The organism is Geoglobus ahangari, assembly GCF_001006045.1.
GTDB lineage: Archaea > Halobacteriota > Archaeoglobi > Archaeoglobales > Archaeoglobaceae > Geoglobus > Geoglobus ahangari.
This window is the reverse complement of the sequence record NZ_CP011267.1, coordinates 1-53448: the sequence shown is the minus strand read 5'-3', so window position 1 is coordinate 53448 and position 53448 is coordinate 1. Positions and strand designations below refer to the sequence as shown.

General features: G+C 50.8%; 64 protein-coding genes and 3 tRNA genes (1 of these 67 only partly in view). 32 read left to right on the top strand and 35 right to left on the bottom strand.

Going from position 1 to position 53448, the window contains the following annotated elements; all coding sequences use genetic code 11:
• The 5 genes in view from GAH_RS00345 to GAH_RS10840 are tightly spaced (at most 10 nt apart) and all read left to right on the top strand, a layout consistent with a single transcriptional unit that may run on beyond the window.
• Positions 1–49: the 3' portion of a DUF2551 domain-containing protein gene (locus GAH_RS00345; RefSeq protein ID WP_048094167.1), read on the top strand. The gene continues 251 nt to the left of window position 1, outside the view; 49 of the gene's 300 nt are visible here — the last part of the coding sequence; its start codon lies beyond the left edge, outside the window; the stop codon is at positions 47–49.
• Complete coding sequence (gene uppS, locus GAH_RS00340) at positions 39–800, top strand: polyprenyl diphosphate synthase (RefSeq protein WP_048094166.1); 762 nt, start codon at positions 39–41, stop codon at positions 798–800. The genes GAH_RS00345 and uppS overlap by 11 nt, the downstream gene beginning before the upstream one ends.
• A gap of 10 nt (positions 801–810) precedes the next feature.
• Positions 811–2034 carry a peptide chain release factor aRF-1 gene (gene prf1, locus GAH_RS00335; protein ID WP_048094165.1) on the top strand — a complete coding sequence of 408 codons (1224 nt, stop codon included), beginning with the start codon at positions 811–813 and terminating at the stop codon, positions 2032–2034.
• Positions 2035–3684, top strand: coding sequence for an arginine--tRNA ligase (gene argS / locus GAH_RS10845; RefSeq protein ID WP_048094164.1), 1650 nt, complete (start codon positions 2035–2037; stop codon positions 3682–3684).
• The gene (locus GAH_RS10840) at positions 3685–4659 is read left to right on the top strand and encodes a VIT1/CCC1 transporter family protein (RefSeq protein ID WP_048094163.1); all 975 of its coding nucleotides are present in this window, start codon (positions 3685–3687) and stop codon (positions 4657–4659) included.
• On the opposite strand, the gene GAH_RS00320 is transcribed toward GAH_RS10840, so the two are convergent.
• From GAH_RS00320 to GAH_RS00295, 6 genes are all read right to left on the bottom strand, one after another.
• Positions 4653–6755 (bottom strand): minichromosome maintenance protein MCM, encoded by a 2103-nt coding sequence (locus GAH_RS00320; protein ID WP_156967338.1) that lies wholly within the window; start codon positions 6753–6755, stop codon positions 4653–4655. The genes GAH_RS10840 and GAH_RS00320 overlap by 7 nt on opposite strands.
• A 91-nt stretch (positions 6756–6846) precedes the next feature.
• Positions 6847–8508 carry a glutamate--tRNA ligase gene (locus tag GAH_RS00315; RefSeq protein ID WP_048094162.1) on the bottom strand — a complete coding sequence of 554 codons (1662 nt, stop codon included), beginning with the start codon at positions 8506–8508 and terminating at the stop codon, positions 6847–6849.
• Positions 8508–9467 carry a polyprenyl synthetase family protein gene (locus tag GAH_RS00310; protein WP_048094161.1) on the bottom strand — a complete coding sequence of 320 codons (960 nt, stop codon included), beginning with the start codon at positions 9465–9467 and terminating at the stop codon, positions 8508–8510. The genes GAH_RS00315 and GAH_RS00310 overlap by 1 nt, the downstream gene beginning before the upstream one ends.
• Complete coding sequence (fni, locus tag GAH_RS00305; protein ID WP_048094160.1) at positions 9457–10536, bottom strand: type 2 isopentenyl-diphosphate Delta-isomerase; 1080 nt, start codon at positions 10534–10536, stop codon at positions 9457–9459. The genes GAH_RS00310 and fni overlap by 11 nt, the downstream gene beginning before the upstream one ends.
• A 115-nt stretch (positions 10537–10651) precedes the next feature.
• Complete coding sequence (gene upp, locus GAH_RS00300) at positions 10652–11350, bottom strand: uracil phosphoribosyltransferase (RefSeq protein ID WP_048094159.1); 699 nt, start codon at positions 11348–11350, stop codon at positions 10652–10654.
• Positions 11351–11354: 4 nt separating this feature from the next.
• Complete coding sequence (locus tag GAH_RS00295) at positions 11355–12635, bottom strand: uracil-xanthine permease family protein (protein ID WP_048094158.1); 1281 nt, start codon at positions 12633–12635, stop codon at positions 11355–11357.
• A 107-nt stretch (positions 12636–12742) separates the two neighbouring features.
• Here GAH_RS00295 and GAH_RS00290 point away from each other — a divergent pair, with 107 nt between their 5' ends.
• Complete coding sequence (locus tag GAH_RS00290; RefSeq protein ID WP_048096591.1) at positions 12743–12979, top strand: amphi-Trp domain-containing protein; 237 nt, start codon at positions 12743–12745, stop codon at positions 12977–12979.
• Between the two features lie 86 nt (positions 12980–13065).
• Here GAH_RS00290 and GAH_RS00285 read toward each other — a convergent pair.
• Positions 13066–13139: transfer RNA gene (locus GAH_RS00285), tRNA-Gly, on the bottom strand.
• A gap of 86 nt (positions 13140–13225) precedes the next feature.
• On the opposite strand from GAH_RS00285, the gene GAH_RS00280 reads away from it, so the two are divergent.
• On the top strand, positions 13226–14512 hold the full coding sequence (locus GAH_RS00280; protein WP_048094157.1) for a thymidylate synthase: 1287 nt from the start codon (positions 13226–13228) through the stop codon (positions 14510–14512).
• Here GAH_RS00280 and hxlA read toward each other — a convergent pair.
• On the bottom strand, positions 14506–15804 hold the full coding sequence (hxlA, locus tag GAH_RS00275; RefSeq protein WP_048094156.1) for a 3-hexulose-6-phosphate synthase: 1299 nt from the start codon (positions 15802–15804) through the stop codon (positions 14506–14508). The genes GAH_RS00280 and hxlA overlap by 7 nt on opposite strands.
• Before the next feature lie 109 nt (positions 15805–15913).
• Between hxlA and GAH_RS00270 the strand changes: the two genes are divergently transcribed.
• On the top strand, positions 15914–16300 hold the full coding sequence (locus tag GAH_RS00270) for a hypothetical protein (protein ID WP_048094155.1): 387 nt from the start codon (positions 15914–15916) through the stop codon (positions 16298–16300).
• Here GAH_RS00270 and GAH_RS00265 read toward each other — a convergent pair.
• Entirely contained in the window at positions 16294–17472 is a 1179-nt protein-coding gene (locus tag GAH_RS00265) for a tripartite tricarboxylate transporter permease (RefSeq protein WP_084632205.1), read from the bottom strand. The two genes, GAH_RS00270 and GAH_RS00265, sit on opposite strands and share 7 nt — an antisense overlap.
• Positions 17436–18095 (bottom strand): hypothetical protein, encoded by a 660-nt coding sequence (locus GAH_RS00260; RefSeq protein ID WP_048094153.1) that lies wholly within the window; start codon positions 18093–18095, stop codon positions 17436–17438. Before GAH_RS00260 ends, GAH_RS00265 begins: the two co-directional genes overlap by 37 nt.
• Here GAH_RS00260 and GAH_RS00255 point away from each other — a divergent pair.
• Genes GAH_RS00255 through GAH_RS00235 form a run of 5 tightly spaced genes read left to right on the top strand, consistent with a single transcriptional unit; the run spans position 18094 to position 21325 of the window.
• Positions 18094–18405: an NMD3-related protein gene (locus tag GAH_RS00255; RefSeq protein WP_048094152.1), complete on the top strand. Its 312-nt coding sequence runs from the start codon at positions 18094–18096 to the stop codon at positions 18403–18405. The genes GAH_RS00260 and GAH_RS00255 overlap by 2 nt on opposite strands.
• Complete coding sequence (locus tag GAH_RS00250; RefSeq protein WP_048094151.1) at positions 18395–19339, top strand: TPD domain-containing protein; 945 nt, start codon at positions 18395–18397, stop codon at positions 19337–19339. The genes GAH_RS00255 and GAH_RS00250 overlap by 11 nt, the downstream gene beginning before the upstream one ends.
• A 49-nt stretch (positions 19340–19388) precedes the next feature.
• Entirely contained in the window at positions 19389–19934 is a 546-nt protein-coding gene (locus tag GAH_RS00245) for a hypothetical protein (protein WP_048094150.1), read from the top strand.
• Positions 19935–19975: 41 nt separating this feature from the next.
• Positions 19976–20524: a hypothetical protein gene (locus GAH_RS00240; RefSeq protein ID WP_048094149.1), complete on the top strand. Its 549-nt coding sequence runs from the start codon at positions 19976–19978 to the stop codon at positions 20522–20524.
• 39 nt (positions 20525–20563) lie between these two features.
• A complete protein-coding gene (locus GAH_RS00235) occupies positions 20564–21325 on the top strand; it encodes a DUF169 domain-containing protein (protein WP_048094148.1) in 762 nt (253 codons plus the stop codon).
• Here the strand turns inward: GAH_RS00235 and pdxT are convergent.
• Entirely contained in the window at positions 21317–21904 is a 588-nt protein-coding gene (gene pdxT / locus GAH_RS00230; RefSeq protein ID WP_048094147.1) for a pyridoxal 5'-phosphate synthase glutaminase subunit PdxT, read from the bottom strand. The genes GAH_RS00235 and pdxT overlap by 9 nt on opposite strands.
• Positions 21901–22902 carry a pyridoxal 5'-phosphate synthase lyase subunit PdxS gene (pdxS, locus tag GAH_RS00225; RefSeq protein WP_084632203.1) on the bottom strand — a complete coding sequence of 334 codons (1002 nt, stop codon included), beginning with the start codon at positions 22900–22902 and terminating at the stop codon, positions 21901–21903. Before pdxS ends, pdxT begins: the two co-directional genes overlap by 4 nt.
• Before the next feature lie 65 nt (positions 22903–22967).
• Here pdxS and GAH_RS00220 point away from each other — a divergent pair, with 65 nt between their 5' ends.
• Complete coding sequence (locus tag GAH_RS00220) at positions 22968–24050, top strand: LUD domain-containing protein (RefSeq protein ID WP_052747697.1); 1083 nt, start codon at positions 22968–22970, stop codon at positions 24048–24050.
• 42 nt (positions 24051–24092) lie between these two features.
• A complete protein-coding gene (gene mdh / locus GAH_RS00215; protein ID WP_048094144.1) occupies positions 24093–24980 on the top strand; it encodes a malate dehydrogenase in 888 nt (295 codons plus the stop codon).
• Here mdh and GAH_RS00210 read toward each other — a convergent pair.
• From GAH_RS00210 to GAH_RS00195, 4 genes are all read right to left on the bottom strand, one after another.
• Positions 24974–25279: a hypothetical protein gene (locus GAH_RS00210; RefSeq protein WP_048094143.1), complete on the bottom strand. Its 306-nt coding sequence runs from the start codon at positions 25277–25279 to the stop codon at positions 24974–24976. The genes mdh and GAH_RS00210 overlap by 7 nt on opposite strands.
• The gene (gene feoB, locus GAH_RS00205) at positions 25279–26979 is read right to left on the bottom strand and encodes a ferrous iron transport protein B (RefSeq protein WP_048094142.1); all 1701 of its coding nucleotides are present in this window, start codon (positions 26977–26979) and stop codon (positions 25279–25281) included. The genes GAH_RS00210 and feoB overlap by 1 nt, the downstream gene beginning before the upstream one ends.
• Before the next feature lie 65 nt (positions 26980–27044).
• Positions 27045–27548 carry a metal-dependent transcriptional regulator gene (locus GAH_RS00200; RefSeq protein WP_084632201.1) on the bottom strand — a complete coding sequence of 168 codons (504 nt, stop codon included), beginning with the start codon at positions 27546–27548 and terminating at the stop codon, positions 27045–27047.
• Positions 27529–27759, bottom strand: a complete 231-nt coding sequence (locus GAH_RS00195) for a FeoA family protein (protein ID WP_048094141.1) — start codon at positions 27757–27759, stop codon at positions 27529–27531. The genes GAH_RS00200 and GAH_RS00195 overlap by 20 nt, the downstream gene beginning before the upstream one ends.
• Positions 27760–27837: 78 nt before the next feature.
• Between GAH_RS00195 and GAH_RS00190 the strand changes: the two genes are divergently transcribed.
• The 3 genes from GAH_RS00190 (at position 27838) to GAH_RS00180 (ending at position 28998) form a co-directional block, all read left to right on the top strand.
• Complete coding sequence (locus GAH_RS00190; RefSeq protein ID WP_245604028.1) at positions 27838–28092, top strand: hypothetical protein; 255 nt, start codon at positions 27838–27840, stop codon at positions 28090–28092.
• 91 nt (positions 28093–28183) lie between these two features.
• Positions 28184–28266: transfer RNA gene (locus tag GAH_RS00185), tRNA-Ser, on the top strand.
• A 63-nt stretch (positions 28267–28329) separates the two neighbouring features.
• The gene (locus GAH_RS00180; RefSeq protein ID WP_048094140.1) at positions 28330–28998 is read left to right on the top strand and encodes a helix-turn-helix transcriptional regulator; all 669 of its coding nucleotides are present in this window, start codon (positions 28330–28332) and stop codon (positions 28996–28998) included.
• On the opposite strand, the gene GAH_RS00175 is transcribed toward GAH_RS00180, so the two are convergent.
• Complete coding sequence (locus GAH_RS00175) at positions 28988–30100, bottom strand: M20 family metallopeptidase (protein WP_048094139.1); 1113 nt, start codon at positions 30098–30100, stop codon at positions 28988–28990. The two genes, GAH_RS00180 and GAH_RS00175, sit on opposite strands and share 11 nt — an antisense overlap.
• Positions 30087–30404: a NifB/NifX family molybdenum-iron cluster-binding protein gene (locus tag GAH_RS00170; RefSeq protein ID WP_048094138.1), complete on the bottom strand. Its 318-nt coding sequence runs from the start codon at positions 30402–30404 to the stop codon at positions 30087–30089. The genes GAH_RS00175 and GAH_RS00170 overlap by 14 nt, the downstream gene beginning before the upstream one ends.
• 157 nt (positions 30405–30561) lie before the next feature.
• Between GAH_RS00170 and GAH_RS00165 the strand changes: the two genes are divergently transcribed.
• Positions 30562–31392 carry a DMT family transporter gene (locus GAH_RS00165; protein WP_048094137.1) on the top strand — a complete coding sequence of 277 codons (831 nt, stop codon included), beginning with the start codon at positions 30562–30564 and terminating at the stop codon, positions 31390–31392.
• Positions 31393–32269: 877 nt separating this feature from the next.
• A complete protein-coding gene (locus tag GAH_RS10605; protein ID WP_156967337.1) occupies positions 32270–32413 on the top strand; it encodes a hypothetical protein in 144 nt (47 codons plus the stop codon).
• Positions 32414–32901: 488 nt separating this feature from the next.
• Here GAH_RS10605 and GAH_RS10600 read toward each other — a convergent pair whose 3' ends face one another.
• Entirely contained in the window at positions 32902–33039 is a 138-nt protein-coding gene (locus tag GAH_RS10600; RefSeq protein ID WP_156967336.1) for a hypothetical protein, read from the bottom strand.
• Between the two features lie 383 nt (positions 33040–33422).
• Here GAH_RS10600 and GAH_RS00150 point away from each other — a divergent pair, with 383 nt between their 5' ends.
• Complete coding sequence (locus tag GAH_RS00150; protein WP_156967335.1) at positions 33423–33959, top strand: hypothetical protein; 537 nt, start codon at positions 33423–33425, stop codon at positions 33957–33959.
• A 103-nt stretch (positions 33960–34062) separates the two neighbouring features.
• Here GAH_RS00150 and GAH_RS00145 read toward each other — a convergent pair whose 3' ends face one another.
• Entirely contained in the window at positions 34063–34365 is a 303-nt protein-coding gene (locus GAH_RS00145) for a hypothetical protein (protein ID WP_048094132.1), read from the bottom strand.
• 176 nt (positions 34366–34541) lie between these two features.
• Between GAH_RS00145 and GAH_RS00140 the strand changes: the two genes are divergently transcribed.
• From GAH_RS00140 to GAH_RS00130, 3 genes are read left to right on the top strand one after another with little or no spacing between them, the layout of a single operon-like run.
• Positions 34542–35006, top strand: coding sequence for a hypothetical protein (locus tag GAH_RS00140; RefSeq protein ID WP_048094131.1), 465 nt, complete (start codon positions 34542–34544; stop codon positions 35004–35006).
• Positions 35003–35284 carry a hypothetical protein gene (locus tag GAH_RS00135; RefSeq protein WP_048094129.1) on the top strand — a complete coding sequence of 94 codons (282 nt, stop codon included), beginning with the start codon at positions 35003–35005 and terminating at the stop codon, positions 35282–35284. The genes GAH_RS00140 and GAH_RS00135 overlap by 4 nt, the downstream gene beginning before the upstream one ends.
• Positions 35285–35295: 11 nt before the next feature.
• Entirely contained in the window at positions 35296–35910 is a 615-nt protein-coding gene (locus GAH_RS00130) for an AAA family ATPase (protein ID WP_084632198.1), read from the top strand.
• A 200-nt stretch (positions 35911–36110) separates the two neighbouring features.
• Here the strand turns inward: GAH_RS00130 and GAH_RS00120 are convergent, their stop codons facing one another.
• Together GAH_RS00120 and GAH_RS00110 are read right to left on the bottom strand one after the other, a co-directional pair.
• Complete coding sequence (locus tag GAH_RS00120) at positions 36111–36578, bottom strand: integrase (RefSeq protein ID WP_281173946.1); 468 nt, start codon at positions 36576–36578, stop codon at positions 36111–36113.
• A 359-nt stretch (positions 36579–36937) separates the two neighbouring features.
• Positions 36938–37011, bottom strand: a tRNA-Thr gene (locus tag GAH_RS00110).
• A gap of 97 nt (positions 37012–37108) precedes the next feature.
• Between GAH_RS00110 and GAH_RS00105 the strand changes: the two genes are divergently transcribed.
• Both GAH_RS00105 and GAH_RS00100 read left to right on the top strand, forming a co-directional pair.
• Positions 37109–37483, top strand: coding sequence for a carbonic anhydrase (locus GAH_RS00105; RefSeq protein WP_048094119.1), 375 nt, complete (start codon positions 37109–37111; stop codon positions 37481–37483).
• Between the two features lie 61 nt (positions 37484–37544).
• Complete coding sequence (locus GAH_RS00100) at positions 37545–38543, top strand: pyridoxal phosphate-dependent aminotransferase (protein WP_048094115.1); 999 nt, start codon at positions 37545–37547, stop codon at positions 38541–38543.
• On the opposite strand, the gene mtnP is transcribed toward GAH_RS00100, so the two are convergent.
• Together mtnP and GAH_RS00090 are read right to left on the bottom strand one after the other, a co-directional pair.
• A complete protein-coding gene (gene mtnP, locus GAH_RS00095; RefSeq protein WP_048094113.1) occupies positions 38514–39362 on the bottom strand; it encodes an S-methyl-5'-thioadenosine phosphorylase in 849 nt (282 codons plus the stop codon). The genes GAH_RS00100 and mtnP overlap by 30 nt on opposite strands.
• Positions 39359–40063 carry a phosphoribosyltransferase gene (locus GAH_RS00090; RefSeq protein ID WP_048094111.1) on the bottom strand — a complete coding sequence of 235 codons (705 nt, stop codon included), beginning with the start codon at positions 40061–40063 and terminating at the stop codon, positions 39359–39361. Before GAH_RS00090 ends, mtnP begins: the two co-directional genes overlap by 4 nt.
• A gap of 92 nt (positions 40064–40155) precedes the next feature.
• Between GAH_RS00090 and GAH_RS00085 the strand changes: the two genes are divergently transcribed.
• The 5 genes from GAH_RS00085 to GAH_RS00065 are packed head-to-tail and all read left to right on the top strand — an operon-like array spanning position 40156 to position 44083.
• Positions 40156–41739 (top strand): hypothetical protein, encoded by a 1584-nt coding sequence (locus tag GAH_RS00085; protein WP_169745326.1) that lies wholly within the window; start codon positions 40156–40158, stop codon positions 41737–41739.
• Positions 41740–41780: 41 nt separating this feature from the next.
• Positions 41781–42560 carry a CBS domain-containing protein gene (locus GAH_RS00080; protein ID WP_084632196.1) on the top strand — a complete coding sequence of 260 codons (780 nt, stop codon included), beginning with the start codon at positions 41781–41783 and terminating at the stop codon, positions 42558–42560.
• A 5-nt stretch (positions 42561–42565) separates the two neighbouring features.
• The gene (hisE, locus tag GAH_RS00075) at positions 42566–42844 is read left to right on the top strand and encodes a phosphoribosyl-ATP diphosphatase (protein WP_048094107.1); all 279 of its coding nucleotides are present in this window, start codon (positions 42566–42568) and stop codon (positions 42842–42844) included.
• Positions 42819–43109, top strand: a complete 291-nt coding sequence (locus GAH_RS00070) for a signal recognition particle subunit SRP19/SEC65 family protein (RefSeq protein WP_052747696.1) — start codon at positions 42819–42821, stop codon at positions 43107–43109. The genes hisE and GAH_RS00070 overlap by 26 nt, the downstream gene beginning before the upstream one ends.
• The gene (locus GAH_RS00065) at positions 43106–44083 is read left to right on the top strand and encodes a DNA methyltransferase (protein ID WP_052747695.1); all 978 of its coding nucleotides are present in this window, start codon (positions 43106–43108) and stop codon (positions 44081–44083) included. The genes GAH_RS00070 and GAH_RS00065 overlap by 4 nt, the downstream gene beginning before the upstream one ends.
• Positions 44084–44085: 2 nt before the next feature.
• Here the strand turns inward: GAH_RS00065 and GAH_RS10235 are convergent, their stop codons facing one another.
• The 4 genes from GAH_RS10235 to GAH_RS00045 all read right to left on the bottom strand — a co-directional run bounded on the left by GAH_RS10235 (position 44086) and on the right by GAH_RS00045 (position 47664).
• Positions 44086–44943 (bottom strand): hypothetical protein, encoded by an 858-nt coding sequence (locus tag GAH_RS10235; protein ID WP_052747694.1) that lies wholly within the window; start codon positions 44941–44943, stop codon positions 44086–44088.
• A 149-nt stretch (positions 44944–45092) separates the two neighbouring features.
• Entirely contained in the window at positions 45093–46667 is a 1575-nt protein-coding gene (locus GAH_RS00055; RefSeq protein WP_048094104.1) for an AAA family ATPase, read from the bottom strand.
• 17 nt (positions 46668–46684) lie between these two features.
• Positions 46685–46876, bottom strand: a complete 192-nt coding sequence (locus tag GAH_RS00050) for a hypothetical protein (protein ID WP_048094101.1) — start codon at positions 46874–46876, stop codon at positions 46685–46687.
• Between the two features lie 56 nt (positions 46877–46932).
• Complete coding sequence (locus GAH_RS00045) at positions 46933–47664, bottom strand: TatD family hydrolase (protein ID WP_048094099.1); 732 nt, start codon at positions 47662–47664, stop codon at positions 46933–46935.
• Between the two features lie 336 nt (positions 47665–48000).
• On the opposite strand from GAH_RS00045, the gene GAH_RS00040 reads away from it, so the two are divergent.
• On the top strand, positions 48001–48420 hold the full coding sequence (locus tag GAH_RS00040; protein WP_048094097.1) for an HNH endonuclease: 420 nt from the start codon (positions 48001–48003) through the stop codon (positions 48418–48420).
• 64 nt (positions 48421–48484) lie between these two features.
• On the opposite strand, the gene ilvD is transcribed toward GAH_RS00040, so the two are convergent.
• From ilvD to thrC, 7 genes are all read right to left on the bottom strand, one after another.
• Positions 48485–50125 carry a dihydroxy-acid dehydratase gene (gene ilvD, locus GAH_RS00035; RefSeq protein WP_048094095.1) on the bottom strand — a complete coding sequence of 547 codons (1641 nt, stop codon included), beginning with the start codon at positions 50123–50125 and terminating at the stop codon, positions 48485–48487.
• 44 nt (positions 50126–50169) lie between these two features.
• Complete coding sequence (locus GAH_RS00030) at positions 50170–50502, bottom strand: nucleotidyltransferase domain-containing protein (RefSeq protein WP_084632194.1); 333 nt, start codon at positions 50500–50502, stop codon at positions 50170–50172.
• Positions 50490–50633 (bottom strand): hypothetical protein, encoded by a 144-nt coding sequence (locus tag GAH_RS10595; protein ID WP_156967332.1) that lies wholly within the window; start codon positions 50631–50633, stop codon positions 50490–50492. The genes GAH_RS00030 and GAH_RS10595 overlap by 13 nt, the downstream gene beginning before the upstream one ends.
• 257 nt (positions 50634–50890) lie before the next feature.
• A complete protein-coding gene (locus tag GAH_RS00020; RefSeq protein ID WP_048094090.1) occupies positions 50891–51118 on the bottom strand; it encodes a sulfurtransferase TusA family protein in 228 nt (75 codons plus the stop codon).
• Entirely contained in the window at positions 51115–51903 is a 789-nt protein-coding gene (locus GAH_RS00015; protein WP_052747693.1) for a HesA/MoeB/ThiF family protein, read from the bottom strand. Before GAH_RS00015 ends, GAH_RS00020 begins: the two co-directional genes overlap by 4 nt.
• 2 nt (positions 51904–51905) lie before the next feature.
• Positions 51906–52175 (bottom strand): ubiquitin-like small modifier protein 1, encoded by a 270-nt coding sequence (locus tag GAH_RS00010; RefSeq protein WP_048094086.1) that lies wholly within the window; start codon positions 52173–52175, stop codon positions 51906–51908.
• A complete protein-coding gene (gene thrC / locus GAH_RS00005) occupies positions 52172–53389 on the bottom strand; it encodes a threonine synthase (RefSeq protein WP_048094084.1) in 1218 nt (405 codons plus the stop codon). The genes GAH_RS00010 and thrC overlap by 4 nt, the downstream gene beginning before the upstream one ends.
• Positions 53390–53448 lie beyond the last annotated feature (59 nt).

Sequence of the window (53448 nt, the reverse complement as noted above, 5' to 3'; positions counted from 1 at the left end):
GGAGTATGAGGGTCTGGTTAGCTCAATTCTGAGGGAGTATGATAAGTAAGGTTTACGAGCTGCTACTGCTCAGGAGGGTCAGGAGGGGGGAGATACCGAAGCACATAGCCATCATTATGGACGGAAACAGGAGGTACGCGAGGAGGAGGGGGCTTCCGGTCTACATGGGCCACTTCTTCGGCTCGAGAAAGGCCGAGAAGGTTCTGGAGTGGTGCAGGGAGCTTGGTGTGAGGACTGTCACGCTCTACGCGTTCTCGACAGAAAACTTCAGGAGGGACGAGGAGGAGAGGAGGCACATATTCGAGCTGTTCAAGAAGGAGATCAGAAGGCTCCTGAATGATCCGAGAACCCACAGGGACAGGATGAGGGTCAGGGTCGTGGGCAGGAGAGACCTGCTGCCGGATGACGTTCTCGAGGCTATAGAGGAGGTTGAGAGGGAGACCGCCGGCTACGACAGCTACTACCTGAACATAGCATTTGCATACGGGGGCAGGCAGGAGATCGTTGATGCGGTTAGGGCACTGCTCAGGGACGTCAGGGACGGGAAGGTCAGGCCTGACGAGATTGACGAGGCTCTCTTCTCCAGATACCTCTACTCCGATAACGGTTATGAGAGGGTAGACATTCTCATAAGAACTGGCGGGGAGCAGAGGCTCTCCAACTTCCTGCCGTGGCAGAGCGCGGGAAGCTTGACCTATTTTGTGGATGTTTACTGGCCGAGTTTCAGGAAAATAGACCTTTTGAGGGCGATAAGGACGTGGCAGGGTCTGAGGGCGAGGTATTATAAACATCCTGCGTGAGGTGGTGGTCATGGACACAAGGCTGAAGTACGAGTTTAGGAGAAAGCTCGAGGAGCTCGAGAAGTACAAGGGCAGGGGTACCGAGCTGATCACCCTTTACATTCCTCCCGATAAGAATCTGGCTGATGTTGCATCCCAGCTCAGGAACGAGTTAAGTCAGGCTCAGAACATAAAGTCCAAGCAGACGAGGACCCACGTGATGGCGGGGCTTGAGGCGATCCTCCAGAGGCTTAAGTACTTCAGGAAACCTCCGGAGAACGGAATGGTGATAATCAGCGGCGTAATCGACCTTGGAGGGGGAAAGGAGAAGCACATAACCGACATCATCGAGCCACCAGAGCCAGTCCCGCTTTACAAGTACCACTGCGACTCCACCTTCTACCTCGAGCCCCTCAAGGAGATGCTGGTGGAGAAGAAGGTCTACGGGCTCATCGTGCTGGACAGGAGGGAGGCGACCATAGGCATCCTGAGGGGCAAGAGGATTGAGGCTCTTGCTTACGCGACATCAAACGTTCCCGGAAAGCACAGGCAGGGTGGACAGAGCAGCGTGAGGTTTGAGAGGCTGAGGGAGATAGCCATCCACGAGTTTTACAAGAGGGTGGGCGAGAAGGCGAGCGAGGCGCTGCTGCAGTACAAGGATGATCTTATGGGCGTGCTGATAGGCGGGCCATCCCCAACAAAGGAGGAGTTCTACGAGGGCAACTACCTGCACCACGAGATCCAGAAGAAGGTCATAGGGCTGTTCGACGTGAGCTACACGGACGAGAGCGGGCTTTACGAGCTGGTTGAGAAGGCGAGCGACGCTCTGCAGGAGCTCGACATAATGAGGGAGAAGAAGATTATGAACCGCTTCTTGAAGGAGGTCGTCAAGGATGGCGCTGCAGCCTACGGAGAGGACGAGGTGAGGAAGTACCTCAGCATGGGGGCTGTGGACACGCTGCTGATCTCCGAGGATCTGAGGTACGAGAGGGTCAAGTACCGCTGTCCTGTGTGTGGGGAGGAGAAGGAGGTGACGATAAAGGAGAACACGAGCAGGGACATGGTCTGCGAGAAGGACAACGTCAAGATGGAGGAGGTGGAGAGGAGGGACGTCATCCTCGAGCTTGCAGAGCTTGCCGAGGCAGGTGGGGCGAAGGTGGAGTTCATCTCCTCGGATTCAGAGGAGGGAGCGATGCTCAAGAACGCGTTTGGTGGTATAGCTGCGATACTCAGGTTCAAGCCAGAGGGATGGTAGATGTTCAGGGTCTTTTACCGCGAGGTTAAGAAGGCGACGGGGATCGAGGACAGGTTTCTGAGGGAGAGTGAGCACGCAGATCTCGCCTCGACCATCGCCTTCAAGCTCGCGAAGGAGAGGAGGAAGAAGCCCCAGGAGGTTGCTGAGGAGCTCATCGAGGAGTTTGAGATCTATGGGGACTACATCGGGAAGATCGAGGTTGTTAACGGGTACATCAACTTCTTCGCAAGCCCCGAGTTTTTTGAGGACACGATCAACGCGATTCTGGATGAGGACTACAGGTACGGGGCGCTCAGGCTGGGTGGAGAGGTTCTCATAGAGCACACCTCCGCAAACCCGGACGGGCCTTTGCATGTGGGCCACATAAGGAACTCCATAATTGGAGATACGCTGGCCAGAATTCTCAGGAAGGCTGGCGTCAAGGTCGAGACCCAGTACTACGTGAATGACATGGGCAGGCAATCAGCAATGGCCGTTCTCGGGGTGAGGAGGTATGGCATCGGAGAGGGCAAGCCCGACCACGAGGTCGCAAAGGCCTACGTGAGGATAAACGCCGATGCTGAGAGGGATGATGAGATTGACAGGCAGGTAGAGGAGCTGATGGTCGCCTACGAAAGAGGGGACGAGGAGGTGGTCAGGGAGTTCAGGAGCGTCATTGAGAAGGCTCTCGAGGGGATAAGGGAGACGCTCGGGAACCTGAACGTGGAGCACGACAGCTACGTGTGGGAGTCCGAGTTTGTGAGGAACGGCTACGTGGACAGGATATTCGAGATGCTCGAGGAGAGGGGGCTCCTCATCAAAGATGACGTTTACAGGATCGACATGAGCAGGTTTGGCTATGAGAAGGATCTCATACTGAAGAGGGAGAACGGAACAACCCTTTACGTGACGAGAGACCTCGCCTACCACCTCTGGAAGAACGAGAACTACGAGAGGTTCATGAATGTTCTCGGAGCAGATCACAAGCTCATAGCCAGCCAGCTCTCAGACGTTTTGAAGGCCCTCGGCCTTAAAGCGCCTGAGATCGTGTTCTTCGAGTTCGTCTCTCTTCCGGAGGGATCAATGAGCACGAGGAAGGGCAAGTTCGTTTCTGCAGACGAGCTCATAGAGAAGACGGTGGAGGAGGCGAGGAGGATTCTCGCCGACAGAGACTTCAGCGAGGAGGAGAAGGAGCACGTCGCAAAGGCTGTTGCCGTCGGAGCGTTGAGGTACGACTTCGTCAGGGTGTCGCCGGAGAAGCCAATGACGTTCGACTGGAGGAAGGCGTTAGACTTCGAAAGGCAAACGGCCAGCTACATCCAGTACACCCACGCGAGGGCGTGCAGCATAATGCGGAAGGCCGTGGAGATGGGCTATGCAGACCTCGACTTCAACTCAGCGATGATGGACGGTGTGGAGAGGGAGCTCATCCTCCTGCTGTCCAAGTTCTCGTTTGTGGTCGAGAAGGTTGTTGAGAGCCTGAAGCCAAACATCTTCGCGGAATACCTGATGGATGTTGCGGAGAAGTTCAGCGACTTCTACCACAGGAACCCCGTGATAACTGACGACAGCGAGCTGAGGATGCACAGGCTCGCCATAGTTGATGCAACGAGGATAGTGCTGAGGAACGGCCTCGAGCTTCTGGGCATCGAGCCGCTGGAGAGGATGTGATTGCAGGTTCAAGAGGCTTCGGAGTTCTACAGGGAGGAGTTCAAGGACTCCCTGCTCTACAGGACTCTGGCAGACGAGGAGAGGGACGAGGACCTGAGAAAGGAGTTTATAAGGATCCACGCAATAGAGGCGAGGCATGCTGACTTCTGGAGGAGGTTTCTGGAGAGGAGAGGTGTCAGGCCGGAGAGGGTCAGGGTCGGCAGGCTGAGTCTCTGGTTCGTGAGACTGCTCAGAAGGATAAGCCCCGCCCTTACATCCTCTCTCCTCGAGTTCAACGAGATGAGCGCGATAATCAGGTACTACGACTTCTACAGGGCCTACGACCTGAGCGAGGAGGAGAGGGAGGAGCTCAGGGAGATCATCGTGGATGAGATCGAGCACGAGAAGTTCTTCTCGGGAAAGAAGAGGCTTTTCGGAGCAGAGAACGTCAGAGATATGGTTCTCGGCATAAACGACGGACTCGTGGAGATTCTTGGTGTTGTTACGGGATTGTCTGCCGTGTACGTCACGAGGCCAGACCTCGTGGGGATGAGCGGGCTTGTTGTTGGGGTTGCCGGAGCACTTTCGATGGCCTCAGGCTCGTTCATCTCCGTTCGATCCCAGAGGCAGGTCAACGAGACGAGGGTGAGGCTGAAGGCGATCCTCAGGGAGCTGAGGGCCGAGAGCATCGAGGTTGAGGAGGTGAAGGAGAGCGAGCTGAAGTCTGCGCTTTACACGGGCATCGCCTACCTCTGCGGGGTTGCGCTGCCTGTGGCTCCGTACTTCCTTGCCGAAACAACCGCCGAGGCCCTTCCAATATCCCTCCTCCTCTCCGCAGCGCTGCTGGTGTTCGTGGGCTCTCTGATATCTCTCCTGTCCGGGATATCTGTCAAGAAGAAGGCACTGGAGATGCTTGTTGCCGGAATGGGGACAGCTTTCCTCAGCTACCTGTTCGGAACCCTGATAGCTTCGCTCTTCCACGTGCCCGTTCAGTAGTTGTGCACGACCCTGTAGTGATCCGGCCTCGGGCAGTACAGCTCTCCCTTCTCCCTCATCTTTATCAGCAGGTCTCTCGTCTTCAGCTTGTCTATTCCCTGCTTCTCGGCCTCCTCGAAGATCACCTCTTCCGGCACGCCCTTCTCGTACTCCTTCTCCAGCTCCTCGACTATCCTCTTGATGGTCATTATCTTGTCCCTCTGGCTCTTTGAGGTGCCCGAGAATGCGTAGTCTATGTCAATCTCCCCCGTCTCCGGATCGAGGGCGATCTGCTCGAGGCTCTTCCTGATTATCCTGATAACCCTCTCAACGTCCTCAAGCTCTATCCTGTCGCTGAGCCTTATTCTCGCTGAAGCTTCAGCAAGCCTGATCAACGCTTCAAGCTGCCTCGCCGTCACGGGGACCGGAGAGTCCTCCTTGGCCTTGCTCCTCATCCCCACGTAGAATTCGATTATTCTCTTCTCCGCTTCGTCGGTCAGCACGGGGAACACGGTTCTCTTGGCGTAGGCAATGTACTTCCTGAGGAGATCCGGGTCGATCACCGGCACGACCTTCTGTATCTCTCCCTCGAGGCTCTGTCTGGTGTACTCACTCGCCACGTTCCTCATCTTCTCCAGCTTCTCTCCCAGCTTGTGGGTCTGGAGTATGTGCTTCGCCAGCTCCGTGTCCCTTGCCGGATCGGGATCGTCGGTGAGGACGAAAATTAGGTCGAATCTCGACATGAGGGTTGGAGAGAGGTTTATCTGCTCAGCAATTGGAGAGTAGCGGTCGAACCTGCCGTATTTCGGGTTGGCAGCTCCGAGCAGCGCGCACCTCGCTTTAAGCACCGCGTTAATTCCGGCCTTGGCGACGCTGATGGTCTGCTGCTCCATCGCCTCGTGCAGGGCAGACCTGTCCTCTGGCCTCATCTTGTCAATCTCGTCAACAAGGGCAATACCCTTGTCCGCAAGGACGAGCGCTCCTGCCTCGAGCGTCCACCTGCCGTCCACCTCATCTCTAACAGCAGTTGCCGTAAGGCCGGCAGTCGTGGTTCCCTTGCCAGTGGTGTAAACGCTCCTCGGGGCTATTCTGTGCACGTATCTGAGAAGCTGGGACTTCGCAACTCCCGGGTCTCCGACGAGCAGGATGTGTATGTCTCCCCTGATCTCCGTGCCGTCGGGCAGCCTTTTGGGCACACCTCCGAAGAGCTGCAGAGCTATCGCGAGCTTTATGTCTTCGTATCCGTAGATGGACGGGGCTATGCTCTTGATTATTTTTTCATAAATCCTCTCGTCCTCGCTCAGCTCGAGTATCCTCTTCTTGTCCTCCTCAGTTATCTCGAACTCCTCGTACTCCTGCTGGAGTATCTCGATGGAGTTGCCCTCGATGTAGAGGTCCATGTGGACGAGCTTCTTCTGCCCCTGCCCCCTTGGGTTGGCCCTCACTATTCCGTTTATCACCACCCTGTCTCCCGGGTTCACTATGCCGGTTATGTCCCCCTCCAGATACACGTCGATGCTCTGGGGCTGCTCTCCACCTTTCAGGTTCTCGGGGTACTCCTGAATCTTAATGCGCTGGCTGTCAACGAGCACGCTCTCCTCAGGCAGAAAAACGAACCTCTTCGACTTGCACGCGGGGCACTCGTAGGGTGTTTTGATCTTGCTCTCCTCTTGGTACACTCTCACCTTCTTCCCGCAGTGGCTGCACACGAACGCAGCCTCGACGATCTTGGGCCTCACCTCGGTTACCTTCCTCACGATGCCTTCAATTGAGATGAACCTCGAGATGTGCTCGGCCCTCAGGTCTCTGATGAGAGTCCTCCTCGAAACCGGAAGGTTCACGAATCTGGGCGTGCAGTTTTCGAGCTTCACGTCGTAGATGTTGTCCGTCAGGGATATGCCGTTCTTTGCATCCTCTATGACCTGATCAGGATAGTTGAACAGCTCTTCTGCTAAAACACCCTCCCTGAAGAGGGCGAGGTGAGAGAGAACATCAACGTATATGCTTTTCTCAGTCCCGTCTCCCGTGGAGATCTTTCCGGCGATCTTGTTGAGCTCTCTCTCATAGTAGTTCTGGAAAAACTCCCTCCAGACGTTGGGACTGCTGAGCATGGTCATTCATGTAGGTTTTGGGTTGGGGAATAATAAGGGTTTTGGGTGGATCGATAGTAAATAAAAACACGGTATGTCTCAAAACCTCGCAATGTGTTTACGGGTGAGTGTATATCGCCCTGACCTCTTCTCCAGCCTCCTCAACCCGGCAGAAGGCGTATCTCTCAAACTGCACAACTCTGTTCACAGCGCTCCTCACATTCTCCTCAACAAGCCCCTCTACCTTCCCCTCCGGAGTGAGAACCTCGCACTTCAGAGCCTGAGACTCAGGAAGCCAGTGGATTATGCTTCTGCCCTTCCTCGCAGTTTCGACCTCATCTCCCGCGTAGCTCGCCTTTCCATCCTCCCCTATCCTGATGTTGCAGAACCCCTTCAACCTGACTTCCTTCCCCTTAAAGTTCTCGAAGTCGTCCCTTGTTATGTAAACAGCTCTCTCTCCTTTCAGCTTTCTCACTCCCGCATCTCTTGACGGGTGCAGTGGGAGTTCAACCTCCGCAAAAGAGTCCAAACCCTCGATTTCAATCCTCACAGGGTTCCAGACGAAAAAGTACCTCTCCGCAATTTCATCGACAATCTTCCTGTTTTCAGCGTAAAGGTTCTTCAGGCTCACGCTGACATCGTTTTCCCCAACTCCGAGCGATAGGAAGAATTTTCTTATTGCTCTGGGCTCAAAACCCCTCCTGCGGAACGCCCTGATGGTCGGAAGTGCCGGATCATCCCAGCCCGAGTAAACGCCCTCCTCTATCTTCTTCCTGATCTCGCTGGTGGAGAGCTTTCCGAACTCGTGGATCTTTATCCTCCCCCAGTGCCTTACCACAGGGTACTCCCAGCCGAAGTATTCGTAAATGTACCTCTGCCTCCTCTCCGAGTCCGCCAGATCCTTGCCCCTGAGGATGTGCGTAACTCCAAGGACGTGGTCCTCAATGGCCGACTCAAAGTCGAGGGTCGGGTAAACCACGTACTTGTCTCCAACAAGGGGGTGATCCGAGAAGATTATTCTGAACGCCACCCAGTCCCTGACAGCCGGATCCTTATGGGCCATGTCGGTCTTTATCCTGAGCACGGCCTCTCCTTCCGCATACTCCCCGTTCAGCATCCTCTCCCAGTCCTCCAGATTCTCCTCCGCACTCCTCTCTCTGTGGGGGCATGCCACTCCAGAGTCCTTGTACTGCTTGAACTCCTCCCTCGAGCACCTGCACACGTAGGCGTGGCCCATTTCTATGAGCCTGACGGCATAATCGTAGTACATGCCGATCCTCTTGGACGCGTAAACCACCTCATCCGGCCTTGCATCAAGCCACTCACAGTCCTCAAGGTACCAGTCGTATGCCTCGAGCAGAGGCCTTTTAGTCCTCGGATCAGTGTCGTCAAATCGGAGGATGAACTTTCCGTCATACATCCTCGCGTACTCGCTGTTCACGATTATGCCTCTCGCAGATCCGAGGGTTGGCGGGCCGTTGGGGTTTGGAGCGAATCTCATCACAACCTTTCCATTCTCCGCGTTGGGCAGGGGGGGAAGCTGGTAGTCCCTCCTGACCTCCTTCTTTTCCTCAGCGTACCTGCTGAACAGCTCCTCCTTCTCTGCATCGCTCAGGCTTTCGAACTCGGCGATAACCTGTCTTATCCTCTCGAGCACCTCCTTGGCGTTTTTTCTGAGCTCTGGGTTCTCTGCCAGAACCTTGCCGATCACCGCCTTCTCGTTCGGCTTTCCGTACTTTTTGGCATTGAGAACCACATGCTTCCAGATCGCCTCATCCATCAGTAATCCCTCTCAATGAGGTAGTCAGCAAGCTCAAGAAGGTGGGACTTTGCCGGAGTGTCATCGAGCACGTCAAGCTGAGACTTAGCGAGCTCTATGTACTCCCTCGCCTTGTTCCTCGCGTAATCAACAGCCCCGCAGTCCACGAGCTTCCTTATGTCCCTTTCGAGCTCCTCCCTGCTCGCCTTCCCCTTTCCGAACGTCTCGAGCTCGACCCCCTGCTCGAACGCCTTGATGACTATCAGCGTCTTCTTCCCCTCAACAATGTCGCTTCCCCAGTCCTTCCCGATCTTGTCCTTTCCGGTTATGTCGAGCAGGTCATCGTGAATCTGAAAGCCTATTCCCGAGTAGATGCCGTAGTTCCACAGGGCCTCTTCCACCTCCCTGCTCTCACCGAAGAGTATTGCCGGAATTGAGGCTGATATGCCTATGAGCACCCCCGTCTTCTTCCTGACCATCTCTATGTACTCGCTCTCGCTCACATCATTTCTCTCCTCAAAGCTCATGTCCATGTACTGCCCCTCGCATATCTCCACGCAAACCCTCGCCAGCTTGCTCACCGCCCTGACGACGTTGCTTGGCTCCGCATCGCTCTTTGCCAGAATCTCAAAGGCCTCTGCATAGAGCGTATCTCCGGCAAGAATTGCCGTTGGAATGCCGTAGAGGGTGTGGACGGTCTTAACTCCCCTCCTCATCTCGTCCTCGTCCATTATGTCGTCGTGTATCAGGGTGAAGTTGTGGATCGTCTCTATTGCGATTCCTGCATGCAGGACTTTCCTGCTGTCCCTTCCGAGCGCCTCTGCGGCTATCAGCGTTATTACAGGCCTGAGCCTCTTCCCTCCTGCCTTCAGGTAGTGCCTCGTGGCCCTGTAAAGACCCTCAGGCTCGTTTACGGTGAGAATCCTCTCAATCTCCCTGTTGACAATTTCAGCCTTCTCCCTTATGACGTCAGAAATCATGGAACCTCCTCCTCACGAACTCAAACAGGTCAAACTCCCTGAACGAGATCCACTCCTTCAGGAGTCCGTGGACGAAAATGTGGGTTTTGTGAAGGTCGTAAACGTGAGAACATCCTGTCAGGAAGAGGGCCTTCCTCATTCCCTCCACGAAGAACTCGATCTTCCTCTCAACCTCCTCGTGCCCCATCATCGCGGGCTTCAGGAATGGAAGCGCGGAGCTGGCAATTTTTGCCCCGAGAGCTATCGCCTTTGCGGCATCTATCCCGCTCCTTATACCCCCAGTGGCTATGACGGGAAGCACGTCATGGCAGTCCACTACAGAGAATGCGGTTGGGATCCCCCAGTCCCAGAAGCTCTTCGCAACCTCTCTCTTCACGCCATCGTTTATCCTGTACACCTCAACCCCGCTCCAGCTTGTCCCGCCCTTTCCTCCAACGTCTATGGCCTTCACTCCAGCTTCTCTCATGCTGAACGCCACTTCCCTCGAAATCCCGGCTCCGGTCTCCTTCACTATCACTGGCACTTTCAGCTCGCTCGCCACCTCCCTAATAGCCGCATATCCACCTGCAGCGTTGGTGTCCCCCTCAGGCTGGACGATCTCCTGAAGGAAGTTGAGGTGGATGGCTATGGCGTCGGCGTCAATCATCTCTACTGCCTTCTCCGCGTACTCAACGCCCTTTTCTATGATCTGCGGCAGGCCTATGTTGGCGTAGATGAATGCACTGGGAGCATGCTCCCTCACAACGGAGAACGTGTTGGCCACGCTCTCGTCCTCAATTCCCGCCCTCTGGCTGCCGACACCCATTCCAATCCCGGTGTTCTCGACAGCAATAGCCAGATTCTTGTTTATCTCGTACGTGTCGGGGTGTCCGCCCGTCATGGAGGCTATGAGAAAGGGAGCCTTAAGCTTCTTTCCGAGGAACTCAACCTCGAGGCTCACATCATCGTAGCTAACCTCAGGAAGTGAGTTGTGGATGAACATGACGTCTTCAAGACCTGTGTAGCTTGACTCCACGTCCTCGTTCAGGCAGATGTTTATGTGGTCGAGCTTTCTGTTCGACGTGGTCATCTCGGCAAAATACACGCCCAGTTTTAAAAAGGTTTGTTGTGTCGCCAGCCCATTTCGAAGAGGTTCTGCGGGATTGGGCTCAGCGATTCCCAAAAAAGAAGATGGGAGATAAGGTTCAGTCGAAGCTGTGGAGCTGCGGGAGAGTTGAGAGCTTCAGTGGAGACCCGAATGTTCTGTCTCCGGCATCTCCAAGCCCGGGGAGGATGTAGCCGTCCTCGTTCAGCTCTCTGTCGACCTTGGTAACGAAGATCTCCACCTCGGGGAACTCCTTCTTTATCCTGCTTATTCCCTCAGGTGCGGCGAGAACTCCGAGCACGATTATCCTCTTGGGGCTTCCGTACCTCTTGACCTCCCTGAGCACCTCTATTAGGGTGGAGCCTGTTGCTATCATCGGGTCTGCTATTATGACCGTGTCCTCTTCCCTTATCTGGGGGATCTTGATGTAGTTCATCTCCACCCTGAACTCAGGGGCCTTCCCCCTGACGGCGGAGACTATCCCGATCCTCGCGTGCTCGAACACCTTGACGAGCCCCTCCATAAGGGGAACGGCAGCCCTGAGAACCGTTATTATGACCACGTTTCTTCTATCCACCACAACTATCCCGTCGGTCTCTTCCAGAGGTGTTTCGATCCTCCTCTTCTCGAACTCCATGGTCTTTATGATCTCGTAGCCCATGAACCTGCCCAGCTTCACGAGCCCTTTTCTGAACCCTATGGAGTCTGTTTCTCTGTCTCTCAGCTCGGTCAGAACCTCCATGAGGTACGGAGAGTCCTCCATCGTGTAAACTCCTTCCCACCTCTCATCCTTAATCATACAATCACCTCAGTATCTGATCAAGAACTATCGCCGTTAGGGCTCCAACGGCCATTCCGGACTCGAGTATGCTCGCCACTATCTTCGGGAAGTGCGCGAGGAACTCCTGTGGGAGCTGGGGCGCTCCAAGTCCGACTATCAGCGCGCTGGCAATTATCAGCATGTTCCTGTCATTGAGTTCGACCTTGTCCTTTATAAGCCTGAGCCCGGTGACGCTGATCATACCGTAGAGCGCGATTGTCAGTCCTCCGAGAACGGGCTGGGGAATGGAGGCGAGAATTCCTGAGAACTTGGGAAACATCGAGATCGCGATGAGTATCAGCCCGCCGATCTGCACCACCTGCCTGCTTGCCACCTTCGTCAGCGCCACCAGCCCTATGTTCTCAGAGTAGCTCGTCGTTCCGCATGCTCCGAATATTCCGGCGATTGAGCACGCTATCCCCTCACTCATTATTCCCCTGTTGATGTGCCTGTTCGTAATCGGAGCCTCTGATATGGCAGAGATCGCGTGGTAGTCCCCAACGCTCTCGATTATGCTGACCATAAACGCGAAGAGGAGCGTTATTATGGCGTAGGCCTCGAAGGTCGGCATCCCCCATGGAAGGGGCCTCGGAACGTTGAAGGCTGGAAGCTCACTGACGAGTGTAAAGTCGGCCATCCCGAGAGCTATGCTGACCACGTAACCCACAACCGCTCCCACTATCACGGGCATCGCTCTCAGAGCACCCTTGGACTTCAGCGCCACTGCAACGGTCACGGCGAAGGTTACCAGCGCTATCAGAACGGCCTTTGGTATGCTCGCTCCACTGGGGTCGGCGAAGAAGTTGAATGTGTACTTCACAGCAACGTGGGCGAGGGAGAAGCCTATGAGCATTATCGTCACTCCGGTGACGACCGGAGAGAACAGCTTCTTGAGCTTGCCCACTATGCCGAAGCCACCGAATACTGCCTCCACAATTCCTCCTGCAATCAGAGCTCCCTCAACAGCCGCAAGGCCACTCGAGCTGCCGATGCTTATGAGGCCCGGGATGAAAGCGAAGCTCGACCCCTGAACTATAGGATACCTCGAGCCTATCGTCGTCTGGAGTATGGTCGCTATGCCCATAGCCAGAAGCACAACCTGAATCAGAAGGGCGATGTCCTTCTGGCTGAGCCCTATCGCGTTTCCGACGACAAGAGGAACCGTGATCGTCGCCCCAAACATCGCGAGAACGTGCTGAAAACCGAGAACCACTGCTCTGCTGTACGGTAACTTATCCTCGACACCAACTCTTACGCCATTCATCCTACCGCCCCTCTTAGGTTCTCGGTTTGTTAAAAAATGTTTTTGAGGGCTGAGCAAATTTCGAAATTTTCATAAAATGGTTTTCTCGAATATGAACGGTGGTTGAAATGTTTGGTCATGAAGAGGTGGAGTATGAGGCCTATCTTAGCAAAAGCGAGCTTGCCGAGCTCTTCAGAAAGCTTGCGGATCAGGTGGAGAGGGAGGGAAAGGTTGAGGTCAGCACTCAGGACGGGAACATCTCCCTCGAGTTCACCGAGCCGGTTGAGGTGAAGGTCGAGTACGACGGGGGGAAGAGGAAGCTCAAGATAAAGGCGGAGTTCAGGCAGAGGGCGAAGCTTCTTTAAATACTTTTAAGTAAATGCCAGGAATCTGGCTCCCTACTATTTTCCCGGAATTACCCTGAAAAGCCCTCAAAAAAACGTTTGTTGTATGCGCCGGCCGGGATTTGAACCCGGGGCAGGGGCTCGGCAAGCCCCTGTGTTAGCCAGGCTACACCACCGGCGCCCGTTTTGCCTGACGGTTGAAATTGTTAATAAGGCTTTCGGGTAAACATTAAGTCTTTCCTGCACGACAGTATTGAGGTGTTCTGAATGCTGATCGCAAAAGACCCTGAGAAGCTTCAGAAAATGTTGATCTCGAAGATACTTGACGAAAACCTCAGAATCAGGTCAAAGTACGGTCTGGAGCTCAGGGGGAAGCCCGAGCTCGTAATTCTTGAGGAGCCATTCTCTGACTTCGACCCGGATCCGAGCGGGTGGAGGGCGTGCGGTGAAAGCTATTCTCATAGAGTGGAGGAGTGCATGGAGAGCGCGGTTGAGAAGCTTAAAAGCGTCCCGTACACGAGGAGGGTGTCTATCCCTATCTGGAGGCCGAAGGATCACCTGTGCGATACTCCCCCAGCAATCACCGAGATCAGCCTGCTTTACGCTGATGATAGGCTGCACGCAACAGCCTTCGTGAGGTCAATGGATGCCGTCAGCTACTTCACCCCGAACCTCAGCTTCATCAGCCACGTGCTTGAGGAGGTTGGGAAGAGGGTGGGGCTTGAGGCCGGGAGCGTTGCGATGCTCGTGTCCATACCCCACGTGTACGAGAGGGACCTCGAGAGGGTGGAGAGGAGAAGGTATTCGGAGTCATTCGGCTACCACAGGCTCGGGACGCACATAGTTGAGGACTACCTCTCCTCAGCCTGGCACGCGGTTCTCGAGAACATATACTACCACGGGGAGGTGAAGAGAACCGAGTGGGGGGAGCTGTTCGAGGGGCAGGAGGAGAGCAAGTACCTGCACAGGGTCTTCGTTGAAGTAAAGAACCCGGAGGAGAACCAGATACACGACAAGGCTCCGTTCACAAAGAAGTATGGAATAGAGTATGCCCATGACTACGTGATCCACGCGGGGGCGATAGACAGGGAGGTGAGGGAGAGCATTCTGAAGGAGGGTGAGACCTACACCTACGCCGAGAGGGCGAGGTACTGCGAGAGGGATGAGGTCAGGGTTGACCAGCTATACACTGTGATCAGGAAGCTGAAGGAGAGGAGGGAGAGGAGGGACTGCTACGTTGGTATATCGAGGCCATGGGACATAACGAGCGACGAGCCGCCGTGCCTGAGGGGGTACCAGTTCGGGGTTAACGAGAACTTCTTCGGCATCTTCTACATGCGCTCGAACGACGCGTATGGGGCCATGCACGCGAACATGTACGCGTTCAACATCCTGACCAAGTACGTGGCCGAGATGCTCGGCTTCAGCTCGCACAGGTACTACCACTTCGCCCTCGACGCCCACATCTACGGGGAGTTCGTGGACTCAGTGCGGGAGATACTCGAGCCCGAAACTCCGGGTTACGTGGACAAAATAAATAGGAAGGGCTACTGAACCTTCTCCCACTTGTACAGCTCTACTATCTCCGCAAGCGTCCTTCCCTTGTCTTCTATCTCTCCCCTAATCCTCTCCTCGTGCTTCTTCACCTCAAGGGCCCTCCTCGCTATCTCGTATGCCCTTTCCTTGGGTATCACCATGACTCCGTTATCGTCAGCCACTATCCAGTCTCCCGGCTTCACCTCTATTCCGCCGCACTCTATCTTCACGTTAATCTCACCAAACCCCTTGGGCTCTCCCGCGTTTGGAACCTCCCTCTTCGCGAATACCGGATAGCCAAGCTCCCTTATGTCGTCCACATCCCTCACAGCCCCGTCTATGATTACTCCCTCGATCCCCTTGTTTATGCAGCTTCTCGTTGCAAGCTCCCCCCAGACGGCTGCGGTATCTCCTGAGCACTTGATCACTATCACATCACCCTTCCCAGCAACGTCTATGGCCTCGACCGTCTTTGCCCAGTCCCCGTCCATCGTGCTTACAGTCACTGCCTTCCCGACGACCTTCTTCCCCCTCACTATTGGGTAGATGTCCCTCATCGCCCTCGCCCTGTGCATGGCATCGCTTATGTTCGGGGTTGAGACCTTCAGCAGTATCTCCCTTGTCTCCTCCTCGAGGCTCCTCCTTCTCATCTCTACCTTCCTGCCTTCCTTCCACGCCTCGTCTATTGCTTCTCTTACTCTCCTCGCAGACTCCGTCACGTTCCTCGACTTCACTATGTTGCTGCCCACTATTACGATCCTTGCTCCCAGAGCTACGCAGCTCGCGGCCTTCTCGGCATCAAGCCCTCCGGCCGCAGCCACCGGGATGCTGACAGCCTCGACAACCTTAGACAGCACGTCGAGAGGATCCATTCCCTTCATCTGCTGGTCTATGCCAACGTGGACGTTTATGTAGTCCACACCGAGCTCCTCAAGCTCCTTTGCCCTTTCTACAGGATCGGGAACGTTGATCAGGTCGGCCATCACCTCGGCACCGTACTTCCTCGCAGCCCTTATCGCCTCCTGAATGGTGGAGTCATCGCTAAGGCCGAGGATTATTATCACGTCCGCACCGCTCTTCGCCGCCATCTCCACCTCAACGCTGCCCGTGTCTATGGTCTTCATGTCTGCGAGCGTCTTGACGCCGTAGGCCTTCTTTATCTCTCTGACCGCGTTCATCCCCTCGCTCTTTATCAGCGGCGTGCCAACCTCAAGCCAGTCAACTCCTCCCTCAAGAGCCTCTCCGGCTATCTCCACAGCCCTCTTGAGCTCGACAAGATCGAGAGCAACCTGAAGCACAGGCCTGTCCATGCCCACACTTCGACATTCAACTTATTTAATTTTGCCAAGCTCAGTGTTAGCTCGTGTCAGCTTCGGCATGCGGGGAGAGATTTTTATACCCGCGATCCATGGCGGGAATATGAACGTCATCCATCACGGTCCTGTTGTCATAGACGAGCCGGAGAGGTTTGAGTTCGCGGATTTCGTGAGAAACGCCCTCGCCCTCGAGGTCGAGAGGGTCTTCTACTCCAACGGGAGGCTCTACATAGTGGACTTCGAAACCCTGCACGGCATAGTCGAGGATAGGTTTGTGATAGTGGAGGTGATCACCTACTCATCCTTCACTGACGTCGGGGAGTTCAGGAGGTGGATACTCTATCACGGGCACGATGACAGGTTCGAGTACACCGACAGGATAAGCAACGTTCGAGGAGACACCACGGTCATCCCCGTTGTGAAGACCTCCGACAGGTTCGTGAGGAAGCTCGAGGAGTACGTGGAGAAGGGGAAGTTCAGGAGTCAGTGAAGAAGGGCTGGAATGATCACCGCCCCCATGCAGTGAATCCTCCTCACCCTCAGCGCGAGGGTCGAGAGACCTATCAGCGATGCCACAGCGAAGACAGCCAGCCCGGCAAATCCGCAGGAGATGAACACGGCCAGAATCAGGAACGCGAGAACGAGCTGGGAGATTCTGGATGGGTTTATTTTTGAGAAAGCCCTTGCAGCCGGAACTGACAGGAGCAAGGTAGCTGAGAGACCGGCAAATGCCGATGCGAGGGCTATGAGTGGCAGGTACGAGAAATCCTCGGCTCTGGAAAGTTCAGAGAACGCATGAGCCGTCCCGCTCCTTACCATTCCAGCCGAGATCAGAACTGCAAAGTTCAGGATCGCATTCGCGGTGTTTGCCGCGCTCACTGCGGAGATGTACTCCTTCTCCCCGTCTTCTCTCCCAACCGAGATGGCTGTGGCCACGCCAGAGCTTATTCCGGGGAAGAGCGACACGAAGAGCCCTGATACAGCACCTCTCAGAACAGCCCTCACCCCGGGAAGATCAACCTCTATCCTCTGCTCCGGGATTTTCGTGGATGTCATTCCGGCAATAAGCGTTGGAAATGCGAAGAGCCCGGAGAGGAGTGGAAACAGCACGGAAGCGCTCCCACAGGAAATGCTGGTTGAGTAGTATCCCAGAGCGCCGGAGGAGAGCATTACCGCGATAGCGTACCCTCTCTTCCTCCAGTTTGCAAGGCTACCGCCAAACTCGTCCCTCTCGAGCATTACGAGGTGTATGAGGACGAGGGTGAGCACGAGCGGTGTAAGGATCATTAGCTCTCTGACGCTTTCTCCGGCCATTATCAGGAGGTAGAACGCGGGAACCGAAATCAGGGAGGCAAGGAAGCTTGAGATCGCGGAGATCGATGCTGCCTTAAACCCGTCTCCCTCCATGACCATCCTGTGGGCAGGAAATGCTGCGATTGCAGTGTCCTCGTCCGGGACTCCTATGAACGCTGCTGGAATTATGTTAGTGACAGTGTAGACCGTGGACGAGATAAAGATGATCAGCGCAACCTCGTGGCTCTCAAAATGCTGGAGAAGAATGGGAGAGGTGGTGAGCATCAGGGAGGCGAAGGTGTTCGGGTGGATTCCGGGAATCAGGCCTGCAATCACTCCGATGGCAAATCCAAATAGTTCAGGTACCATTTCCTGCCCATGAGCCTCTCTATCCTCTCCTCACTCTCACCGCTCAGCTCGGACATCTCGGAGACCTCGGAAATGCCGTGCCTCTCGCTCAGCATCATGAAGTATTCATAGGCTACATCATCATCGTCCAGATCCCACATCCCGGAGAACATCGGGTGGAACTCACCCATGAAGTCGCACAGCTCCTCGAAGCCCATGTCATCAAGCTCGTCGAAGCTCCTGCCGAGGAGGTTGTCCTCGAGAATCCTCTTAACGGCCTTCCTCAGACCGGTCAGGTTGTAGATCCTGCCTTCGGGGGAATGTCTGGCTATTATGTCATCAATCTCGCTCCGGCTCAGCTTGAAAATCCTCTCCCTCCCCGACAACCCCTCCGAGATCTTCTTCAGGCTCAGGTAGGTGCGCTCGTCTATCGGGGCCTTCCTGCTCCTTCCCGCCCTCCTCAGGTATACCGAGAACGTCCCTCCACTGATCGCGAGGTCTCTCCTCGTCAGGTTCAGTATCTCCTCTTCATCTGCAAGCGTTGATAGGACGAGCCTGATCAGGGCGTGGTCGAAGTCGCTCCTCTTTGATGCGACCGCTATGTACTGCAGGTCCTCCTCGATCTCCACAAGGTTGTGGGACATGGTAAGGGAAAAATGGATATACAGGATAATAAAACTTTCACCTGTGAAGCACCCTGCCTTGATACAGTTCAGGGGCAACGTTGAGGGCGTTGAGAGAATGATAGAGAAGCTGGAGGAAGTGGAGGTTGTGAGAAACAAGTACGGAATTGATGTCTATTTTGATGACGTGAACACGGCGAGGAGGTTCCTGTCGAAGGTCAAGAAGTTGAGGCCTGCCGTTGTGAAGTCAAGCACGAAGTATGCCGGGCTCAGAAGGGGAAGGGTCAGGTGGTTTTTCACGTATTCCGTGAGGTTTACAGATGAGAAGTGAGGAGTTCTTCAAGATCAGAAGGGAGCTCAGGAGGTTCAGCGACTTCAGGAACTACTCCTACCCGCGGGGGACCCTCTTCAGCATCCTTCTGCAGAAGAGGATTGACAACGTGAAGAGGAGGTACCACGTGTACACGGCCAAGCTCCCAGAGCTTGCAGCTTACTGGGAGAAGCACCACAGGATTCCGGAATGGCTCAGGCTGCCGCCGGTGATGAGGATAAAGCTTCTGATGAAGTCCCTCGGGATGACGAACAAGGAGATCTCAAAGAGCTTTTCCAACCCTGACGAGAGCGAGTTCTCCGAGATGGTGTGGTCGGCGATATACAAGGACTTCATCTACTCCCCGATAGCCGTGAGATACCAGTTCGCGAGGGGGAGGGTTGGGGAGGAGATAATCAGGGAGCACCTCGAATCGCTGAACGTGGAGTTCAAGGACGAGAACCAGCTGAGACCGGCGAAGAAAACGCCTGATTTCTACATAGAGGACGGGATAGAGGTTGAGGGCAGGAAGATCAGGTGGATAGAGAGCAAGGCCCTGTTTGGGGACATAAAGCTCCACAGGTTCTACTCCAAAAAGCAGTACGATCAGTACCTCGAGATGTACGGAGATGGGATGGTCATCTACTGGCTTGGGAAGATAGACGAGCTGAACTCGCTCGCGATGCTCAAGGACCACAGGTTCATCGAGAGCCCGTCCAAGAGGTTTCTGGTCGAGATGAAGGTGTATCTCGCGAACAGAAACGCCGAGGAGCTTGCAGAGTCGCTGAACACCGAGGTCTTTGAGTGGAAGGCTGAGGAGATGCGGTCAACGGAGTTTCTGAAGGACGTCATGAAGCTCTTCGACTCTGTGAGGAGCAACATTGTGGTTGCAAACTGGAACAGGGATTTGAGGGCCGTTTTGAGGAATATGGGCCTCCTGACGGTCGTTGTCTGAGCCACGAACAGAAAAGCTTATAAAATACGGTTCATCATCATGGACTCGTATGGGTATAAAAAAGATAATAGGCAGCGTTAACGGTGGGGAGAACGTCCTCATCCTCTATCCCGATAACGACGTCTTCCTTTCCCTGTCCAAGCTGATCGCTGATCATTACGGAAGGAAGAACATCGGGTGGTTCGTTTTCAACGAAATTGCGAAGAAGAGGCTCGAGAAGTTCTTCAAGATATTCAGCAGGATTGCCCCGAAAGATGCCGGCAGAGTCTTCATGAGCTACGATGACATAGACAGGAAGATCGTCATATCCTATGGCTACCACTTTCAGCTCTTCACGGGGATGAACGCGGACGACCCCCTGATACGGCTGATTCTGGACGATGAGGTGACGCTCTACAACTTCATATACAGGAACGCGATAGATGAGAGGAAGTCCATAGCCCTGCGCGACCTGTTTGACTATGTGATCGACGTTGAGGAGAAGGAGGCCCCTCTGGGCAAAGAGTTCTTCTACAGCGTGAAGGCTTACGTCTACCCCCACACCGAGTTCTCGGGGGCTATAAGGATAGATGGTGAGTACAACCTCGTGGAGTGACCGCAAGGAATTTATAATGAAAAAACATGCGAGATGTTGTGATGGACTTAACGGAGTTCATTCGGTCAAACCTTGAGGGTGAGAAGGTACTGATAGTCTACCCGCGGAACGAGGTCTTCTTCTCCATGTCAAAGCTAATTGCGGAGATATGGGGAAGGGACAGGCTCAGGTGGTACGTTTTCAACGAAGTGGCTAAGAGGAGGCTCGAGTCAAGCTTCAGGCTGTTTGAGGGGTTCGCGCCCAAGAATGTCGGAAAGATGCTCGAGAGCTACGACGAGGTGGAGCCCGGGATCGTCATAGCCTACGGCTATCACTTCAGCGTGTTCGACGGTGGCTTTGACGAGAAGCTCATACGCCTCCTGATGAACAGGAACGCGACGGTCTACTTCTTCCTCCTCAGGGGGGGGGCGATAGACGAGAGGAAGGAGAGGGTGCTCAGAGACCTGTTCGACTCAGTGATAGAGGTGGAGGAGAGGGATCTGTCCTTAGAGAAAACGTACCTGTACAGCGTCGCGGAGTACAGGTTCCCCTTCAGGGAGTTTTCAGGTGCGTTCAGCATAGACAGGGACTACTCAATCTTCGAAGGTTAAAATCGCTCATTTTAAATAGTTGCAAACCGAACTCGGCTTATGAAGCCCTCAGAGTTCGCAAGGGTGGTTGAGAGGTACATACGCCCGGCGACCTTTCCAATTGGCTTCAAACTTGTAAAGAGCCAGGATGAGGTGCCGGAGAAGGCGAGGAGGTTTGAGGGGATAACAATCTGTCAGGCCTACAACATGGCGAGGAGGTACAGGTGGACGGTCTACTTCGACGGAGACACCACCTGCCCCCTCGGAGTGGTTGCGTATGGCTTTGCTGAGCCAGACGAGCTGTACAACAGTGGAGAGCTGGCGTACGATGCTGGATATGCTGCGAGCAGGGAGGTGGGAGTGGAGTTCGAGAAGGCGGTGCCGAAGCTCAATGTTGGGGAGTACGTTGGCGGATTCGCTTTTCCGCTGGAGAGGGACGAGGCGATACCTGACTTTGCCGTCGTCTACGGCACTCCGGGGCAGATACTGAGGTTCATACACGCGGTGCTTCACGAGAAGGGCGGGGCGTTTGAGACGAAGATCCTCGGCAGGGCTGCATGCAGCGAGTACCTCGAGTCGTTCATAGAGAAGAGGCCGAGGTTCGTCGTTCCGTGCTACGGGGACAGGCTGTTCGGCCTGACTCAGGACGACGAGGTCGCCTTCGCCTTCTCGTGGGAGATGGCGGAAGAAATCGCAAGGAACCTCGAGGCAACGCACAAGAGGGGGATAAGGTACCCGATACCGTCAACTGCGCTGAGGCTCAGAATGATCCTGCCAAAGAGCTACGAGGAGTCCATGAAGAACATGAAAAAATCAGATTAGGGAAAGGAAGAACTTGTGAATCCTCGTGTCTTCCGTCAGCTCTGGGTGGAAAGCAAGCCCAATAACATTTTTTTGTCTGACCGCAACGATCTTGTCCTCAAACCTCGCGAGAACCTCCACGCCCTCGCCAACCCACTCGACAGCAGGGGCTCGAATGAATACAGCGTTGTACCTTCCGATTCCCTTGAAATCCAGCTCCGCCTCGAAGCTCTCCCTCTGCCTGCCGAATGCGTTCCTCTTCACCTTCACGTCGAGCAGACCGAGGAGCTTCGTCCTCGTTTTCTCAACCTGCTCGTCACCGTGCTTTGCGAGGACTATCAGGCCAGCACACGTCCCCATCACGGGCCTGCCATCTCTCGCAAGCTCGAGAATTTCCTCAGCTATTCCGTCTCTCCATATTAGCTTGGAGATCGTCGTGCTCTCTCCGCCCGGGAGGATCACGGCATCGCTCCCGGAAACAACTCCGGACTTTCTCGTGGCAACTACCTCTCCGTCAAGCCCGAGCCTTTCCATCGCCTTTCTCGTTATCTCAACATGCTCCTCAACATCTCCCTGCACTCCGACCACTGCGACCCTCATACTCCCCTTTCCTGCATCTGGATCTCGAGGTCTGAGACGTCGAGCCCCTTCATGGGCTCTCCGAGCCCCTTGCTGACCTCAGCAATAACCTCCGGCTCGTCGTAGTGCTCAACGGCCTGAACTATCGCCCTCGCATACGCCTGCGGGTTGGACGACTTGAAGATTCCGGAGCCGACGAACACTCCGTCTGCACCGAGCTGCATCATGAAGGCCGCATCTGCTGGCGTCGCAACTCCGCCGGCTGCGAAGTTGACGACCGGCAGCCTGCCCATCTTCCTGACCTCTGTGAGGACTTCAAACAGTCCCTCAACAACCTCTCCAAAGGTGTACTCCTCGTAAACGACCTCGTCCTTCCTTATCTCGCTCGTGAGGGAAAACTCGCTGTGTATCTTTTCCGGAAGCCTGAGATATGCCCTTGCGTATGTCTCGGCGAGGTTGTAGAGTGAGTAGTCGTCCATACCCCTGACCCTCTCGATTGCGTAGTTCATCATCCTCATGTGTCTGACTGCCTCGACGACATTTCCAGTCCCTGCCTCACCCTTCGTCCTTATCATCGCGGCTCCTTCCCATATCCTTCTGACAGCCTCACCCAAACTCCTCGCGCCGCACACAAACGGGACGGTGAACTTCCTCTTGTCAATGTGGTAGAAGGGATCAGCGGGAGTGAGAACCTCGCTCTCATCAATCATGTCAACTCCTATCGCTTCAAGCGCCCTCGCCTCGGCGTAATGGCCGATTCTGACCTTGGCCATAACGGGGATCGTGACGGCATCCATTATCTCCTGAATTATCCTCGGATCCGCCATCCTCGCAACTCCGCCGCTCGCGCGGATGTCTGCAGGAACCTTGTGGAGCGCCATGACGGCAACGGCTCCGGCCTCCTCAGCTATTGCGGCCTGCTCGGGCGTGGTGACGTCCATTATCACCCCGCCCTTCTGCATCTTGGCGAAACCCCTCTTGACGAGCTCGGTCCCAAACCTGAGTTTTTCCAGTTCCATGATCATCACCCTGACTCACTTCCCCTAAATCAGAAGTGTTTTTTTACCTTACGCATACCAGCCTTGTGGGTGTCGAGTCGGCGAGGAAGAACGTCGCGGAGAGGAGGGAGAAGATAGTTGACGAGAGCTTTCTCAGGCTCGCGGAAGAGGTCAGGAGGGTAAAGGAAGAGTCCATCGAGAACCTCGACCACTACCTCGACAAGTCGGTGGCGAGCCTGGAGAAGTCCGGGTTCGAGGTTTTTCTCGCCAAGGATGCCGGTGAGGCGAGGAGGATAGCCCTCGACTTTTTTGATGACGCGGGAGTTGTTGTTAAGGCGAAGTCAATGGTGACGCACGAGCTTGGGATAAGGGAGGCGCTGGAAGAGGCCGGAAAGGAGGTCTGGGAGACCGATCTGGGGGAGCTGGTGGTGCAGCTTGCAGGCGACAGGCCGAGGCACTTTACGATGCCTGCCATCCACATCTCCGCTGAGAAGGCATTCGAGCTGTTTGGCGTCAAGGACTTCGAGGGGCTGAAGGAGAGGGTAAGGGAGTTCGTCAGGGAGAAGGTGATGAGGGCTGAAGGGGGAATCACCGGAGCCAACTCAGTCTCAGCGGATGGAGGAGTGATGATAATTGAAAATGAAGGCAACGTCAGGCTCGTGAGCTCCTTTCCAAGGAAACACCTGATATTCGCTGGAGTTGAGAAGATCGTGCCGGATGTGGAATCCGCCTTCAAGGTCTGCGAGCTCACGTGGAGGAGCGCTGGCTACGAGCTGCCCACTTACCTCAACGTCATCGCCGGAAAGAGCAAGAGCGGGGACATAGAGAAGAGGATAATCACGGGGATTCACGGCCCTGAGAGGGTGGGGATCGTGCTGGTTGACAATGGCAGGATGGCCGCGAGGGAGGGAGAGATGAGGGAGGCGCTCTACTGCCTGAAGTGCGGGGCCTGCCTCTTCACCTGCCCCAGCTACACAGTCCTGAATGCCGGATGGGGAGAGGTTTACAGCGGGGGAATCGGAGCGGTGTGGGACTGGATAACCGGTAGAGCGAGCAACCCGTTCTTCTGCCTTGGCTGTGGGCTCTGCAGGGAGGTCTGTCCCCTGAACATAGACGTGCCGAAGATGCTCAGGACGCTGAAAGGAGTGAAGGTTAGCGAAAATCAGTAAAATTATATAACGTTGAGGAGAAGTTTGCTGAAGGTGAAGAATATGAAGCTCGGTTTTGTCGGTGCTGGCAGGGTGGGTGCGACATCTGCCTTCACGTGCCTTCTGAACCTCGACGTTGAGGAGATTGCGCTTGTGGACATCGCGGAGGATCTCGCGGTTGGAGAGGCCATGGATCTGACGCATGCCGCTGCTGGAGTGGATAAGTACCCCAAGATAGTGGGCGGGAGCGACTACTCCCTGCTCAAGGGGAGCGACGTCATTGTGGTTACCGCGGGACTTGCAAGGAAGCCGGGCATGACGAGGCTCGACCTCGCGAACAAGAACGCGGGCATAATCAGGGATGTGGCGAAGAAGATAATGGAGGCAAGCCCGGAGAGCAAGATAATCGTTGTCACGAATCCGATGGACGTGATGACCTACATCATGTGGAAGGAGACTGGAAAGCCGAGGAACGAGGTATTCGGGATGGGCAACATGCTCGACTCCCAGAGGCTGAAGGCAACGCTCTTCGCTCAGGGTGCAAGGAACATAAGGAAGGCGTGGATAATAGGGGAGCACGGGGACAGCATGTTCATAATGTGGAGTCAGGCGGACTTTGATGGAGAGGTGGATAGAGAGAAGACGCTCGAGCAGGTGAGGTTCGTCGCGGCGGAGGTCATAAAGAGGAAGGGGGCAACCATTTACGGGCCTGCCGTGGCAATCTACAGGATGGTCAATGCCATCGTGAACGACACGAAGGAGGAGATCCCCACGAGCGTCATTCTGCAGGGAGAGTACGGGATAGAGGATGTCTCGGTTGGAGTGCCTGCCATTATTGGCTCGGGCGGTGTGGAGAAGGTTGTTGAGTACGACCTGCCTGAGGAGGAGCTGAACGCTCTGAGAAATTCGGCCAGCATTCTGAAGGAGAGGTTGAGGGAGCTCGGCTACTGAGCCCACCTCTTTATTTTGTACAGCGGCAGAGCGAAGAGTCCGAGTGCTGCTGGAGTCAGCTCGAAAGCTGGGGTTTCGTGCAGGATGACGCTTTCAAGCGCTTTTGCGATGGCTGAGACGACATCCACGGCTCCTAATGCGGAGGCGAGCATCGTGGCTGCAAGCACATACCCGTCATCCTTCTTCTGCCATCCTCTGGCGTAGGTCAGCGAAACGACCGCGAGCACCATAGAGTCCGGGAGGCTGTACCTCGCCTGAAGCGCTGCGAGCGCGAGAAACAGGAGCGAGAGCAGGAGCATCACATAACCACCTCCACGAGCGCATACACTACATAGGCCAGAAGGTATGCGACGACCGTTGTGTATGCGGCCGTAAAAGCCGCAAACTTCCACCCCTCCTCGGCTTTTATCGTGGCAATGGTTGCGAAGCACGGCACGTACAGGAGGGTGAACACCATCAGTGCAAGCGCCTGAGGCTGGGTGAGCATGCCGGCAATGCTTCCCTCGGAGACGATTCCGAGCGTCTCAACGACAACCTCCTTGGCCACGAACCCAGCAACAACCGCCACAGCCACTCTCCAGTCCCACCCGAACGGGGAGAACAGAGGGGAGATCGCTTTCCCAATCATGCCCGCATAGCTGCTCTCTACGCTATCTGAAGGGAAGCTCGTCAGGTACCAGAGCACCACGGACATCGCGAGGATGACTGTTCCGGCCTTGACCAGAAAGTGCCTTGTTCTCCCCCAGCTCAGCGTCCAGACATCCCTCAGGGACGGCCACCTGAGCGGAGGGATCTCCATCACGTAGTCAGGTTCGCCACCAAACACCGTTTTCCGCAGGACAAGGGCGGAGGTGAGCGCCACGGCCATGCCGAGAAGGTAGAGGAACATTATTGCCATGCTCTCAAATCCCGGAAATAGAGCTGAAGAGAGCAGCACGTATATGGGCAGTCGCGCACTGCACGAGATGAACGGCAGTACCAGGATTGTTATCTTTCTCGAGCGCTCGTCCTCGATGCTCCTTGTGGCCATCACCGCCGGAACGTTGCACCCGAACCCGAGCATGAGGGGAACGGTTGATCTTCCAACAAGCCCGAATCTGGACATGACTCCATCAAGGGCGATCACGGCTCTGGGAAGGAATCCGGTGAGCTCGAGGAAGGAGATTGCTGCAAACAGGAAGAATATGTTCGGCAGAAAAATGAGAACACTTCCCACGCCCGTTATCACGCCGTCGCTGAGAACCCTGACCGCCAGGTGCTGATAGCCCGCCAGCGAGGCCTTGGCCGTGTCGAGCAGCACCTCGATTAGGTCAACAAACGGTGAGGCCACATCGTAGGTCACGCGAAAAACCAGCCACATGACCGCGAGAAACACGGGTATCCCGAGGAGCGTGTCTGTGAACACCACGTCCGGCGATGAGGTAGCGCGTTCACCTATGGCAGACGTAACACGCCTCGCAAGCTCTTCGGCGAGATTGAGTGCTTCATCCTCACCTTCTGCCATAACCTTCGGAACTCTCCCTCCGGAAGCGATTGCCCTGCGCAGCTCGTCCATCCCCTCCCCGCTCACGGCCACTGTGCTGACAACCGGCACCCCAAGCAGTCCCTCCAGCTGCCCCGCATCCACCTCCAGACCGGCTCTCCTCGCCTCGTCCACCATGTTGAGCGCAATGACCATTGGAATCGCGAGGTGTGAGAGCCTCAGTGCGAGGTAGATGCCACGCTCGACTGAAGCGGCACTCATCACGAGCAAAATCAGGTCTGGCCTTTCATGGGTTAGGAACTCCTTCACAATCTGCTCGTCTCTGGAGAATGAGTCGAGGGAGTATATCCCGGGGAGATCCACAAACTCCACGTCAGTGCCGTCAATTTTCGCCCTTCCCGTGAGAACCTCAACGGTTGTTCCGGGGTAGTTCCCCACCGCGTGGCTCTCTCCGGTCAGCCTGTTCAGGATCGTGGTCTTTCCCACGTTCGGGTTGCCAACCATTGCCACCTTCATTGAGTGGAACAAATTAATTTAGTTGATTAAATATCTAACTCTAATAAATTTAGGCAAAACATTTTTCATCTAACGTAATTCTTTTGGTTTATATTTTCCTGCTGGTCAAATGGAATTGTTGCTAAGTGCCTCGTGCACGAGTGGTTTCCAGTTTCGCAGAACTCCCAGAAGTGGCTGAGCCAGATGGGCCCCCCTCTGGGGGAGTTCTCTATGAACCTGACGAAGTTCTTGAGCTGTCTGACTGTCACCGGGTGGAGGGTGTGCTCTATTACGCACGCGTCCTTGAGGGCAACGTCCTCGGGAACACCTATAACCCTCAGGAACTTCACGAGCGTTTCATGTCTCTCGATTATCCTTTCAGCTTCTCGCTGCCCCTTATCAGTGAGCCTGACGAACAGCCTTTTTACGTAGAGCACGTAGCCCATGTCGCTCAGCTTTTTCAGCATCTCGGTTACGCTGGACGGCTTTACCCCAAGTTCGGACGAGATCTCCTTGACCCTTGTGTATCCCTTTTCCTTGCTGAGCTCGTAGATAGCTCTGATGTAGTCCTCATGCCGCATCCCCGACATCCCTGACCACCACCTTTCTTGCGAGCCCCCCTCCAACCACGAACGTTGCCCCGTTCACCGAAACGAGCACCGAGCCCCAGTTCTTCAGCACCCTGACCCTCCTTCCGGGCAAGAATCCGAGCTCCCTGAGGTTTCTCACTGCTCCGCGTCCTCCGCTCACCTCCACTATCTCGTACTCCTTTCCCGTCTCTGCAAGGTCGAGAGTCTTCATCGATTTTAGGTTAACCTAAACAATATTAAATTTTTCGGTTAGCCTAAATAGGGAATGGCAGATGTGCGGAGCAGGTGAATGGTGTGTATGGAGGTCGTGCTCGAGCTCGACGGTGTGTGCATTGAGACCGCAGCAAGGAGGGAGTACGAAAAACTCGTTAGATATCTCCTGAATCACGACGATGAGGAAAAGTATGCGAAGCTCGAGTTTCTCGTGGAGTTTCTGGAGAGGGCGGACTTTCACAGGCTCAGGTCATCCGGGTTTGACGGCAGCAGGAGAACAAGGGTCAGGGTTTCGAGGAAGGACGGGGAGTTTTTGGTCGAGGAGGTGTGAGCGTGCAGGCTTAAGGTGGGTTTTCGCTGCCTCTCCTTTGCCACCTCCACCAAAAACGTAATATTACCTCAGCTTAGAAAGCATGTTGGGTGCCGGGGTTGCAGAGAGGCACTGCGGTGGACTCGAGATCCACTGCCCGATGAGGGCACCTGGGTTCAAGTCCCAGCCCCGGCGTCACCAGACCTTTCCCCTCTACCTCAAAACATATAAAAATCCACGAAACAACACTATCTTCCAATGCAAAAGTTCCTGCCAGCACTTGTACTTGCGATCCTCCTTTCAAGTCCGGTGAGTGCTGCAATAATTGAGGGTAAGGTCTATTCTTGGGAAACGTTCGAGCCCCTGAAGAACTGCATTGTCACCATCAACACCACACCTGTCCAGAGGTACGTGGCGGTGAACGGGAGCTACATGTTCGAGGTCGAGCCGGGAGTTTACCTGCTCGAGGCGTATTACTATGGAGACATAACTCTCTACGCCAACGAGACAGTTAGGATAACCGAGAACGGAACCTACCGCATAGACCTGTTGGCACAGCCTGTGATAGAGGAGCTGAACGTGTCTGCACCGGAAATAAGCTTCGAACTTGGAAACGGGAAAAGGGAGAGCTCATGGCCTGTGGTGCCCGTCTTCATCGCCCTAACTGTGGTGATCGCGGCCTCCGGGTACCTCATCATTAGAAAGAGGGGTGAGAAGAGTGACGATGAAGAGGCGCTACCAGAGGATCTGGAGGAGCTTCTGGCCATCATAAGGAGGTCCGGAGGCAGGATAACCCAGAAGGAGCTGAAGCAGCTCACTGGCTACAGTGACGCGAAGATCAGCCTGATGCTCACCGATCTGGAGAGAAGGGGGAAGATTGAGAGGGTTAAAAAGGGCAGAGGCAAGATAATCTTCCTCAAAGAGTGACCATTCTCCTGTAAACTCTCACTGCCTTCTCCAGCTCGCTCAGGTAAACGAACTCGTCTCTTGAGTGCATATTCTCCCCACCGGGACCGTAGTAGAAAGCCGGTATCCCCCTGTTTCTCACGTGCCTCGCGTCACCAACACCCAGCGAGACCACTGCTCTGGGCGTCATGCCCTCTCCCTCTACTGCCTCTCTGATGATCCCAAGCAGCTCCACATCCCTCTCTTCCGGAACATCGTCAAGTCCGAAGCCGAAGGGCTTCAGGTAGCCGACTATGAAAACATCCACTCCCTCGTACTTCAGTGCGCTCCGGACATCCTTCATGTCCACCCAGGGTGCGATCCTCATGTCCACCTCGATCTCGCAAACGTCAGGGACGACGTTTCTCTTAATACCAGCCCGGATGATGGAGGGGTTGAAGACAACATCACCGTTTCCCCTGTACTCCACATCAAGCCCGAGCTTCGAGATTTTTCGGAAATACTCCTCCCTGTTTCCCTTCACTCCAGAAAACCTTTCCACGGCGTCGATTACAAAGCGCGATGCCCTGTATACTGCCCCCTCCTTCACGTCGGCAGTTGCGGTGTGGCCCCCCTTACCGTGCACGATCAGCTTCAGCAGAACCACTGAAGCCTGTGCAACGCCGATCCTGTCACTGCCGAATGGCTCTCCGATTACCACGTAGTCTGGAGAAATTCGCTCCATTACCAGACCGAGCCCCTTCTGTCCTCCAACCTCCTCATCCGCCGTGAAGGCGAGGGTCACACCCTTGCCATCAATCTCGAGCCCGTGGAAGGCCGAGACGATTGCAGCAACACAGCCCTTGGCATCGCAGCTCCCCCTGCCGTAAAGCCTTCCCTCAGCCAGCTTCGGCACGAGCATCGAATCATCTGCGGGGACTGTGTCGAGGTGGGAGGTGAAGAGGAACTCCGGCTTTCCCTTTGATATCTCGACTGTCAGGTTGAGCTTCTCACCATCGCCAACTACTCTGGTATTGTAGGATGAAAAGAGATCCTCAAGAAATTCAACAGCCCTGACTGTGTTTCCGGGAGGATTTCTTGTATCTATCTTCACCAGCTCTTTGAGGACGTCAACTAGATCCATGCACGAGTTTCTCGATGTCCCTTTCCTTAACCATTTCGATTTCTATCCCCGCATCTTCCAGATTCCTCCTCATGCCCTCTCCAACGTGGAATGTCAGGACTTTCCTGACCCCCTCCTTCTTGAAGAGCTCGACCACCTCGTGATGGCCGTGATGCCCTCTTCCATGTCCCATTCTGCCGGCATGCTCCCTGTGGGGGTTTTCGACGAGCTTAACCGCGCCATCGCCGTAGATGTAGAAGTACCTCGCCCTACCAAAGTGCTCCGACACTGTTTTCCCATCATCCGTGGGTATTGCGACCTTCATATGAATATATATTCAAAATGATTTTAAGTAGCTTTCGGAGTCTGACGGGGCAACTCAAAAATGGAAAGGTCACATCCATTCAGCGCTCCACAAAATTGAAAAACGCAGGCCACACCTTCTCAGGTGGTTTCAGAGAGAAAGCACGTGCTGGCCCTGCTTGGAACAGCTATCGTCTGCCTCTTTCATCTTCGTCAAGATAAGCCTCGGAGAGATTGGCCCGTTCAACCTCGCACTTTACAGATTCCTCATCGCAGCCCTGGTACTGTACGCAATTCTGAAGCTGTCTGGCAAAATCGTTCCGGTTTCAAGGCGAGATCTACCGGGACTGGTTTTTCTTGCCCTGACTGGCGTTACACTGCTTTATGCCGTGCAGTTTCTCGCTCTCTTTTACACCACTGCAACCAACTCATCCATTCTCATCAACACGTCTGCGATATTCGTTTCCGTTCTCTCGTTTACCGTCGGGGAAAAACTCACGGGCAGAAAGTTCGTGGCCCTGATCCTTGCATTCTCAGGTGTCGTGCTTACGGCATCAAAGGGCAATCTGGACTTCCTCCATGCTGAAACTCTGAAAGGAGACCTGCTGATGATTTTCGACGGATTTCTGTGGGCGTTATACACTATCGCCGGAAAAAGGCTCCTTGAGCGATACAACCCGGAAACCCTGACGGTCTATGCCTTCGCTATTGGAGCAGTTCTCCTTCTTCCCTTTGCACATGCGGAGGGTTTAGCCAACCCCACCACGTTTTCCACAATGACTTGGATATCCATCATGTTCTTGGCCATCTTCTGCTCGGTTTTTGGCTATGTTGCGTGGTACTCAGCCCTTTCAGCCATGGGAGCAACAAAAGTTGCGGTTTTCGTGTATCTGATACCTCTCTTTACAGCGGTGATGGCGTATTTCACCCTTGGAGAGGACATCGGGCCGTTCACTGTCCTCGGTGGTGTTCTGATAGTTTCGGGAGTGTATCTTGTCGAGAGGTCTTAGTTTGTATTGTGATAAAGGCGTATTTCCAACAGGCTTTGGACTTCTGGGTGATGTTGTGCTGTTTTCCGTTTAGAAACAAAAATGAGAAATATTTCCCAAAGATTGAATTTACTATTAAATTTACTATTACCAGAAGAGATAGAACTTTTAATCAAAGATTTAAATGAAAAAGATATATGGATAGGTTATTTAATTGGAAAATATGATGAGGCCAATAGAACATTAAGAGACTTCTTTCATAGGTTCGATAGTTGGATTTATAAATATCACCAGGAGTGCACGGTGCTCATGTTGAATACAAAGTAGGTGGAGAAACAAATTGGGATATAGTATTCGCTACATTTTCAGGTGTGCTTACAATTGGAAGTTTTATTATGGGGATATATTTGTCCTTCATATGCGTTAGTCCTCTTTAGCCTCGCAATTATCAGCTTAGCGGTAACAATAGCTTCTCTATCTCATGTAATATTCAGAATAAAATCTAAAAAAGATAACAAAGACAATATTTATGGTAAATAAATATAAAAAAGAATACAAATTCGAAAGAAAATGCAAAAAATGGCTTGAAATGAGTTTTGATTTGGTAATTAGGCAGGGAAAATCAAAGTTTCCCGATTTAATTGTGATTAATAAAAATCAGATTTGGTTGGTAGAATGCAAGTATAATGGCAAATAACAAAAGAAGAAGTTGAGAAGGGGATTAAGTCGGCTAAAAAGATAAATGCGCTTTTCTGCTGTATGTTTTCATTAAAAAGAAGGATAGGAATTAGATTTTTCTTTTAACTTTTTCCATAATAAACATCGCCGAGCCTCGCATCGCTAAAGCGATTGCGTGCCTGCGAGGTTTTCTCGGCAACGGCTCGGCGCAAATTAAAGCATGGTAAAAATAAATGGAAAGGAGAGGGGAGATGAGAAGGCAACAACAAAGCAGTATAAGTGCATAATGGCAATAGCAAGGAATTGCGGATTAACAAGGAAAGAAGTCGAGGAATTAGCAAATGCGCACTTTAAGAAAAGATAAATGAATTAAGCAAAGAAGAAGCAAGCAAATTAATAGAGAAGTTAGAAGAAATTGAATTTGTAAGATATAAATTCGCAGTAAGAGAGATTTGGAGAGAAATAGCAAGAATTAAAGAAAAATTGGGTTTTTGATTTTTGTTTTTCTTTTTTTAGCTTACACGTAAACTTTAAGCAATAAACCTTATGAGATACCTTTTATTCTTGCTAAACATATCTTTTCTTTCTTAAAATCCTATTAATTCTGCTTTCGCAAGCAATGAAAGATAATTTAAAGCAGAAATAAAACTCAAATTCTCCTTGAATTCTCTGCGGTATTCTTTGATTAATTCGTGAACATTGCAAACCTTTAATTTATTGGTTAGAACTAAAATTCTAATTAATCGCAAACCGAGATTCAATCCAGACTTTTTGGGCAAATCCAGATAAGCCAGCTTTTCAAGTTTCTCCAACATAGTTTACGGTGTAAACTACAAAAATAAAAAAAGAAAATCAAGGAAAATCGATATCTATCATTTCCTGCTCCTTCTCCATGCATTCTTTACATATTTCCCCTACTTCCAGCATTCTTTTTCCACAGATGATACATTTCTTTTCTCCTTCTTCCCAGTCTTCCTTTAACATTTTCATGTTTAAACTTAAGCCGAGCCGTTCGTGAGGAGACCCCGCAACGACACGATGCCGTTAGGCATGTGAGGCTCGGCGAAACTTTTTATGGAAGAGGCAATAATAAAGATTACAACAAAAAATTAAAAATCTAATTCAACGAGGATATTTCAGTAAAAACTAATCGGAGGTTAATTGAATGGGTAATGGAGAAAATATATTTAGTGGATTTGAGCTTTATGAATTGTTGCGATACATTTTCCCCGGCGTTCTACTAGTCTTTCTGTTTGGTTATGCACCGTTTCCAGAATATCTTAAGGAATTTTCCTTCTTAAAGTTTTTTATAGATTTTTTTAAATTTATTAAATAAATTAAACCTCTCTGAAAAGATTGTTCTTGGAATTTTTGTGGGTTTCATCATTCATTCATTTGGATTATATAAATGGGTGTTTGGCTCGACTAAAATAAGAAAGGAATTCCATAAAAAAGCGGAAAAATTTACTGAAATTTCTGATGTTTATCTTAGATGGGATATACTTCTAATTGTTATGGACAATGTCAGTAGGCAACATTTTCGAAGATATTTTGCATTAGGCGCTTTTAAGTTAGATATAGTTTTTGTTTTGGGATTATTTGCAATATATTACACCATCGTAATCATGCTTGAAATGTTTTACAAAGTGAACTTCAAGAACATTTTAGTTTTATCGGCGCTACTCCTTATAATATATGTTGTCAGAGATGATGGTCTAAACGATTTGAGAAGAGCTTTCAACATCTTGCTATACGCTTTAGTGAAAAATCAGAATGAACTCAAAGAAATTATAAATAAAATAAAAGAGAATGAAAAATTATTCATAAAAGGAGAAAGAAAGTTCTTACATCCAGCAGATACTATAAAAGCTGTAATATTATTCATTCCCAAAAAACTTGCAAAAAAATAAAATCAATCAGGAATGGCCATTACTGTATTTGTTACTGGATAATGCTTTATTCTAAATCCTTGCGGTGCTTGTTTTCTTGCCAGTAACAAAAATTCCTTTAGCGTCATAGTAAAATCCTCCTCAAATCTTCCTTATCGATAACATCTTTTTCTTCAAGCAATCTCAAAAGAGCTTTCTGCTTTTCTGCCCACTTCATAAGCGCTTGTGTTTTTATCTCCAACTCTTCTTTTAACTCTTTAAATTTTTCATTCTGTTCCTTCTCCCTTATTAATGACAAAAATCCGATCTCTGCTAACCTGCTGAACTTAATTTCCTTCTCTTTACAATACTGGTGAATCTTTAAAGGGATCGGTGTATTTATTGCCACCCTCTTCCCTTGCAACCAAACTAACTCTTTCTCTTCCATAATTGAATGTAGGAAAATTATTTAAATGTATATGAATTATCCGTAGGTGCTGATATAATAATAGAGAAAAATTTTATTATGACAATAAAATGAAGATTTTATTAGGATAATTAAAACTTCTGAAATGAAATATCTATCCGTACATACACATTTTAAATATTCTCCATATTTATTTTATGCGCATAGAAATAAATCAATCAGATGTTTTTCTCAGTGTTGATAACTGCTCAAATGCAGAAATCTTACTGTATGAGCCTATTGTGCTTAATCAAAAAGTTATAGAGATTTCGGAGCAATCTGAAGTTAATTCAGTTTACACTGTAAACTCCGAGCATATTTTTAATCTTGAGAACCAATCTGCAAACCAGCAATCCAAAACAAAATCTAAGACTTACAAAAATCAAACAGCAATAACAAAAGCACAAGCAGAACAAACAGAAGAAAAATCAACTTGGGCAAGTGCATCAAAATTAGCAAACCAAACAAGCAGATCAATAAAGCAAACCCTACCATATACAAAAATAGAAAGCGAAATTTATTTTGAGAAAAAAGACTTCGTAGTTTTAGGATTGGCTAAACAAAAATGCCCTGCAAATTTTAACTTCATTTTGAAAACGATGGATATTTTGAGATTCCTTTGAAAATCGATAGGGAAATAAATTATTTGGGTGTAAGGATAGACAAAAAAGAGAAGGAAATTTACACCGTAAACTCAATAAAAATCAGAAACAAATATTTAAGCAGTTTGCCATTACTAAAGCAATCGGCAAACTGCATTTGTAAAGGAGAATTAAATGGTGAGATTCTCCAGCCAGTATTCTGCAGAGATTTAACTAAAAGTAAGTTTATTTTCAATGGATTTTTGAAGGTTTACTGCATCGGCGATTATGGAAATAATGCCGATGCTAAAAGAGAATGATATGAGAAAAGATTTTAGAAGGGATAAAAGAACATGCAAAGGAAGGAAAGCATTTATTTTTAATTGGAGAGCATGGAGCAGGAAAAACTTATCTGATTAAGCGTTTGGAATTAAGTAATATCCATATCTTTTATTTCCACGATCCAAAACCACCAAAGCAGATTTTGTTAAGGATTCTATTAGAATTGGAGGGAGAAGAAAACGAAAAGCAATATAAAAGAATGGCAATTTGGGAATTATGCGATGAACTGATAAGAGTTTTAAAGGAGAAAAGGAAGAGGATAGTTTTAATCATAGATGAATTCCATTTAGCAAATCAAAGAATTGCCCTAATTCTAAACTATTTATTGAACACAATAGAAGAAAGTGCTGAAACAAAAGAGGATTTGAAAGCCATAACATTGATTTTAGTAGCAACAAAGCCCTATTATCAAAAACTGTATAAAAAGCCTGAATTCAAAAGATTGCTTTGGATTTTGGAAGAATTTGAATTCCCAGAGCTAAGCAATGAAGAAAAAGATAGTATAATTCAGGAGATGGAGAAAATTTACGGTGTAAAATTAGATGATAAACAAATAAAGAAAATAAAGAAGGAGGCAAAACACCGCTTGAAATCAAGCAGATGATTATAAATTATGAAAGAGAGGAGAAAATAGCGGTAAAGCAGGAATACATCACTCAGCAGAAAGCAGTTAATTTATTTCCATATCTTATGATTGTAATTGTTCTTCTTTTAGCATTGCGCTATATTATGCGTGGTGTGGATGTTGAAATGGGTTATTTCTTTTCTGCCTTATCAGTTGTGTTTTTATTTCTGTTCAGGTTTTTAAGAAAATAAAAATAAGAATTCTTTATAGGCTCTCCAGTATTTCTCTGCGATTTCTCTTAAATGTTTAACATAGTGCTTAACAAGAATAGAATCCAATCTTCCCTGCAACAAATCTATTTCGTGGGGCATCATTGTTTTGCTTAAGACTGCAACGTGAACTTTTCTGAATAGGCTGATTTTTACTCCTTCCTTGCATAAATTCTCTACTATTCTATCTCCACATCTCCATTCTTCGATTTGCTCTGCTAATTGTTTTGGCACCATCGTAAGGTAACTTCTCTTTATCCTTCTGATAAAACCCGTCTCAATTACTTCAACTTCTTCAAAATCTTTTTTCCTCAAAGAATTCCAGTTTCTGAATAGCAAAATTAATTCTTTTCCTCTCAATCCAGTAAAGAATGCTGTTATTGTAAATAATCTTCGTTTTCCCTTTACTTTTTCAATCATTTCAAGCGCTTGTTCAATTATACTCTCATCCTCTTCGTAATCAAAATATCTTTATTGTCTCTCCTTTTTTACATGTTTCTTTAACAATTCCTTATCAAGTTCAATATCGATGCCATTCAGTCTCATAAATTTTTGATAAATTGATAAAGCAACGATAACATACTCTGCCGTTCTTCTACCCAAATTAGCAAGAATCACCGCATTTCTTTGATTTTCTAATATTTTTAATCCATATCTTTTCATTAAGTTGTATAATTTCCTTGCATGTCTTCTGAATAAATCTCATTGCAATAAACTTGAAAGTCTTCAAGGTTACCAACGACGTTGGTAACTGCAAAATTAAAATTGCTCTCTTCTTGTTCTAAAAATAAATTGGAAGCCGCCGGCGGGATTCGAACCCGCGGCCTGGTGATTACAAGTCACCCGCTCTGACCAGCTGAGCTACGGCGGCAGCAGATTTAATCCGGGTGATTATGCATTTAAGCGTTGTGGTGGTTGATCCGCGTGTGGGGAGCAAGGTTTTAATGAGCCTGTTCTGGGATTCTGGCATGAAGTTCGGCTGTGCCGTGAACTGCATTGACGGAAGAACACAGATTCCGGTTATAGAGTGGATGAGGAACAACGCCAACGTGGATTTTGTTGACATGATCACTGAACCGGGAATCGTCAGGCTTTTTGAAAGCGAGGATGCCTTTGAGAAGATTCTTGAGAAAGTAATGGTTTCCGTGAAAAATCACGGTTCGGATTTTATTGCGGTAGTGGCCCATCACGACTGCGCCGGAAATCCGGTTGGAAGGGAGGAGCAGATTGAACAGCTGAAAATGTCGGTTGAGATGCTTAAGAGGAGCATTGAGAATGCCGTGGTGGTGGGACTGTGGGTCAACGAGAATCTGGAAGTGGAGGTCGTGGTTGAGCTGAGGTGAGTGATGCAGGCAAAATGGCTCATTCGAAAAAGCTTATCACACCCACGATGGATGTGTGCCTGTGCACGGGGACTACTACGAGCGCTACCTCAAACGTGGGCTGAGACCTCTTGACTTCGCGTCCAACATAAACCCATTCAGGCCAAGAGGCCTCGAGGAGTTTCTCTCAGAGAGAGTGGAGGTGATCTACCACTACCCCCACAACGGCTATGAGTCTCTCGTGGAGACCATATCCGACTCAATGAGGTGGGACCGCGAGACTATTGTGTTCGGAAACGGATCCATAGAGCTCATCGAGTTCTTTTTCAGGGTTGCCGGCAGGGATGTCGCGATAGCCCAGCCCACGTTCACGGAATACGAGAGGTTCGCAAGACTCCATGGTGTGAGGGTTCACGATATTCCGTGGGATCTCGAGGCGATTCTTGAGTTTGTTGAAGGAAGCAGGCCGGATGCCCTCGTCATCTGCAACCCGAACAACCCTACGGGGGAGTTCATGAGGAAAAGAGAGGTTGAGGAGGTTGCAGAGGTCTGCGAAAAGCGTGGCGTGAAGCTGATGATTGACCAGACGTTCATAGACTTCGTGAAGCCCCATGACGTCGAGGCGTTTCAGGTGAGGTCGCTAACGAAGATCCTCGGCATCCCCGGGCTGAGGTTCGGCTACGGCATGTTTCCGAAGGAGTATGCAAGACTGTTTCACGAAACGAGGCTGCCCTGGAACGTGAACACCCTCGCAAAGGTCGTGGCTGAGAGGTACCTCCCGCTTCTCAGGCCATTTTCAAGGCACGTCAGAAGGAAAATCGGGAAGGAGAGGGAGCACATGAAAAAATTTCTGAGGAGGCTCGGGTTTGAGTGCGGGGGTAAGGCGAACTTTCTGCTTTGCAGGGGGAATCTGGATTCCGGTAGAATTTTCGAGTTTCTTGAGGGGAGGGGTATGCTGATCAGGCGATGCAACGACTTCAAAGGGCTCACGTCAAAACACTTCAGGGTTGCGGTCAAAAAGAGGGAGGAGAACAGGGTTCTTCTCAGGGGCTTAGAGGTACTTGTTCAGGAATATTCCTAACTTCTCCCTCGCCTCATTTGTAATCCTGTCCGGGCTTGTTGTTATGGCGAACCTCAGAGCGTCCCTGCACTCGCACTCCCTCTCCTCCGGAATTGCCGGGATAAGCTTTCTAAGGATTTTCTTCACGTTCTCCTCGTTCTTCGCGGCATTCTCGAGCACGGTCTTCACGTCCACAGGCTCGTCCTTCCACACGTCGTAGTCTGTGACTGTGGCGATTGTCAGGTAGCAGATCTCAGCTTCTCTCGCAAGCTTCGCCTCCGGCAGGGCGGTCATCCCTATGATGTCAAAGCCGAGCTGCCTGTAAACGTTCGACTCGGCCTTTGTGGAGAACTGCGGCCCCTCGATGCAGACGTAGGTACCTCTCGGGTGGAAGGAGAGGCCGAGCTCCTTGAGAACGCTGATGGCTGCGTCTCTCAACTCAGCGCAGAAGGGCTCAGCCATGCCCACGTGAACAACGACGTCGTCAAAGAACGTGTCCCTCCTGTGCTTCGTTCTGTCGAAAATCTGGTCTGGGATGACTATGTCGAGCGGCTTCACTTCTTCTTTCAGCGATCCAACTGCAGCGATGCTGATTATCCTGCTCACCCCGAGCTCCTTCAGGGCGTAGATATTGGCCCTGTAGGGGACGTGGGTTGGGGAGTAGATGTGCCCCCTCCCGTGTCTTGGGAGGAATGCAACTCTCCTTCCCTCGAATTCTCCGATCAGGATCCTGTCAGATGGTTTCCCGAAGGGCGTGTCCACCTCAACCTCTCTGACGTTCTCGAACGCATCGCTGTCGTAGACCCCCGTCCCTCCGATTATGGCGACCTCAGCGTTCATGCCTTCAGCCTCCAGAACGTCTTCTCGTCCTTCACAACCCTCTCGACTATTCCTCTCCTCTCCATCTCGTCCATTACCTCGAAGAACCTCCTCGGCTGTGCAATCTCCAGGTAAATCGGGTCAATCTGGTGGTACTCGTGCAGACCCCACTTTATGTCCCACTCACCCCAGAGCTTCTCCTTGTCCTTGGAGAGGAGGCGGGTGATCAGCTCGACCATGTCCTCGACGAAGTTCCATGGGAATATCACCCACGCCCACTCCTCCATGTACTCGCCGAAGTAGTCGGGGGTGAATCGGGACGTGTAGAGGAGCTGAAGAGTGGCGGTCTTGACCTCGCTTGCCCCGTTCTCCTCAACATGCTCCTTGGCCCGCATCAGGCTCTTGCCCGTGTCGGCTATATCGTCGACTATCAGCACCTTCTTGCCCCTTACACTGTCCTCGGGCAGAGGGTACTTTATCTTCACCTCCCCGCTCTGCTTTGCCGTTCCCACGTAGTGCTCTATCTTGAGGCTGGTGAGGTCGTCAAGTCCAAGCAGGTCGCACAGAACCCTGCCGGCAAACCAGCCACCCCTCGCGAGCGCGACAATAATCTCGGGCTCAAAACCGTCCTCCTTTATCTGCTCTGCCACCCTCCTGCAGAGCCCGTCCATGTACTCCCAGTTTGTCACAACGCACTTGAACTTGTCAGGAAAAGCTTCCACCTTATCACCCTCCCAATCTAATGCATCTGAAATATAATGTTTTTTGTCGAACAGGGAAGGCTTAAATACTGGTTTTGAAAAAGATGTTTGACATGAAGAATCTTTTACTCGCAGCAGCACTTGTTGTGCTGGTTGTTACGATATCCGGCTGTCAGCAACCCGTTGAGAAACCCGCCGAGGAGGTGAAGGCGACCCCAACCCCCGCTGAAACCCCGAGGCCGGAAAGGGTCGAGCTCTTCTCCACGTCATCCACATGCTTCTGCCACGACGGGCTGAGAGATTCTGGAGGGAATGATGTCTCGATAGTGAGCGAGTGGAAGATGAGCATGATGTCCCACGCCTCCAAGGATCCGTACTGGAGGGCGAAGGTAAGCTACGAGATTGAAAAGTTCCCCGAGCTCAGAGACGTGATTGAGGAGAAGTGCGCGAGGTGCCACATGCCCATGGCGAGTGTTCAGGCCACATCCGACGGGATTCCGGTTAGCATAGAGGAGTTCATGAGCCCCGGCAACCCCATGTCCCCTCTGGCTGAGGAGGGAATTTCCTGCACCCTCTGCCACCAGATCCTGCCCGGAAATCTCGGGGAGAAGGACAGCTTCAGCGGCAACTTCATCATCGACATGGAGACGAAAAAACCCGACAGGAAGATCTTCGGCCCCTACACCCCGGTTAGAGGGCAGGCTATGAGGAACAGCGCCGGCTTCACTCCCGTCTTTGGAGAGCACGTTGGCAAAGCCGAGCTGTGCGCGGTGTGCCACACCCTCTACACCCCCTTCCTCGATGACGATGGCAAGGTGGTAGGGGAATTTCCGGAGCAGACTCCTTACCTCGAGTGGCTGAACAGCAAATTCAGCCCCAGCACTCCATGCCAGAAATGCCACATGCCTCAGGCAGATGGGGTGAGAATTTCGACGATGCCTCCAAACCTCCCTGAGAGGAGCCCGTTCTTCAGGCACACGTTTGCCGGTGCGAATGTGCAGATGCTCGGGATGATTGGTGCCGACGAGGGTGCAAGGAATGCCGAAGAGCTGCTGAAGTCGTTCATAGGGCTGAGAATCGTTTCGGCGGAGGAGAAGGACGGAAAGGTTAGAGTGGTGGTGGAAGTCGAGAACAAGGCTGGTCACAAGTTCCCCACGGGCTTTCCGTCGAGGAGGGCGTGGATACACCTGATGGTTTACGACGGAGATGGGAACATAGTCTTCGAGTCGGGCAGGCTGGAGGGCAGCAGGATAGTGGGGGAGAGCAGGCCCTACGAGCCGCACCACGACGTCATAGCGAGCGAAGATGACGTGCAGATCTACGAGGCGGTGATGGTGGACGTGAACGGAAACGTCACCCAGACCCTGCTGAGGGCCGCAGACTACGTCAAGGACAACAGGATACCTCCTGAGGGGTTTGATGCCGAGAATGCCGTGGACGACATAGCGGTTAAGGGAAAAGCGAGCGAGGACGGGAACTTTGGAAACGGGAGAGATGCTGTGACATACATTATTGACGTCTCCAGTGCCAGAGGCCCATTCGAGGTGAGGGCAGAGCTCATGTACCAGTCCATCTCGAGCCCGTTCCTTGAGGACCTCGAAAAGGCGTCTTCGGAGGAGGTCAGGGGGTTCCTTAAGGACTTCTCCGAAGTGGAGCAGGCGATCGTGATTTCGAGCGCTTCTGCGACAGTCTCCTGAACGGGAAATTAAATATACTCCTCCTTTTTTAACACAACTCTGTGAAACAGAAGGTCGCAGACTACATGACGAGGAACGTGATCACGCTCAAGCCTGACGATACCGTTGAGGACGCAATAAGAATCATCGAGAAAACCGGGCACGACGGTTTTCCTGTCGTGGATAAGGACGGCAGGCTTGTTGGATACGTTTCCTCCATGGATCTGCTGAGGAAAGACCTCAACGCCAAGATCAGCGACGTGATGACCAGATCCCTCTACGTCGCGAGGGAGTACATGGATTTGAGAGATGCGGCGAGGGTCATGTTCAGAACCGGGCATTCAAAGCTGCCCGTTGTTGACGACAAGGGCAGGATAAAGGGGATAATCACAAACACGGACATAATCAGGAGTCAGATTGAGAGGGCCGATCCGAGCAAGGTTTCGAAGCTCAAGGAGACGATTGAGAAGGTTCACGGGACGAAGGTGAGGGTTTACAACGGGGAGGTTGAGGTTGACAGGCTGATCCCGACCCAGACCAAGATATACGCGGACGAGCTCAGGGGCAGGATATACGAGCTCAGGAGGGGGCTTGCGGAGCCGGTTGTTGTGATAAAGAAGGGCGGAAAGATGTTCCTTGTTGATGGACACCACAGGGCAGTGGCTGCCAAGAAGATAGGCATGGACAGACTCGACGCCTACATTCTCGAGGTTCCGGAAAACGTCGAGCTCGGAATGGAGAAGCTCGTCAGAAAGAAAAAGATTAAATCCATCCGGGACATCGAGGTGATCGAGGACGTCCCACACCCCCTTGTCGAGATAACGTTCAAGAACTCGAAGTGATCGCCATGCTGGAGGAGCTTTACGAGATCATAGAGGACAGAAAGAGAAACCCGGTGGAGGACTCGTACACCGCAAAGCTCCTCTACGGTGAGAAGGGGATAAACGGAATACTGGAGAAACTTGGAGAGGAGATGACCGAGGTCATTCTGGCGGTCAAGGACGGGAAGAGGGAGGAGGTCGTTTACGAGGTTGCTGATCTGCTTTACCACCTCCTCGTCCTGCTTTCAAAACTTGAAATAAGGCTGGAGGAAGTTTACGATGAGCTTGCAAGAAGGAGGAAGTAGCTACGTAATCTGGACGGTGAACATAGACAGGAAGAAGAGCAGGAGCGAGGGCAGGAGGATTCCAAGGAGACTCGCCGTTCCCAACGTCAAGCTGGATGAGCTCGCGAAGGCGTGCGAGGCACTTGGCCTGAGCTACGAGATCGAGCAGAAGAAGTATCCGAGGTGCTGGTGGGAGGAGGGAGGTAGGGTCAGGGTTGAAAAGAAGATGAAGAAGAGCGAGCTCATGGTAAAACTCGCTGAGAAGATCAGGGAAATGCGAGGATGAGGCTACTGTTTTATCTGAGCGGAGAATTCGAGGAGCTCGCCAGAATAGAGGCCGAGACGTTCCTGAGCGTCTTTGGTGGTGCAGCCAAGGACTCGGACATCCAGATTCTGGTCGGGGAATGCTCTGAAGAGGTGTCCGGCTACTTCCACAGGTTCGGACTGATACACGAGGTGAGCGAGCACCTCTTCTCGTGCACGAGTCTTGAGGAGCTGAAGGAGCGATTTGAGAGCATCGAGATTCCTGACGGAAAGGTCTGCGTGAGGGTCAGGAACATCGGTAAAAGAAAGGTGGACTCGCTAAGGCTTGAAAGGGAGCTTGGGGCGATTCTCTGGAGAAAGGGGGCGAGGATAAGCGTTTCAGAGCCCGATCACATCATAAAGGTTTACTTCTCCGGCAGAATTCATGCCGGAGCTCTTCTGCACGAGACCGACAGAAAGCAGTTCCTGCTGAGGAGGCCTGACCTGAAGCCGTTCTTCAGGCCCGGAGCCATTCTGCCGAGGATTGCGAGGAGCCTCGTTAACATCGCCGGAATTAGGGAAGGCATAGTCCTCGATCCCATGTGCGGTACGGGCACGATTCTGGTTGAGGCAGGCCTTATGGGCTTGGAATTCATAGGAATCGAGGCCTACAGGGTTATTGCTGAGGGTTGCAGTATTAACTTGCAGTACTATGGGCTTCCGAAGAATGTGGTGATCGGTGACGTGAAGAACATGGGGCTCAGGGACGGGAGCGTTGACGGCATAGTCACTGACTTCCCCTACCTGCAGTCCACAAAGAGCCTCGGTGAGATCCACGAACTTTACAGCAGTGCTCTTAAAGAGTTCGAGAGGGTGCTGAGGGAAAACAGCAGGGCGGTTTTTCTGACAAATCTGGATGTAGACGATCTTGTTAAGGAGCATTTTGAGATCGAGTACAAGCTTTATCAGAGGCTGCACAAGAGTTTGACGAGGAGGATATATGTATGTAAGAAATAATCTCAAATCCCATATTTCTTTTCTCTCCTCCTAAATGCCTCTTCACCACCCTCTAAAAGTGTTGTGATATCTTTTCTAATTGTTGGGTTTTCTATAGCTCCCCACCTGTATGATATTTTATTATTTTCGAATTCTGCGACTATTACTTGCTCGGCATCTGTGTTTACAACCAAGTTTGCGTTATGTGTAGCTATTATAATTTGCCTACTCTTCTTTGCTTTTCTAAATGCGTCAACAAGAGCTTCGTAAACAAACTTGTTATCTAGGTTCTCTTCTGGCTGGTCGATTATTAGGGGGTGGTCTCCTTCAGCCAAGAATATCTTCAACAAAACCGTCCCTTTCTGACCTATGGAAAGTCTATCCATGTGTATCCCGTTAAAGAAGATTTCAGTACTAAGAGAAAAGTAATTTCCAAATATCCAATTGTATAAATCCAGACTGTTTCTTGTTTTCTTTAAAAATTGCTTAAATTCAAGAGCTTCAGCAAGATACTCGTCGATTTTCGACTGTAACTCAGTATCCTTGCTATTTATAACTTGGCTTAACTTTGTTGATAAATCCCGTATTTGGTCAGAGGTAACTTTTCTGAGATCAAAAATATCTTCTCCATTTTCTTCGAATTTACTTTGATCAAAGAGTATGTTCGACTTAAAGTCAATATCACTCAAAATTTCATCTTTACCACTTGAGAACACTTCTATAACTTTCTCGTAAACATTTTTTAATTCAATATAAATTTTAATAAATTCTTTGTATTTCTCTTTTCTTTCGTTCTCTAATTGCTTTATTTTCTCTCTTTTCTTATTGATCTCTTTTAATTTGTTATTTAATGTCTCAATTTCATTATTTATCGCTTCCATTTCCTTAAGTAGCTCAGCATGGTCTTTTTCGATTCCAGACAGTTCATCAAGCTCCTCTCTTTTCCCTTCTATTTGGTTTGTGATCTCTGTGATTTTAGATTCTACAAGGCTTATTGCCCTAGTTATAGCTTCTAACTGTGGATCAAGAGTTATGGGAGTATATTTACTGGGATGTCAAGTTTTGTGAGGTCAGAATTTATCTCGTTGATTCTAGAGTTTATCTCTAGAAGTTCATTTATTTTATTTTGAAGACTTGTCAAGGTATTTTTCATTATCTCTAGTTGTGAATGTTTCGATCTTAAGCTATCCTCCTCTTTCTTAAGTTCTTCAACTTTTTCTTTGGAATCTCCAATCTTTTTTAATAGTTCTTGTAGCTTGGCTTCTTTATCCTTTAGCTCTCCCTCTTTGAGACTCTTTTTACCTTCGAGTTCACTTATTATCTCAGACCTAGTCTCTTCTTCTAAGTTGTGTATCTCAGAGTTGACGTCTCTAATCTCTTTTTCGATTGTTTTTATACCTTCTGAGAGTTTTTCAAATTCTTCTTTGTATCCAGACTCTTCTACATCCTTATTGCTGAAAATTATTTCTTTTATTTTTTCATGTAGTTTTATTCTGTCACCACTATACTCTTCAATTTTTCCCTGAGGCAAGTATGTTATTTTTGAATGAGGGAAGAATACTTCTTCTGTGAGTTGTTTAGAGAAGTTTTCTACATCCTCCCCAATAAAAGATATTTCAACTGTCAAATCTGGTTTTTGGTCTTCTATTCTTTGAACAAAAGAATTTTTATCCTCTCTTTTATCGTCATTTCTTTTACATCTGTCCTCAAAGCAATTAGCTATCAAATCAAGCAAAGCTGTTTTTCCACTCCCCTTACCGCCAATAACTGCAACTAAATTGGGATTTAGTGGAATTTGCTGCTCTTCAATTTCCAGTTCATCGCTTATTTTAGAATTTGAAATTTTTATAGATGATAAAGTGTAGATACTTTTTCGGGGTTCTGGGTTGTCCTCGTGAATTCTTACTCTCTCTTCTGGCTCGTAGATTATTTGTTTTAAACCTTCAAAGGTTGGATCAGCTTTTATCCATGTGAATAAATTGTTAGTTGGTTTACATAGTCTGTCAAAAGAATGTGCATCAGACCCTCTTATGCAAGGTTTACACCCTCCAAAACGATCTATTAGTTCATCTATACTTATTTTTTCTGATTTGCCTAGCCAGAATTTAATAGTGCTCTCATTAGAAGACCCTATAACATGACACTTGCGATAAAATTCAGTTCTCAGATGTCCAGCTTGGTCGTATGGTATTTCACTCAGGCCACCGTGAGTGTCTTCCCCGATCATAATTAAATATTTTCCACCTAGACCAGGGGTGTTTTCTAGCTCATTTAACAGTTGTGCAAAATCGACGACAGCTTGCCTAAATCCTATTTTTAGTGCCTCCTCTTCTGGAAGGTTTTCGTTATTTGCATAAACTCTACCGACCCTTATCAAACCTCGCTGCGAACAACCTACACCTTGAAAACTACTTGACCCAGGCTCGCTAAGTATTAGTTTAACTCTATTCAAGAAGTCCTCGATATCTTCAACATCAACAGTATCTGAAAAAATTATATGGAAATTTAGTCTATTTCCTTCGGCTGTTATTATATTCAATCTAAATTCGATGTTCGGTAGTATTAAATCAAAATTCTGCAATCGACCTCTTTGCCTGTATTCCAACACTTTTTTATAACCCTCTATGGAAAAATAGTCTGTAATTCCAATAACAGCAATGTCATTAATTTTTCCAATTCATCGATGTACTTTTCCCAAATGTTGCCATTATACTTTTTCATTTCCTCCTCGCTTGAGAATCTAAAGTTGTGCTGAAAAGAGGCAGGAGTGTGAACGTGCAAATCCCACTTTCTCCAAACTGAACCAGCAACCATCTGATGTTCTAAATACTTTTTAACATTTAAAATTTTCTGAAAGTTAAGTAATATATTCAGATTTTAAAAAACTTCTCTGCGTTCCTCCTCACAACCCTCTCGTTTCCACAGGCATCGTACAGCTTTTTCACCGCAAGCATGTCCGACTCGCTGAAGCCCGTGTCGCTGTTTGCAATCAGCCTCTCGTCCCCAAACTCCTCGATTATCTTTACAGCCTCATCGACGGTGAGCTTCCCGGGCTGCACGGTTATCCCGGCCCAGTATCTCTTTTCAAGCACGACCTTCACCGTCTCGACGGAGTTGTGGTCTATCAGGGCAAGCTCTTCCGGGAATGATACGGCATCAAGGATTTCGAGGGTCTTTTTGAGAATCGCATCTTTATTCTTTCTGGGGGTGTGGATTATCGCCGGGACGTCGAGCTTCTTTGCAAGCTGTAGCTGGGCTTTCAGAACCTCCTTTTCCTCATCGCTACCATCCTCGAGCCCAATCTCCCCAATGGCCACGTATCCGGAGTAGCTCTCGATGAACCCGAGGACTTTATCCCATCTCGGCGGGATGCACCTCGGATGAATTCCCACCGCGGAATAAATCTCCATTCCAGCTTTCTCTCCCCTCTCTGGCTCGAACTCTGTAAGCTTTCTCGCGAGGTCAATCAGGGTTTCGGGAAAGCTTGGCCTTATCGGGTAGAATGCGCAGGTTATTGCAATCTTTATCCCATTCTCGGCCATGAACTTCAGATCCTCAACACTCCTCCCCTCGGAGTGGATGTGGGTGTCTATGGCTGTCATGAACATTGATTGTCTGGCACAAATAAAAATCATGCTGTTCTGCAGTTTTGGATTATGCTGAATGCTTGGTGGTCAACTTTTCCCAATTTTTTGTTATCTTGAGTTTGGAAATGAGGATGTGTAAGTAATTGTGTTGGAAAAAGATACTATGCGAAAAGTTTTTTATTGAATAGTATATAAGAATTAAACATGGCAAAAAAGAAAAGGAGGATTAGGACTATTACGCCGCAAGGTAAAGCAATTCGCCATGCACAACGAAGTGGAAAGAAACACAGACGAGGTCAGTTCATAAGTAAATGGAGCCCGAACTGGAGGAAAAAGTAGTTCAGGGATAACATGTTTGATTTATTCGGAAATACAGGTAGAGGAGCGAGAAAACCGAAGATAAGCAAAACAGAGTGGGAGGCAATAAAAAAGCTGCACGGAAACAAGTGTGTTGTGTGTGGTAGGAGTGAGAAAAGTGTTGGGGTGCTGGAAAAAGCACATATAAAAGCTCGCTCTAGAGGTGGGACTCAAGTTATCCCAATGTGCCCGACATGTCATAGGAAGTACGATGCTGGTAAGATGACTGCGTCAGAACTAAAAAAGATTGGTATCAGTCCTAGGAATTACGGAAAGGTGAGACCAAGAAAAATAAGAAAAAAGATCCTTTTAGCGTCGAAGTTCCAGACCTGCTGGGAAGCGGTGGGAAGAAAAAGCGCAATAAAAGAAGAAAAAAAGACGAATTTGGATTCGATTTATTCTGATGCAATGTGACAAAAATTCGGTAATGCAGATAGCGTCAGGCTATTTTTACAGTACTTCAAGAATAAATTAAAATTTATTTGAGCACAGCTCCCTCATCAGCCCCGCTCACGAGCTTTGAGTATTTCGCGAGGTATCCCTTATGCCTGATCTCCCTCGGCTTCCACTTCTCTCTCCTCTCCGCAAGCTCGTCATCGCTCAGCCTGACGTTCAGCTTCCTTTCCGGGATGTTTATCTCGATTACATCCCCATCCTCTATGAGGGCGATGTTTCCGCCTGCCAATGCTTCAGGGGAGATGTGGCCTATTGCCGGGCCTCTTGTGGCTCCGCTGAATCTGCCGTCAGTTATCAGGGCAACTCTCTGCAGCCCCATTCCCGCTATTGCTGCTGTAGGCAGGAGCATCTCCGGCATTCCTGCAGCCTTCGGGCCCATGTACCTTATCACGACAACCTGTCCCTCTTGAATCTCTCCTGCCAGAATCGCATCGAGAGCGAGCTTTTCAGAATCGAAGACCCTTGCCTCTCCTTCAAAGACTCTCATGTCCTCCTCAACAGCAGCGGCCTTCACAACCGCCCCTTTTTCGGCTATGTTGCCCTTCAGAATCGCTATTCCTCCCTCACTGCTGTACGGGTTCTCGGGCTCTTTTATTATGTCCACCCCTCTCCTAACAGCAAGCTCGGCGATCTCGTGGATCCTCAGCCCGCTTACCGTCAGCTCGTTGTGGAAGTACTGCTTGGCCTTTCTGAAGATCATTGGCACGCCTCCGCTCTCGTCCAGATCGACAACAACATCCTTGCTCGCCGGGTCAAGCTTGACCAGGTGAGGGGTTTTCCTGCTTATCTCATCGAACACGTCGAGGCTGAGCTCTATCCCGGCCTCTCTTGCAATGGCGGGCAGATGCAGCACAGTGTTTGTCGAACCGCCAATCATCATGTCCATGGTCACGGCGTTCTCGAAGCTTTTCTCTGTAACAATGTCCAGTGGCTTTATGTTCTGCCTGACCAGCTCAACAACCCTTTTACCTGCCTCTTTGGCTATTCTTAGCTTTCTCGATGAGCCGCATGGTGATGTGGAGGTGTATGGCAGGCTCAGGCCAAGCGTTTCTGTGAGGATCTGCATCGTGTTGGCAGTGTAAAGCCCCTGACAGCTCCCGCAGGAGGGTGCACAGAAGTTCTCGTAAAGCTTCAGCCCCTCGTCGTCAAGCTGTCCGGCTTTATAGAGTCCTGCGGCCTCAAAAGCGTCCTTTATCGTAACCTTCTCCCCGAAAACCCTCTCGGCAATCATCGGGCCTCCCGTGACGGCTATGGCTGGAATGTTGAGCCTGATCATGGCCATGAGCATTCCCGGAACGATCTTGTCGCAGCTGCCCACAACAACAAGACCGTCAAACTGGTGAGCCTCGACCATGACCTCTATGGAATCTGCAATAACCTCCCTTGAAGGTAGGGCATAGCTCATCCCCACATGTCCCATGGCTATGCCATCGCAGACTCCAATAATCCCGAACTCGAACGGAACTCCGCCTGCGGCAATTATGCCTTGCTTCACGTACTCGGTTATCCTGTTCAGGGCCATGTGTCCGGGAACGACTGTGTTATATGCGTTTGCTATCCCGATGAAGGGCTTGTCAAAATCGTCATCAGTCAGGCCTAAAGCCCTTAAAAGGGCCCTGTGAGCTACCCTATCAACACCCTTCTTGACTATGTCGCTTCGCATGACATGAGGTGGCAAAGGGCATATTTTAATGTTTTCAGAGACTGTCAGACCTTTCTGAACTCTCTCACGAACTTTCTGTAATATTCCCACTGCTCCCTTGTGAGCACGTGAAACTCGAAGGGGGAATCAAAGAACTCCTTAGTGAGCTTTCCAAACTTCTCCAGCTTCTTTTCCCTGTCTGAGAATCTGTCAGAAACGATTGCAACGTCGATGTCAGATAAGCCAATCGAGTAGTCTCCTCTGACCACAGAACCGAAGATGTAGATTTCAGACTCCGGAGCATCACTCTGAACAACTTCCTTCACGTTTTTTAGATACTCCTCAAGATTCTCAAAATACCTCCTTCTCCTCTCGTATACCTTTTTCAGGAACCCCATAGCAGACTCCTCAGCTTAGCATAGACATCGAATGCCTCCTCAACTTCCTCTTTCCTGAACTCTTCAGGCAGGTACCTCGATGCTATGTATGCAAACTCGAGATTTCTGAGAGTCGTCCAGCTCTCCCTCACAAACGATTTAAGCTCATCCTTCCTGAATATCTCCGACAGATCTTCATGGGCACTATCATGAAGCTCTCTGCACTTCTCAGCAGGATTTCTATGTCTCTCTTCATTGCGAATCGAGAATTGCCTCTATTTGATAAAAACATTTCTCAAGGTTTTATTTTGCCATGTGACTTTATCAAGCTAACCTTAGCCCTCACAAAAATAAGAAATCTAAAGTGTTTCAATTATCCTACTTTGGCGATAATTTTTATCTTTATTGGCTAATCAGCCTTTTTCCTGACCACTATCCTCCACTCCTGCTCTCCAGCCTCTTCCACGCTTATTACCTCATGTCCCTCAGCCTCGAGGCTCCTTGGCAGGTCTCTGACCGCAGGCTCGTGGTCAGTTATTATCTCAAAGACCTCTCCGGGCTCCATGTCCTCCATTGCGACCTTCGTCCTGACGAAGGTAAACGGACAGACCTCTCCCCTGAGATCAACCCGCCTCATAGGCGACAGCTCTCCACGTACTTTTCTGGGATGATATCGCTAACCTTCCCGCTGCAGACCGGGCAGTCGGGGTTTTTCCTGAGCTTGAGTTCGGTGAAGTCCATGGTCAGCAGGTCAACGTGGAGCATTCTGTCGGTGAGCACCTCTCCCGCACCAACTATCAGCTTTATTGCCTCCATAGCCTGCAGAGTTCCGAGCACACCCACCGTGGCTCCGACCACACCAGCCTCCTGACACGTGGGGACGCTTCCCGGCGGTGGGGCGTGGCTGAAGACGCACCTGTAGCACGCGCTCTCTTTCGGAACTATCGTCATGATCTCCCCCTCAAACCTCAGCACCGCTGCATGGACGAGAGGGACACCTTCGATGACACACGCGTCGTTCAGCAGGAACCTTGCGGTGAAGTTGTCGGTGCAGTCGAGTACGACGTCATAGCCCCTCACGATCTCTCTCGCGTTCTCTGGAGAGATGTGGAACGGGTAGACCTCCACCTCAACGTCGGGGTTCAGCCTCTCCACAAACTCCCTTGCAGATTCGGCCTTGTTCTTCCCGAGGTTTCCTGCGTGTATGGTCTGCCTCTGCAGGTTGGAGATGTCCACCACATCGCCGTCAGATATCCCAATCCTCCCGACTCCAGCACCGGCAAGGTACTGTATAGCCGGACTTCCAAGACCTCCGGCACCAACGACAAGCACGCTCGACTCAAGCAGCTTTCTCTGCCCGCTGACCCCAATCTCTGGCATTATTATCTGTCTCGCGTATCGCTTAATCTGCTCGTCGTTCATCTTCAACCTCCTGAGATCGCGGGGATGAACGCCACCTCGTCCCCATCCTTCAGCTCCGTCTCAACTCCGTTCAGGTGCCTTATATCCTCTCCGTTGACGAATATGTTGATGAAGGGTGTGAGTTCACCATCCCTTATAAGCTTCTCCCTGAGACCCGGGAACTCCTCGAACAGTCTGTCGAGCAGCTCCCTGACACTGCCAGCCTCAACCTCCACCCTCCTCTTCCCACCGGTGACGGCGGCAAACACCGTCGGGAACTTTACCCTTATCAAGCGACCACCTCCTCAAACTCCTCGAGCCTTGGCCTTATTTTGATTGTGTCGTTCAGATTGCTTACTACGGCTTCAGCAGTCTTGAGACCATTTCCTGTGAGGTACGCGACCACAACGTCGCTTCTGTCAATTCTGCCCTCCTCCACGAGCCTCCTGAGCCCCGCTATTGTCACTCCGCCAGCGAGCTCGGTGAATATGCCCTCTGTCTTCGCAAGGAGCTTCAGTGCCTCAACTGTCTCATCATCTTTCGGATCTTCGGCAAACCCGTCTGTCTTCTCGATGATTTCCTTGGCGAATATTCCGTCAGCTGGATTTCCGATGGCGAGGCTGTGGACTATAGTGTCCATCCTTCTGACCGGCTCGACGGAAGTGCCGTACTTCACCGCCTTGGAGATTGGCAGGCCGTACGGTTGAGAGCCGTTGAAGACGACCTCTTTATCCTCCACGAGCCCCGTCCTCTCCAGATCCCTGAATCCCCTGTATATCGCGCAGAGGAGCGCACCGGAAGCCATGGGAACCACCACCTGATCGGGCAGAGTCCATCCAAGCCTCTCTGCAGCCTCATAGGCGAGGGTCTTGCTCCCCTCGGCGTAGTATGGCCTGAGGTTTATGTTCACGAATCCCCAGTCGGGATGCTCCTCCGCAACCTCTGTCGCGATCCTGTTTGCGTCGTCGTATGTTCCATCCACCTCAATCACGTTGGCTCCGTGGACAAGAGCCTGAGTGATCTTGTTCTTCTCAATCCCCTTGGGGACGAAGATGTAGGCCGGGAGTTTTGCCTTGGCTGCGTGTGCAGCGAGGCTTCCTGCCAGATTTCCTGTAGAAGCGCATCCAACGGCCTTCATCCTGAACTCCTTCGCCTTTGTAACTGCAACGCTCACGACCCTGTCCTTGAACGAGTACGTCGGATTCACGGAATCGTCGATCAGGAACAGGTTCTTGAGCCCCAAAACCTCTCCGAGGTTGTCTGCCTTTATGAATCTCGTGTAGCCTGCCCCAAGATCCACCGGCTCGCATGCGTCTATGGGCAGAAAGTCCCTGTACCTCCACAGGGACTTTGGCCCCTTCTCTATCTTGTCCCTGCTTACGTGCTCCTTTATCCACTCCCAGTCGTACTGAACCTCAAGTGGACCGAAACAGTTATCGCACGTGTATATGGGCTCGGGCGGAAACTCCTTACCACATATCCTGCACTTCAACCCTGCAACCTTCATGTAACGTCGTTAAACCGATTAGTATAAATAATTTTCTACCAGCTGAAGATTACGACTGG

What these genes read in the sequence shown, in the direction of transcription:
- pdxT (WP_048094147.1), bottom strand. Translation starts at nt 21,904, where the DNA reads ATGAGGGTCGCAGTGGTCGGAGTGCAGGGAGATGTTGAGGAGCATGTT.
- GAH_RS00315 (WP_048094162.1), bottom strand. Translation starts at nt 8,508, where the DNA reads ATGGATGAGGCGATCTGGAAGCATGTGGTTCTCAATGCCAAAAAGTAC.
- fni (WP_048094160.1), bottom strand. Translation starts at nt 10,536, where the DNA reads ATGACCACGTCGAACAGAAAGCTCGACCACATAAACATCTGCCTGAAC.
- feoB (WP_048094142.1), bottom strand. Translation starts at nt 26,979, where the DNA reads ATGAAGGTGGCAATGGTTGGCAACCCGAACGTGGGAAAGACCACGATC.
- GAH_RS00050 (WP_048094101.1), bottom strand. Translation starts at nt 46,876, where the DNA reads ATGGTTGCTGGTTCAGTTTGGAGAAAGTGGGATTTGCACGTTCACACT.
- GAH_RS00290 (WP_048096591.1), top strand. Translation starts at nt 12,743, where the DNA reads ATGTTTGGTCATGAAGAGGTGGAGTATGAGGCCTATCTTAGCAAAAGC.
- GAH_RS00235 (WP_048094148.1), top strand. Translation starts at nt 20,564, where the DNA reads ATGAAGCCCTCAGAGTTCGCAAGGGTGGTTGAGAGGTACATACGCCCG.
- GAH_RS00265 (WP_084632205.1), bottom strand. Translation starts at nt 17,472, where the DNA reads ATGGTACCTGAACTATTTGGATTTGCCATCGGAGTGATTGCAGGCCTG.
- GAH_RS00240 (WP_048094149.1), top strand. Translation starts at nt 19,976, where the DNA reads ATGGACTTAACGGAGTTCATTCGGTCAAACCTTGAGGGTGAGAAGGTA.
- GAH_RS00295 (WP_048094158.1), bottom strand. Translation starts at nt 12,635, where the DNA reads ATGAATGGCGTAAGAGTTGGTGTCGAGGATAAGTTACCGTACAGCAGA.
- GAH_RS00190 (WP_245604028.1), top strand. Translation starts at nt 27,838, where the DNA reads ATGGTGTGTATGGAGGTCGTGCTCGAGCTCGACGGTGTGTGCATTGAG.
- GAH_RS00015 (WP_052747693.1), bottom strand. Translation starts at nt 51,903, where the DNA reads ATGAACGACGAGCAGATTAAGCGATACGCGAGACAGATAATAATGCCA.
- GAH_RS00175 (WP_048094139.1), bottom strand. Translation starts at nt 30,100, where the DNA reads ATGGATCTAGTTGACGTCCTCAAAGAGCTGGTGAAGATAGATACAAGA.
- GAH_RS00040 (WP_048094097.1), top strand. Translation starts at nt 48,001, where the DNA reads ATGTTTGATTTATTCGGAAATACAGGTAGAGGAGCGAGAAAACCGAAG.
- pdxS (WP_084632203.1), bottom strand. Translation starts at nt 22,902, where the DNA reads ATGGAACTGGAAAAACTCAGGTTTGGGACCGAGCTCGTCAAGAGGGGT.
- GAH_RS00045 (WP_048094099.1), bottom strand. Translation starts at nt 47,664, where the DNA reads ATGACAGCCATAGACACCCACATCCACTCCGAGGGGAGGAGTGTTGAG.
- GAH_RS10605 (WP_156967337.1), top strand. Translation starts at nt 32,270, where the DNA reads ATGGTAAAAATAAATGGAAAGGAGAGGGGAGATGAGAAGGCAACAACA.
- GAH_RS00245 (WP_048094150.1), top strand. Translation starts at nt 19,389, where the DNA reads ATGGGTATAAAAAAGATAATAGGCAGCGTTAACGGTGGGGAGAACGTC.
- GAH_RS00195 (WP_048094141.1), bottom strand. Translation starts at nt 27,759, where the DNA reads ATGAAGACTCTCGACCTTGCAGAGACGGGAAAGGAGTACGAGATAGTG.
- GAH_RS00170 (WP_048094138.1), bottom strand. Translation starts at nt 30,404, where the DNA reads ATGAAGGTCGCAATACCCACGGATGATGGGAAAACAGTGTCGGAGCAC.
- hisE (WP_048094107.1), top strand. Translation starts at nt 42,566, where the DNA reads ATGCTGGAGGAGCTTTACGAGATCATAGAGGACAGAAAGAGAAACCCG.
- prf1 (WP_048094165.1), top strand. Translation starts at nt 811, where the DNA reads ATGGACACAAGGCTGAAGTACGAGTTTAGGAGAAAGCTCGAGGAGCTC.
- uppS (WP_048094166.1), top strand. Translation starts at nt 39, where the DNA reads ATGATAAGTAAGGTTTACGAGCTGCTACTGCTCAGGAGGGTCAGGAGG.
- thrC (WP_048094084.1), bottom strand. Translation starts at nt 53,389, where the DNA reads ATGAAGGTTGCAGGGTTGAAGTGCAGGATATGTGGTAAGGAGTTTCCG.
- GAH_RS00180 (WP_048094140.1), top strand. Translation starts at nt 28,330, where the DNA reads ATGCAAAAGTTCCTGCCAGCACTTGTACTTGCGATCCTCCTTTCAAGT.
- argS (WP_048094164.1), top strand. Translation starts at nt 2,035, where the DNA reads ATGTTCAGGGTCTTTTACCGCGAGGTTAAGAAGGCGACGGGGATCGAG.
- GAH_RS00105 (WP_048094119.1), top strand. Translation starts at nt 37,109, where the DNA reads ATGAAGTTCGGCTGTGCCGTGAACTGCATTGACGGAAGAACACAGATT.
- GAH_RS10235 (WP_052747694.1), bottom strand. Translation starts at nt 44,943, where the DNA reads ATGGAAGCGATAAATAATGAAATTGAGACATTAAATAACAAATTAAAA.
- GAH_RS10600 (WP_156967336.1), bottom strand. Translation starts at nt 33,039, where the DNA reads ATGAAAATGTTAAAGGAAGACTGGGAAGAAGGAGAAAAGAAATGTATC.
- GAH_RS00070 (WP_052747696.1), top strand. Translation starts at nt 42,819, where the DNA reads ATGAGCTTGCAAGAAGGAGGAAGTAGCTACGTAATCTGGACGGTGAAC.
- mtnP (WP_048094113.1), bottom strand. Translation starts at nt 39,362, where the DNA reads ATGAACGCTGAGGTCGCCATAATCGGAGGGACGGGGGTCTACGACAGC.
- GAH_RS00260 (WP_048094153.1), bottom strand. Translation starts at nt 18,095, where the DNA reads ATGTCCCACAACCTTGTGGAGATCGAGGAGGACCTGCAGTACATAGCG.
- GAH_RS00320 (WP_156967338.1), bottom strand. Translation starts at nt 6,755, where the DNA reads ATGACCATGCTCAGCAGTCCCAACGTCTGGAGGGAGTTTTTCCAGAAC.
- GAH_RS00140 (WP_048094131.1), top strand. Translation starts at nt 34,542, where the DNA reads ATGCGCATAGAAATAAATCAATCAGATGTTTTTCTCAGTGTTGATAAC.
- GAH_RS00210 (WP_048094143.1), bottom strand. Translation starts at nt 25,279, where the DNA reads ATGCTCCTGCTCTCGCTCCTGTTTCTCGCGCTCGCAGCGCTTCAGGCG.
- GAH_RS00020 (WP_048094090.1), bottom strand. Translation starts at nt 51,118, where the DNA reads ATGAGGCGGGTTGATCTCAGGGGAGAGGTCTGTCCGTTTACCTTCGTC.
- GAH_RS00270 (WP_048094155.1), top strand. Translation starts at nt 15,914, where the DNA reads ATGAACGTCATCCATCACGGTCCTGTTGTCATAGACGAGCCGGAGAGG.
- ilvD (WP_048094095.1), bottom strand. Translation starts at nt 50,125, where the DNA reads ATGCGAAGCGACATAGTCAAGAAGGGTGTTGATAGGGTAGCTCACAGG.
- GAH_RS00310 (WP_048094161.1), bottom strand. Translation starts at nt 9,467, where the DNA reads ATGATTTCTGACGTCATAAGGGAGAAGGCTGAAATTGTCAACAGGGAG.
- GAH_RS00200 (WP_084632201.1), bottom strand. Translation starts at nt 27,548, where the DNA reads ATGTCGGGGATGCGGCATGAGGACTACATCAGAGCTATCTACGAGCTC.
- GAH_RS00030 (WP_084632194.1), bottom strand. Translation starts at nt 50,502, where the DNA reads ATGGGGTTCCTGAAAAAGGTATACGAGAGGAGAAGGAGGTATTTTGAG.
- upp (WP_048094159.1), bottom strand. Translation starts at nt 11,350, where the DNA reads ATGATTAAGGATGAGAGGTGGGAAGGAGTTTACACGATGGAGGACTCT.
- mdh (WP_048094144.1), top strand. Translation starts at nt 24,093, where the DNA reads ATGAAGCTCGGTTTTGTCGGTGCTGGCAGGGTGGGTGCGACATCTGCC.
- GAH_RS00065 (WP_052747695.1), top strand. Translation starts at nt 43,106, where the DNA reads ATGAGGCTACTGTTTTATCTGAGCGGAGAATTCGAGGAGCTCGCCAGA.
- GAH_RS00255 (WP_048094152.1), top strand. Translation starts at nt 18,094, where the DNA reads ATGGTAAGGGAAAAATGGATATACAGGATAATAAAACTTTCACCTGTG.
- hxlA (WP_048094156.1), bottom strand. Translation starts at nt 15,804, where the DNA reads ATGGACAGGCCTGTGCTTCAGGTTGCTCTCGATCTTGTCGAGCTCAAG.
- GAH_RS00250 (WP_048094151.1), top strand. Translation starts at nt 18,395, where the DNA reads ATGAGAAGTGAGGAGTTCTTCAAGATCAGAAGGGAGCTCAGGAGGTTC.
- GAH_RS00085 (WP_169745326.1), top strand. Translation starts at nt 40,156, where the DNA reads ATGAAGAATCTTTTACTCGCAGCAGCACTTGTTGTGCTGGTTGTTACG.
- GAH_RS00280 (WP_048094157.1), top strand. Translation starts at nt 13,226, where the DNA reads ATGCTGATCGCAAAAGACCCTGAGAAGCTTCAGAAAATGTTGATCTCG.
- GAH_RS00145 (WP_048094132.1), bottom strand. Translation starts at nt 34,365, where the DNA reads ATGGAAGAGAAAGAGTTAGTTTGGTTGCAAGGGAAGAGGGTGGCAATA.